Source organism: Serratia sp. S4 (assembly GCF_000347995.1).
Lineage (GTDB): Bacteria > Pseudomonadota > Gammaproteobacteria > Enterobacterales > Enterobacteriaceae > Serratia > Serratia quinivorans.
In genome coordinates this window covers 5,243,248-5,300,918 of sequence record NZ_KB661120.1, presented here as the reverse complement: position 1 = coordinate 5,300,918, position 57,671 = coordinate 5,243,248, and the positions used below count along the sequence as shown (strand labels likewise).

Annotated in this window: 47 protein-coding genes, 1 tRNA gene and 3 rRNA genes (2 of these 51 only partly in view); 24 read left to right on the top strand and 27 right to left on the bottom strand. The window is 53.3% G+C overall.

The annotated features are described in order from the left end of the window. The 12 genes from atpD to asnC all read right to left on the bottom strand — a co-directional run. Window positions 1-341 carry the beginning of a F0F1 ATP synthase subunit beta gene (gene atpD / locus SERS4_RS0125390; RefSeq protein WP_012004485.1) on the bottom strand. Its footprint begins 1,042 nt before the window's first position, so 341 of the gene's 1,383 nt are visible here — the first part of the coding sequence; it begins with the start codon at window positions 339-341; its stop codon lies beyond the left edge, outside the window. A 32-nt stretch (window positions 342-373) separates the two neighbouring features. Then, window positions 374-1,237, bottom strand: coding sequence for a F0F1 ATP synthase subunit gamma (gene atpG, locus SERS4_RS0125385; RefSeq protein WP_012004484.1), 864 nt, complete (start codon window positions 1,235-1,237; stop codon window positions 374-376). Window positions 1,238-1,295: 58 nt separating this feature from the next. Beyond that, a complete protein-coding gene (atpA, locus tag SERS4_RS0125380) occupies window positions 1,296-2,837 on the bottom strand; it encodes a F0F1 ATP synthase subunit alpha (protein ID WP_012004483.1) in 1,542 nt (513 codons plus the stop codon). A 12-nt stretch (window positions 2,838-2,849) separates the two neighbouring features. Next, window positions 2,850-3,383: a F0F1 ATP synthase subunit delta gene (gene atpH, locus SERS4_RS0125375; protein WP_012004482.1), complete on the bottom strand. Its 534-nt coding sequence runs from the start codon at window positions 3,381-3,383 to the stop codon at window positions 2,850-2,852. Between the two features lie 14 nt (window positions 3,384-3,397). Further along, window positions 3,398-3,868 carry a F0F1 ATP synthase subunit B gene (atpF, locus tag SERS4_RS0125370; protein WP_004950476.1) on the bottom strand — a complete coding sequence of 157 codons (471 nt, stop codon included), beginning with the start codon at window positions 3,866-3,868 and terminating at the stop codon, window positions 3,398-3,400. Window positions 3,869-3,925: 57 nt separating this feature from the next. Then, on the bottom strand, window positions 3,926-4,165 hold the full coding sequence (gene atpE / locus SERS4_RS0125365) for a F0F1 ATP synthase subunit C (RefSeq protein WP_004093904.1): 240 nt from the start codon (window positions 4,163-4,165) through the stop codon (window positions 3,926-3,928). Between the two features lie 49 nt (window positions 4,166-4,214). Further along, window positions 4,215-5,036, bottom strand: coding sequence for a F0F1 ATP synthase subunit A (gene atpB / locus SERS4_RS0125360; protein WP_012004481.1), 822 nt, complete (start codon window positions 5,034-5,036; stop codon window positions 4,215-4,217). 20 nt (window positions 5,037-5,056) lie between these two features. Continuing rightward, entirely contained in the window at window positions 5,057-5,440 is a 384-nt protein-coding gene (gene atpI, locus SERS4_RS0125355; protein ID WP_012004480.1) for a F0F1 ATP synthase subunit I, read from the bottom strand. A gap of 640 nt (window positions 5,441-6,080) precedes the next feature. Then, window positions 6,081-6,701 (bottom strand): 16S rRNA (guanine(527)-N(7))-methyltransferase RsmG, encoded by a 621-nt coding sequence (rsmG, locus tag SERS4_RS0125350; RefSeq protein WP_012147576.1) that lies wholly within the window; start codon window positions 6,699-6,701, stop codon window positions 6,081-6,083. Between the two features lie 137 nt (window positions 6,702-6,838). Next, the gene (gene mnmG / locus SERS4_RS0125345; RefSeq protein ID WP_012147575.1) at window positions 6,839-8,728 is read right to left on the bottom strand and encodes a tRNA uridine-5-carboxymethylaminomethyl(34) synthesis enzyme MnmG; all 1,890 of its coding nucleotides are present in this window, start codon (window positions 8,726-8,728) and stop codon (window positions 6,839-6,841) included. A gap of 381 nt (window positions 8,729-9,109) precedes the next feature. Next, the gene (gene mioC, locus SERS4_RS0125340; protein WP_012147574.1) at window positions 9,110-9,550 is read right to left on the bottom strand and encodes an FMN-binding protein MioC; all 441 of its coding nucleotides are present in this window, start codon (window positions 9,548-9,550) and stop codon (window positions 9,110-9,112) included. Between the two features lie 97 nt (window positions 9,551-9,647). Beyond that, window positions 9,648-10,109 carry a transcriptional regulator AsnC gene (asnC, locus tag SERS4_RS0125335; RefSeq protein WP_004950461.1) on the bottom strand — a complete coding sequence of 154 codons (462 nt, stop codon included), beginning with the start codon at window positions 10,107-10,109 and terminating at the stop codon, window positions 9,648-9,650. A 155-nt stretch (window positions 10,110-10,264) separates the two neighbouring features. On the opposite strand from asnC, the gene asnA reads away from it, so the two are divergent. Next, window positions 10,265-11,257: an aspartate--ammonia ligase gene (gene asnA / locus SERS4_RS0125330; protein ID WP_017894482.1), complete on the top strand. Its 993-nt coding sequence runs from the start codon at window positions 10,265-10,267 to the stop codon at window positions 11,255-11,257. Window positions 11,258-11,260: 3 nt separating this feature from the next. Here asnA and viaA read toward each other — a convergent pair whose 3' ends face one another. Beyond that, the gene (viaA, locus tag SERS4_RS0125325) at window positions 11,261-12,724 is read right to left on the bottom strand and encodes an ATPase RavA stimulator ViaA (RefSeq protein WP_012147572.1); all 1,464 of its coding nucleotides are present in this window, start codon (window positions 12,722-12,724) and stop codon (window positions 11,261-11,263) included. 2 nt (window positions 12,725-12,726) lie between these two features. Continuing rightward, window positions 12,727-14,235 (bottom strand): ATPase RavA, encoded by a 1,509-nt coding sequence (gene ravA, locus SERS4_RS0125320; protein ID WP_017894481.1) that lies wholly within the window; start codon window positions 14,233-14,235, stop codon window positions 12,727-12,729. A gap of 283 nt (window positions 14,236-14,518) precedes the next feature. On the opposite strand from ravA, the gene kup reads away from it, so the two are divergent. The 7 genes from kup to rbsR all read left to right on the top strand — a co-directional run bounded on the left by kup (window position 14,519) and on the right by rbsR (window position 22,395). Further along, window positions 14,519-16,387 carry a low affinity potassium transporter Kup gene (kup, locus tag SERS4_RS0125315; RefSeq protein ID WP_012147570.1) on the top strand — a complete coding sequence of 623 codons (1,869 nt, stop codon included), beginning with the start codon at window positions 14,519-14,521 and terminating at the stop codon, window positions 16,385-16,387. A gap of 190 nt (window positions 16,388-16,577) precedes the next feature. Further along, window positions 16,578-16,997 carry a D-ribose pyranase gene (gene rbsD / locus SERS4_RS0125310; RefSeq protein WP_017894480.1) on the top strand — a complete coding sequence of 140 codons (420 nt, stop codon included), beginning with the start codon at window positions 16,578-16,580 and terminating at the stop codon, window positions 16,995-16,997. 7 nt (window positions 16,998-17,004) lie between these two features. Beyond that, window positions 17,005-18,510: a ribose ABC transporter ATP-binding protein RbsA gene (rbsA, locus tag SERS4_RS0125305; RefSeq protein ID WP_017894479.1), complete on the top strand. Its 1,506-nt coding sequence runs from the start codon at window positions 17,005-17,007 to the stop codon at window positions 18,508-18,510. Between the two features lie 6 nt (window positions 18,511-18,516). Beyond that, the gene (rbsC, locus tag SERS4_RS0125300) at window positions 18,517-19,482 is read left to right on the top strand and encodes a ribose ABC transporter permease (RefSeq protein ID WP_012147567.1); all 966 of its coding nucleotides are present in this window, start codon (window positions 18,517-18,519) and stop codon (window positions 19,480-19,482) included. A gap of 24 nt (window positions 19,483-19,506) precedes the next feature. Then, on the top strand, window positions 19,507-20,394 hold the full coding sequence (gene rbsB, locus SERS4_RS0125295) for a ribose ABC transporter substrate-binding protein RbsB (RefSeq protein WP_026142602.1): 888 nt from the start codon (window positions 19,507-19,509) through the stop codon (window positions 20,392-20,394). Window positions 20,395-20,461: 67 nt separating this feature from the next. Then, window positions 20,462-21,388 carry a ribokinase gene (gene rbsK, locus SERS4_RS0125290; protein ID WP_017894477.1) on the top strand — a complete coding sequence of 309 codons (927 nt, stop codon included), beginning with the start codon at window positions 20,462-20,464 and terminating at the stop codon, window positions 21,386-21,388. Between the two features lie 5 nt (window positions 21,389-21,393). Next, window positions 21,394-22,395 (top strand): ribose operon transcriptional repressor RbsR, encoded by a 1,002-nt coding sequence (gene rbsR, locus SERS4_RS0125285; RefSeq protein WP_012147564.1) that lies wholly within the window; start codon window positions 21,394-21,396, stop codon window positions 22,393-22,395. On the opposite strand, the gene mdtD is transcribed toward rbsR, so the two are convergent. Further along, window positions 22,392-23,807: a multidrug transporter subunit MdtD gene (mdtD, locus tag SERS4_RS0125280; protein WP_012147563.1), complete on the bottom strand. Its 1,416-nt coding sequence runs from the start codon at window positions 23,805-23,807 to the stop codon at window positions 22,392-22,394. The two genes, rbsR and mdtD, sit on opposite strands and share 4 nt — an antisense overlap. 63 nt (window positions 23,808-23,870) lie before the next feature. Next, window positions 23,871-24,560: a FadR/GntR family transcriptional regulator gene (locus tag SERS4_RS0125275; RefSeq protein WP_012147562.1), complete on the bottom strand. Its 690-nt coding sequence runs from the start codon at window positions 24,558-24,560 to the stop codon at window positions 23,871-23,873. A 523-nt stretch (window positions 24,561-25,083) separates the two neighbouring features. Here SERS4_RS0125275 and SERS4_RS0125270 point away from each other — a divergent pair. From SERS4_RS0125270 to rrf, 4 genes are all read left to right on the top strand, one after another. Further along, window positions 25,084-26,625, top strand: a 16S ribosomal RNA gene (locus tag SERS4_RS0125270). Between the two features lie 143 nt (window positions 26,626-26,768). Further along, window positions 26,769-26,844, top strand: a tRNA-Glu gene (locus tag SERS4_RS0125265). Between the two features lie 235 nt (window positions 26,845-27,079). Continuing rightward, a 23S ribosomal RNA gene (locus SERS4_RS0125260) occupies window positions 27,080-29,989 on the top strand. A gap of 97 nt (window positions 29,990-30,086) precedes the next feature. Continuing rightward, a 5S ribosomal RNA gene (rrf, locus tag SERS4_RS0125255) occupies window positions 30,087-30,202 on the top strand. Together the 16S, 23S and 5S rRNA genes with 1 tRNA gene alongside form the textbook arrangement of a ribosomal RNA operon. Window positions 30,203-30,453: 251 nt before the next feature. Here rrf and mobB read toward each other — a convergent pair. Further along, on the bottom strand, window positions 30,454-30,972 hold the full coding sequence (gene mobB, locus SERS4_RS0125250; protein ID WP_026142601.1) for a molybdopterin-guanine dinucleotide biosynthesis protein MobB: 519 nt from the start codon (window positions 30,970-30,972) through the stop codon (window positions 30,454-30,456). Next, a complete protein-coding gene (gene mobA, locus SERS4_RS0125245) occupies window positions 30,965-31,558 on the bottom strand; it encodes a molybdenum cofactor guanylyltransferase MobA (RefSeq protein ID WP_017894475.1) in 594 nt (197 codons plus the stop codon). Before mobA ends, mobB begins: the two co-directional genes overlap by 8 nt. Before the next feature lie 152 nt (window positions 31,559-31,710). Between mobA and SERS4_RS0125240 the strand changes: the two genes are divergently transcribed. The 3 genes from SERS4_RS0125240 to dsbA all read left to right on the top strand — a co-directional run bounded on the left by SERS4_RS0125240 (window position 31,711) and on the right by dsbA (window position 33,724). After that, complete coding sequence (locus SERS4_RS0125240; protein WP_012147559.1) at window positions 31,711-31,980, top strand: YihD family protein; 270 nt, start codon at window positions 31,711-31,713, stop codon at window positions 31,978-31,980. A 104-nt stretch (window positions 31,981-32,084) separates the two neighbouring features. Continuing rightward, window positions 32,085-33,071 carry a serine/threonine protein kinase gene (locus tag SERS4_RS0125235; RefSeq protein WP_017894474.1) on the top strand — a complete coding sequence of 329 codons (987 nt, stop codon included), beginning with the start codon at window positions 32,085-32,087 and terminating at the stop codon, window positions 33,069-33,071. A gap of 29 nt (window positions 33,072-33,100) precedes the next feature. After that, window positions 33,101-33,724: a thiol:disulfide interchange protein DsbA gene (gene dsbA / locus SERS4_RS0125230; RefSeq protein WP_012147557.1), complete on the top strand. Its 624-nt coding sequence runs from the start codon at window positions 33,101-33,103 to the stop codon at window positions 33,722-33,724. A 45-nt stretch (window positions 33,725-33,769) separates the two neighbouring features. On the opposite strand, the gene SERS4_RS0125225 is transcribed toward dsbA, so the two are convergent. Next, window positions 33,770-34,660, bottom strand: coding sequence for an acyltransferase (locus SERS4_RS0125225; RefSeq protein ID WP_026142600.1), 891 nt, complete (start codon window positions 34,658-34,660; stop codon window positions 33,770-33,772). 505 nt (window positions 34,661-35,165) lie between these two features. Here SERS4_RS0125225 and polA point away from each other — a divergent pair. Next, the gene (polA, locus tag SERS4_RS0125220) at window positions 35,166-37,970 is read left to right on the top strand and encodes a DNA polymerase I (RefSeq protein ID WP_017894471.1); all 2,805 of its coding nucleotides are present in this window, start codon (window positions 35,166-35,168) and stop codon (window positions 37,968-37,970) included. A gap of 534 nt (window positions 37,971-38,504) precedes the next feature. On the opposite strand, the gene yihA is transcribed toward polA, so the two are convergent. Then, the gene (gene yihA / locus SERS4_RS0125215; protein WP_012147554.1) at window positions 38,505-39,155 is read right to left on the bottom strand and encodes a ribosome biogenesis GTP-binding protein YihA/YsxC; all 651 of its coding nucleotides are present in this window, start codon (window positions 39,153-39,155) and stop codon (window positions 38,505-38,507) included. Between the two features lie 748 nt (window positions 39,156-39,903). Between yihA and yihI the strand changes: the two genes are divergently transcribed. Both yihI and hemN read left to right on the top strand, forming a co-directional pair. After that, window positions 39,904-40,455: a Der GTPase-activating protein YihI gene (gene yihI, locus SERS4_RS0125205; protein WP_012147553.1), complete on the top strand. Its 552-nt coding sequence runs from the start codon at window positions 39,904-39,906 to the stop codon at window positions 40,453-40,455. A gap of 182 nt (window positions 40,456-40,637) precedes the next feature. After that, window positions 40,638-42,011, top strand: coding sequence for an oxygen-independent coproporphyrinogen III oxidase (gene hemN / locus SERS4_RS0125200; protein ID WP_017894469.1), 1,374 nt, complete (start codon window positions 40,638-40,640; stop codon window positions 42,009-42,011). 47 nt (window positions 42,012-42,058) lie between these two features. Here hemN and SERS4_RS27120 read toward each other — a convergent pair whose 3' ends face one another. The 4 genes from SERS4_RS27120 to glnA form a co-directional block, all read right to left on the bottom strand. Further along, on the bottom strand, window positions 42,059-42,181 hold the full coding sequence (locus SERS4_RS27120) for a YshB family small membrane protein (RefSeq protein WP_017894468.1): 123 nt from the start codon (window positions 42,179-42,181) through the stop codon (window positions 42,059-42,061). Between the two features lie 113 nt (window positions 42,182-42,294). Beyond that, window positions 42,295-43,707, bottom strand: coding sequence for a nitrogen regulation protein NR(I) (gene glnG / locus SERS4_RS0125190; protein ID WP_012147551.1), 1,413 nt, complete (start codon window positions 43,705-43,707; stop codon window positions 42,295-42,297). An 8-nt stretch (window positions 43,708-43,715) separates the two neighbouring features. Then, window positions 43,716-44,765 carry a nitrogen regulation protein NR(II) gene (glnL, locus tag SERS4_RS0125185; RefSeq protein ID WP_012147550.1) on the bottom strand — a complete coding sequence of 350 codons (1,050 nt, stop codon included), beginning with the start codon at window positions 44,763-44,765 and terminating at the stop codon, window positions 43,716-43,718. A gap of 184 nt (window positions 44,766-44,949) precedes the next feature. Beyond that, the gene (gene glnA, locus SERS4_RS0125180; RefSeq protein ID WP_012147549.1) at window positions 44,950-46,359 is read right to left on the bottom strand and encodes a glutamate--ammonia ligase; all 1,410 of its coding nucleotides are present in this window, start codon (window positions 46,357-46,359) and stop codon (window positions 44,950-44,952) included. A 370-nt stretch (window positions 46,360-46,729) separates the two neighbouring features. Between glnA and typA the strand changes: the two genes are divergently transcribed. The 5 genes from typA (at window position 46,730) to fabY (ending at window position 51,650) form a co-directional block, all read left to right on the top strand. Then, window positions 46,730-48,553: a ribosome-dependent GTPase TypA gene (typA, locus tag SERS4_RS0125175; protein WP_012147548.1), complete on the top strand. Its 1,824-nt coding sequence runs from the start codon at window positions 46,730-46,732 to the stop codon at window positions 48,551-48,553. 164 nt (window positions 48,554-48,717) lie between these two features. Further along, window positions 48,718-49,308: a glucose-1-phosphatase gene (gene yihX, locus SERS4_RS0125170; RefSeq protein WP_012147547.1), complete on the top strand. Its 591-nt coding sequence runs from the start codon at window positions 48,718-48,720 to the stop codon at window positions 49,306-49,308. 49 nt (window positions 49,309-49,357) lie between these two features. Then, window positions 49,358-50,248 (top strand): virulence factor BrkB family protein, encoded by an 891-nt coding sequence (locus SERS4_RS0125165; protein WP_017894466.1) that lies wholly within the window; start codon window positions 49,358-49,360, stop codon window positions 50,246-50,248. Then, the gene (gene dtd / locus SERS4_RS0125160; RefSeq protein ID WP_012147545.1) at window positions 50,245-50,682 is read left to right on the top strand and encodes a D-aminoacyl-tRNA deacylase; all 438 of its coding nucleotides are present in this window, start codon (window positions 50,245-50,247) and stop codon (window positions 50,680-50,682) included. Before SERS4_RS0125165 ends, dtd begins: the two co-directional genes overlap by 4 nt. Window positions 50,683-50,705: 23 nt before the next feature. Then, window positions 50,706-51,650, top strand: a complete 945-nt coding sequence (gene fabY, locus SERS4_RS0125155; RefSeq protein WP_017894465.1) for a fatty acid biosynthesis protein FabY — start codon at window positions 50,706-50,708, stop codon at window positions 51,648-51,650. 120 nt (window positions 51,651-51,770) lie between these two features. Here the strand turns inward: fabY and SERS4_RS0125150 are convergent, their stop codons facing one another. The 3 genes from SERS4_RS0125150 to SERS4_RS0125140 all read right to left on the bottom strand — a co-directional run bounded on the left by SERS4_RS0125150 (window position 51,771) and on the right by SERS4_RS0125140 (window position 57,268). Further along, window positions 51,771-53,714: a S8 family serine peptidase gene (locus SERS4_RS0125150; RefSeq protein WP_026142599.1), complete on the bottom strand. Its 1,944-nt coding sequence runs from the start codon at window positions 53,712-53,714 to the stop codon at window positions 51,771-51,773. Between the two features lie 361 nt (window positions 53,715-54,075). Beyond that, on the bottom strand, window positions 54,076-55,737 hold the full coding sequence (locus SERS4_RS0125145; RefSeq protein ID WP_017894463.1) for an AsmA family protein: 1,662 nt from the start codon (window positions 55,735-55,737) through the stop codon (window positions 54,076-54,078). Between the two features lie 130 nt (window positions 55,738-55,867). Continuing rightward, entirely contained in the window at window positions 55,868-57,268 is a 1,401-nt protein-coding gene (locus tag SERS4_RS0125140; RefSeq protein ID WP_017894462.1) for an NCS2 family protein, read from the bottom strand. A 242-nt stretch (window positions 57,269-57,510) separates the two neighbouring features. Between SERS4_RS0125140 and gltS the strand changes: the two genes are divergently transcribed. Further along, window positions 57,511-57,671 carry the 5' portion of a sodium/glutamate symporter gene (gene gltS, locus SERS4_RS0125135; protein ID WP_017894460.1) on the top strand. The gene runs 1,051 nt beyond the window's last position, so 161 of the gene's 1,212 nt are visible here — the first part of the coding sequence; its start codon is at window positions 57,511-57,513; its stop codon lies beyond the right edge, outside the window.

The window sequence follows — 57,671 nt, the reverse complement described above, 5'->3', positions numbered from 1 at the left end:
GCCGGACGGTGAATCGCCCAACGTTCTTCTTCGCCGATATCGCCCTTCATGTCGATTGGTTCACCCAATACGTTCATGATACGGCCCAGGGTAGCTTTACCTACCGGTACTTCAATTGGGTGGTCCAGGTCAGTGACTTTCAGACCGCGACGCAGACCATCAGAGGTCCCCATTGCGATACAGCGAACCACGCCACCGCCCAACTGTTGCTGAACTTCCAGCACCAGCTTATTGGCACCGTTTTCTACCTCAAGAGCGTTGTACACTTTTGGTACGGCATCCTGAGGGAACTCGACGTCCACTACGGCGCCGATTACCTGGATAATCTTTCCAGTAGCCATCTTGAATCCTCTACGTAATTCGTAAACCTAGCTTAAACCGCGGAGGCTCCCGAAACGATCTCGGTGAGTTCCTGAGTGATGCTGGCCTGACGAGCCTTGTTGTATACCAACTGCAGCTCTTTGATCAGGCTACCGCCGTTATCGGTTGCGGCTTTCATCGCTACCATTCGTGCGGCCTGCTCGCTGGCCAGGTTTTCCACGACGCCCTGATAAACCTGAGATTCCACATAGCGACGCAGCAAGGTATCAAGCAGCACTTTTGGATCGGGTTCATACAGGTAATCCCAAGATTTTTTCTTCAGCTCACCGTCTTCGGCAGGCGGCAACGGCAGCAGCTGAACGATCTGTGGTTCTTGGGACATCGTATTGATAAATTTGTTACTGACAATGTACAGCTTGTCCAAACGACCTTCGTCGTAGGCTTGCAGCATCACTTTCACCGGTCCGATCAACTCCGACAGGGAAGGGTTATCCCCCATGCCGGTGACCTGGGCAACCACGTTGCCGCCCACGGAGCCAAAGAAAGAAGCCGCTTTAGAGCCAATCAGTGCCAAATCTGTTTCGACACCTTTTTCGGACCAGCCTTTCATCTCTGCCAACAGGCGCTTGAACAGGTTAATGTTCAAGCCACCACAGAGACCGCGGTCAGTAGACACCACCAGATACCCGACGCGCTTAACATCACGCTCATCCAGGTACGGGTGCTTATATTCCAGATTACCCAACGCAAGGTGACCAATCACTTTGCGCATGGTCTCTGCATAAGGACGGCTGGCCGCCATGCGTTCCTGCGATTTACGCATTTTGGAGGCGGCGACCATTTCCATCGCTTTAGTGATCTTTTGCGTGTTTTGCACGCTCGCGATCTTACTACGTATCTCTTTTGCGCCGGCCATGTCTGCTTCTCCTCATTGCCAGACGGCCTGCTGTTTTACAACTGCAGGCCGCTGAGCGTTACCAGGACTGGGTTTTCTTGAAGGTCTCGAGGATGCCTTTCAGCTTGCCCTCGATCTCATCGTTGAAATTGCCAGTTTGGTTGATGTGGTTCAGCAACTCGGCATGCTCGCGGTCTGCGTAAGCAACCAGCGCGGCTTCGAAGCTCACGACTTTCGCGACTTCAACGTCGTTCAGGAAGCCACGTTCTGCGGCAAACAGCACCAGAGACTGTTGTGCGACGGACATCGGCGCATACTGTTTCTGTTTCAGCAGCTCGGTCACTTTCTGACCGTGGCTCAGCTGTTTGCGGGTCGCATCATCCAGATCGGAAGCGAACTGAGAGAACGCAGCCAGTTCACGATACTGTGCCAGCGCGGTACGAATACCACCGGACAGTTTTTTCATGATCTTGGTTTGCGCTGCACCGCCCACACGGGATACGGAGATACCCGGGTTAACTGCCGGACGAATACCGGAGTTAAACAGGTTGGATTCCAGGAAGATCTGACCATCGGTAATCGAGATTACGTTGGTCGGAACGAACGCGGAAACGTCACCCGCCTGGGTTTCAATGATCGGCAGAGCAGTCAGTGAACCGGTTTGGCCTTTGACTTCACCTTTGGTGAAGGCTTCAACGTATTCGGCGTTAACACGCGCAGCACGCTCCAGCAAACGGGAGTGGAGATAGAATACGTCGCCTGGGTAAGCTTCACGACCTGGTGGACGACGAAGCAGCAGGGAGATCTGACGGTATGCAACGGCCTGTTTGGACAGGTCATCATAAACAATCAGCGCATCTTCACCGCGGTCACGGAAGTATTCACCCATCGCACAACCGGCATATGGCGCCAGGTATTGCAATGCAGCGGATTCAGACGCGGTAGCAACCACAACGATGGTGTTTGCCAGTGCGCCGTGCTCTTCCAGTTTGCGCACCACGTTAGCGATGGTGGACGCTTTCTGGCCGATAGCCACGTAAACACATTTGATGCCGGAATCGCGTTGGTTGATGATCGCATCGATCGCCAGGGCAGTTTTACCTGTCTGACGGTCACCGATCACCAGCTCACGCTGGCCACGGCCGATTGGGATCATGGCGTCAACAGATTTATAGCCAGTTTGAACAGGCTGATCTACGGACTGACGCTCGATAACACCAGGGGCAATAGCTTCAACCGGGGAGAAACCGTCGTTATCAACCGGGCCTTTACCGTCAATAGGTGCGCCCAGGGTGTTAACTACACGGCCCAGCAGGCCACGGCCAACCGGAACTTCCAGAATACGGCCGGTACATTTTACCTTCATGCCTTCGGCCAGATCCGCGTACGGACCCATAACCACAGCACCTACGGAGTCGCGCTCCAGGTTCAATGCGATTGCGTAACGGTTGCCTGGCAGTGCGATCATTTCGCCCTGCATAACTTCGGCCAGACCGTGTACGCGGATGATCCCGTCACTGACGGAAACAATAGTACCTTCATTGTGAGCTTCGCTCACCACATTGAACTGAGCAATGCGCTGCTTGATCAGTTCGCTGATTTCGGTGGAATTCAGTTGCATGCTCCAGTCCCCTTAAGACTGCAAGACGTCTGTCAGGCGTTCAAGACGACCGCGAACGCTGCCATCAATCACCATATCGCCAGCACGGATAATTACGCCGGCCAGTACAGACTTGTCAATTTTGCAATTCAGCTTAACTTTGCGTGACAGACGCTTTTCCATCGCAGCGGCAATATTAGCCAGCTGTTTGTCGTTCAGTGCGCTCGCAGAGAGCACCTCGACTTCGACGGTGGATTCCAGCAAAGCGCGCAGTTCGATGAACTGCTGCAGCACCGCAGGAAGAACCAGTAAACGTCCATTTTCGGCCATTACACGGATAAAGTTCTGGCCATGTTCGTCGAGTTGTTCGCCACATACCGCGATGAACGTTCTGGACAGCGTCTCCGGTGCGACAGCACCAGCCAGCAGTTCAGAAATCTGTTCATTGCGAGTGACATCAGCCGCAAACGCCAGCATATCCTGCCAGCGATCCAAGCTTTGATGCTCAACGGCAAAGTCAAAAGCTGCTTTGGCGTAGGGGCGAGCTACAGTTACAAATTCAGACATCAGCCCCTCCCTCCTTACAGTTCAGCGACCAGTTTATCAACGATGTCGCTGTTAGCAGCTTCATCCACGGAACGTTCGATGATCTTCTCGGCGCCGGCAATTGCCAGCATCGCGACTTGCTTACGCAACTCTTCACGAGCGCGCTTACGTTCGGCTTCGATCTCAGCCTGAGCCTGCGCCACGATTTTGTTACGTTCCTGCTCGGCTTCGGCTTTCGCTTCATCCATGATCTGAGCTTTGCGTTTGTTTGCTTGCTCGATGATCACCTGAGCTTCTGCCTTGGCAGTTTTCAGCTGGTCGGTCGCATTGGCTTGCGCTAAGTCCAAATCTTTTTTGGCACGTTCTGCAGAAGCGAGACCGTCAGCAATTTCTCCCTGACGCTTCTCGATGGCTGCCATGATCGGCGGCCATACGTACTTCATGCAGAACCAGACAAACAGAACGAACGCGATGGCCTGGCCGAGGATTGTTGCGTTAAGATTCACAGCACAATGCCTCTTTAAAAGTTAATAGTGTGGTTTCAGTGTAGAGAAGTTCTCTACTTACGCGACAGCAAACATCACGTACAGACCCAGACCAACAGCGATCATCGGGATGGCGTCAACCAGACCCATAACGATAAAGAACTGTGTACGCAGCAAAGGAATCAGGTCAGGCTGACGTGCAGCGCCTTCCAAGAATTTACCACCCAGGATGCCGATACCGATCGCAGCACCGATTGCCGCTAAACCCATCATCACAGCGGCAGCCATGTACAGCAGATCCATACTCAGGTTTTCCATGACAGTCTCCAGTTTGTTTCAGTTTAAAAGTACAAGTGTTTTAAGAAAATCAGTGCTCTTCAGATGCCATCGAGAGATAGACAATCGTCAGAACCATGAAAATAAAGGCTTGAAGCGTAATGATCAGGATGTGGAAAATAGCCCAAGGCACATTCAGAAGCCACTGTGACCACCACGGCAACAAACCGGCAATCAGGATGAAGATCAACTCACCCGCATACATGTTGCCGAACAGTCGCAGGCCCAGTGAAACAGGCTTGGACAGCAGGCTGACACCTTCAAGAATCAGGTTGATTGGAATGAATAACGGATGGTTGAACGGCTGCATGGTTAACTCTTTAACGAACCCACCAACGCCTTTCATTTTGATGCTATAGAACAGAATCAGGATAAATACGCCCAACGCCATCGACAGTGTAATACTCACATCTGCGGTAGGGACGACACGCAGTGCCGGCAAACCAAACACATGTTCGCCAATAAACGGCAGCAGATCGATTGGCAGCAGATCCATCATGTTCATCAGGAATACCCAGACAAACACGGTCAGCGCCAGCGGAGCAATAACCTTGCTCTTGCCGTGATACATATCACGAACGCTACTGTCGACGAAGCCCATGATAAGTTCGACGGCAGTTTGAAGTTTCCCCGGTACACCGCTGGTGGCTGTATTGGCTACTTTCTTGAAGATAAACAAGAACAGCGCGCCCAACACCACAGAGAAGAACAATGAGTCAATGTTCAACGTCCAGAATGTCGGGGTACCAGAGTGTGGTTCAACTAACTGAAAAGTACGCAGATCCAACTGAAGGTTATTCAGATGGTGGCTGATATAGTCCTTTGCAGTCCCATTTTCTCCAGATGCAGACATGATGCCTCTTACCCTTTTAGTTAAGTTCGGTAACTGTTAATCACGGCCGGTGCCACTATCTGCACCACTAACACCGCTAAATAGGTCAGGCCAAGCGGTACAAACGCCGCTTTAAACACCCCAAGCGCCACGATCAACAAAACTATGGTGATCAGGACCTTTAATCCCTCGCCGATGGCGAACGACCAGGCAACCCGACCGGGTGCCGGCGTCTGCGCCTGATGGCGCAAGGCAAACAGCATAAACATGGTGCTCGGCAACCAGGCAGCGAGACCGCCCGCCAATGCCGAACCGCTCCATTCCAGGCTTTTCAGACCGAAAGCAGCGCTGATCAGAACAAAAGTCATTAACTGCAGAAACAGCAATTTGCGAGCAACTTTTCCGCTGTAAAGGGACACAGACATGACGTTTGTTCTCTCCGTACCCCTGAGGAGGTATGCTGAGTGACGTATAAAACTTTCTTTACTGCTCTGAGTCAAGCAGCAAAAAACGAGCAAATTATACGGGGCATACCAACGAATTCAATCGATAAGTAGCGAAAAGGTGAACAATTATTTAAATTCCCCCATTTCAGGCTATTTTCACAAGAAAACGGTCGGAATAATAGGGCTCATTTAATTGTCTGATTATTCCAGTGTTACAGCAAGAAACGTGTAGTTGCTCACAATAATACCTATTTCTGATTTATAGCCCACGGCCAACCAAAGCGTCTTTAGCAAATCGGGCGATCAAAAAGATATTATAAATCAGAATATTACAAGTTAACTGTTCAAAAACAATCCGTCTACCCGCTAAAAACCTTTTATTGACAGCTTCAGGGATAATATTCCAACAGCTAATTAACATTAGCAGCAAAGCAAGATCCTTCACTTATGGTTGCTAACGCAACTATTACGATCTGCAATTACCCTATTGTCACCAATTGGTGGCTATTTTTGTGTTAATAAAAAGTAAATTAACTAAAAAAACCACCCATTAATTAGTCTGCTTACTTTAACCATGGGCACTATCTTTTAATTCGCGCTTACTTGATCAAAAACAAACTCAGTTTGCCTTAAGGATAACCAGATGACGTTCACCTTCGAGTTCCGGTACCTGCAGACGTACGACCGATTCCAACTCAATGCCCGGCGGCAACTGCGTAAGCTCTTCGTCTGGGCGTACTCCTTTCAGCGCGTAGAAACGCCCCTGCCCTTTTGCCGGCAAATGATGACACCAGGACAGCATATCCTGCAATGAGGCGAAGGCGCGGCTGATGACGCCGTCAAACGGCGGCTCCGCAGGAAACTCCTCAACGCGGCTCTGAACCGGCTCAACGTTGGTCAAACCCAGTTCATGCTGCACCTGACGCAGGAAGCGTACACGCTTGCCCAGGCTGTCGAGCAAGGTGAAATGGGAATCGGGGCGAACAATGGCCAGCGGAATGCCTGGCAAGCCGGGGCCGGTGCCCACGTCGATAAAACGCTTACCCTGCAGATGCGGGTTAACTACGATGCTGTCGAGAATATGGCGAACCAGCATTTGCTGCGGATCGCGCACCGAAGTGAGGTTATACGCCTTGTTCCACTTATCCAGCATGCCGACATAGCCCAGCAACTGCTGTTTTTGCCGATCGGGAAGCGTAATGCCTGCCGCTTTGAGCAACGAATCTAATTTTTTCTGCACAATGAGTCCTTAGACTGGCGCACAACGGCAAGCCAGGTAGGGGCTGCCCAAGAAGGTGACCATAATAATTCAGGCCAGAAACGATGTCAGCGGCCGTTTGCCGATCAAATAATCAAACGGCCGCCCAAAAACAGGATTTATGCGCTGCGGCGCAGCAGCCCCTGCTTTTTCAACCAAATCAGTAGAATTGAGATCGCCGCCGGTGTAATGCCAGAAATGCGTGAAGCCTGGCCGATCGAATTCGGCTTGTGGTCATTCAACTTGGCGATCACTTCATTCGACAGGCCAGAAACCTGCTGGTAATCGAGATCCAACGGCAGCACGGTGTTCTCATTGCGCTGCTGTTTTTCGATCTCTTCCTGCTGGCGAGCAATATAACCTTCGTATTTTACCTGGATCTCAACCTGCTCGGCGGCCTGAGTATCGGCCAGCGGCGGCGCAAATGCCGCGACGGAGGTCAATTGGGTGTAATCCATTTCCGGGCGGCGCAGCAGTTCTTCACCGTTGGCCTCACGCGACAGCGGTGCTTTCAGCAGCGCGTTCACCTGCTCGACGTTTTCGGCGTGCGGGTGCATCCAGATGTCGCGCAGGCGCTGACGCTCCTGTTCGATGTGCTCGAGTTTTTCGCTAAAGCGTGCCCAGCGGGCATCGTCCACCAGGCCCAGTTCGCGGCCTTTTTCCGTCAGGCGCAGATCGGCATTGTCTTCACGTAACATCAGGCGGTATTCGGCACGTGATGTGAACATGCGGTACGGCTCTTTGGTGCCCAGGGTGCTGAGGTCGTCCACCAGCACGCCCAGATAAGCCTGATCGCGGCGTGGTGACCAGCCTTCGTCTTCATTGGCGTAGCGCCCGGCATTCAGGCCGGCCAACAGGCCTTGCGCTGCAGCCTCTTCGTAACCGGTGGTGCCGTTGATCTGGCCGGCGAAGAACAGGCCCTGAATAAATTTGCTTTCCAGCGTCGGCTTCAGATCGCGAGGATCGAAGAAATCATACTCGATGGCATAGCCTGGTCGAATGATCCGGGCATTTTGCATCCCTTCCATCGAACGGACGATCTGCATCTGTACGTCAAACGGCAGGCTGGTGGAGATGCCGTTTGGATAAATTTCATTGCTGGTCAGGCCTTCCGGCTCAAGGAAGATCTGGTGCGCGTTACGATCGGCAAAACGCATCACCTTGTCTTCGATCGACGGGCAGTAACGCGGGCCGATCCCTTCGATGATCCCGGCATACATCGGGCTGCGATCGAGGTTATTACGGATCACATCATGGGTTTTTTCATTGGTGTAGGTGATGTAACACGCCATTTGTTCAGGGTGTTGCCCAGCGTTGCCCATGAACGAGAACACCGGGATCGGTGTATCACCGTGTTGAGGTGCCAATACGCTGAAATCTATGCTGCGGGCATCGATACGCGGCGGTGTGCCGGTTTTCAGTCGGTTAACACGCAAAGGCAATTCACGCAGTCGCTGTGACAGTGAGATCGATGGCGGATCTCCGGCACGGCCACCGCTGTAGTTTTCCAGACCAATGTGGATCTTGCCGTCCAGGAAGGTACCTACGGTCAGTACTACCGCCTTGGCGCGGAATTTTAGCCCCATTTGGGTCACGGCACCGACAACGCGATCGTTTTCCACGATCAGATCTTCGACCGGTTGCTGGAAGATCATCAGATTGGGCTGGTTCTCCAGGGCAGTACGTACCGCTTGACGATACAGTACTCGGTCAGCCTGAGCCCGGGTGGCTCGTACCGCAGGGCCTTTGCTGGCGTTTAGTATCCTAAACTGGATACCGGCATGGTCGATCGCCGTGGCCATCAGGCCGCCAAGTGCATCAATTTCCTTAACCAGATGCCCTTTACCAATACCGCCAATCGCCGGGTTGCAAGACATTTGCCCCAGCGTATCGATATTGTGAGTCAGTAATAAAGTCTGACGTCCCATACGTGCCGCAGCCATAGCGGCTTCGGTACCGGCATGGCCACCACCGATGATGATGACGTCAAATTGCTCTGGATAAAACATGGAACTGCACCTCGTCGTATTGCGAACGATCGTTGTTTGCCCTGGGGTGGTGGATTCTACTCAAGTTTAGTCGATCGACCAAGTGGTCAGGATCCTTGAGTAATTAAAAGAAGATCTTTTTATTTAAAGATCTCTTTATTAGATCTCTTATTAGGATCGCGATCTTCTGTGGATAAGTGATTATTCGCGATTGAGATCAGCTAATTAAGGAGGATCGTTAGCTGTGAATGATCGGTGATCCTATGGCTTATAAGCTGGGATCTAAATGGCATGTTATGCACAGGACAAAAAGCGACCTAAGGTTGTTATTGGGATAACTACCGGTTTTACCCTGCTTTTAAGCATAGTTATCCACAATCGTTCGGGTGATCTTTGAACAAATTAGAGTAAATTAATCCAATTTTTCACCCATTCCTCTGCTGGATCCTCAGGAATTTCGTGTTCAGTCACGTCGATCTCAAGCCGATCGCCGATCCTTTTCGCTCCACGGGCAATCAGAAGATCGTCGATCCGTTGGATCGCACCACAGAAAGTATCGTATTCAGAGCTGCCCAAACCGACTGCACCGAACTGCACCTGAGACAAGTCAGGAAGCTGTTCTTCTATTTGTTCCAGCAGCGGTTGCAGGTTATCCGGTAAATCCCCGGCGCCATGGGTCGAAGACACCACCAGCCAGCGTCCGGACAGGGTCAGTTCATCCAATTCAGGGCCATGCAGGGTCTCGGTAGTAAAGCCTGCCGCTTCCAGCTTTTCAGCCAGGTGCTCGGCTACGTACTCGGCACTGCCAAGCGTACTGCCACTGATCAGAGTAATGTCTGCCATGAAATGAATGATCCCAACCTTCTCAAAGTGGCAGCATTGTACGCTGTGAATCGGCTGGGATCTACCTGTGGATAATATGGGTATAGTAAATAGTTGGCTAGGGAGTGATGGTACGCATGATGGGGTTCTGCAGCGAGATCAGGGTTTCCGTAGACTGGATCTCGTCGATAGTCTGGATCTTGTTGATAAGTACTTGTTGCAGCGCATCTATCGAGCGGCACATCACTTTGATAAACACGCTGTAGTGGCCAGTGGTGTAATAGGCCTCGACCACTTCCTCCAGGCTTTCGAGCTTTTTCAGTGCAGAAGGATAGTCTTTGGCACTCTTTAATATAATGCCGATAAAACAGCAGACGTCGTAGCCCAGGCGTTTGGGATTCACGTCTACCCGTGCTCCGGTGATGATACCGGCTTGCTTCATCTTCTCTACTCGCACGTGAATGGTTCCGGGACTGACGGCAAAATTCTTCGCCAGTTCGGCATAAGGCGTGCGCGCGTTTTCCATCAAGGCATTAAGAATGCCGCGATCGAGATTATCGATCTGATAATTTTCAGCCATTTAATCCCCCACTAATTGCTGATTGTTGAATTATTACCGCATCAAAATGAACGATTAAAAGTGAAAAGGCAATATTGATTAGCGGATATTGAATTGTGGTGCCGTTCTGTTGCTTAATCGTTGGCAACAGAGACAGGTTTATAAGAGATACGGCAATGAAAAAACAGTTTATTCAAAAACAACAACAAATCAGCCTGGTTAAATCCTTTTTCTCCCGCCAGTTGGAACAACAGCTTGGCCTGATCGAAGTACAGGCGCCGATCCTCAGCCGTCTGGGTGACGGCACCCAGGACAACCTGTCCGGTAGCGAGAAAGCGGTACAGGTAAAGGTGAAAACCCTGCCGGACGCCACCTTCGAAGTGGTGCACTCGCTGGCCAAATGGAAGCGTAAAACGCTGGGCAGCTACGACTTTGGCGCCGGTGAAGGCCTGTATACCCATATGAAAGCACTGCGTCCGGACGAAGATCGTCTGAGCGCCATCCATTCGGTCTACGTTGATCAATGGGACTGGGAGCGGGTGATGGGCGATGGCGAACGCAGCCAGGATTACCTCGAAAGCACCGTGCGCAGTATTTATGCGGCGATTAAGGCCACCGAAGGGGAAGTGAATCGCGAATACGGTTTAACGCCGTTCCTGCCGGAGCAAATCCATTTTGTGCACAGCGAAACCCTGCTGCAACGCTACCCTGAACTGGATGCCAAAGGCCGTGAACGGGCGATTGCCAAAGAGCTGGGCGCGGTATTTCTGATCGGTATTGGTGGCAAATTGTCACACGGCAAATCACACGATGTACGTGCGCCGGATTATGATGACTGGACCACCCCAGCAGCTGAAGGGCTGGCCGGCCTGAACGGTGACATCCTGGTATGGAACCCGGTGCTGCAGGACGCCTTCGAACTTTCTTCTATGGGGATCCGCGTTGACGCCAGCGCGCTGAAACGCCAATTGGCACAGACCGGTGATGAAGATCGCCTGGCGCTGGAATGGCATCAGTCATTGCTGCGTGGCGAGATGCCACAAACCATCGGTGGCGGTATCGGTCAGTCGCGCCTGGTGATGCTATTGCTGCAACTGTCGCACATCGGGCAGGTACAGTGCGGCGTGTGGTCACCTCAGGTACGTGAGGCGGTAGAAGGGCTGCTGTAATACTCAGCGCCGCCAGCGGCGCATTAAGCGGCTTTTTAACCCGGTATCAAAGCGCCAGATATGATCGAAGATGCGCATGATACCGGGCTTGCCGTAGTTGGACATCGCCACTGCGTGAAAGCGCTGTTGGTGGTTTTGCTGCTGTTGTTTAACCTTCTTTATTATCTCCTCCGGCAATCGCTGGGCAATAAAGTCAGAAATGATCACCGCGTCGGCGTCGAACCAGCCGCTTTCCGTCATTTTGCTCACCGTGGCATTCAGGCAGGCTGCCAGATCGGTGCCGCCGCGAAAATGCTGACCGAGAAAGCGAACCGCCTGCTCAATACCGCTGGCGGCGGTCAGTTCGTAATGCACTATCTGGTTGGCGAACAGCATGATGTAGCAGCGGCGGTTATCCGCCAGCGCAATGCGCAACAGCGCCAGACAGAAAGCCTTGGCGCACTGCTCGTTGAAACCGCCCATCGAACCTGAGGTATCCACGCAGACAATAAACGGCCCGCGAGGTTGTTGATCCTGCTGCTGGTGAGTGACCTGACGGATATGGATCTGTTCCTGCCAGACATCGCCCTGCAGACGATAGCTCAAGAGCCGTTTTTCCAGCAGGCGGCGGTAAAACTCAAACTCCAGCTCTTCAATGCCCAGCGTGACCAACTCGGGCGGCAGCAGGCGCAGAATATCGTCGCTCTGGTGAATGCCGCTGACCTCTTCCGGCAGCGTGGCCGGTACCTGCACCATCACGCGGAAAGGCTCCGGCAACGCGTCCTGCTGTTGCACCGCCTTGGCCTGATAGCTGCGCCCAAGCTGCTGTGCCAGCTTTTTCAGTTCCGGTTGCTGCTGCAAGAAATTGCCGTATTCCACCAGCCGTTGGTAATCACCCCGTTGCAGATGGCCTTTACTCATATCCCAAAGCCGCCCGGCAGCGGTGTCGTTTTCCGACAGCAGCGGCTCTAGGGCGCCACTCAGCGCCAGACGTTCCTGCAGCTCCGCCATCAGCTGTTCGCGTTCCTGTTCCAGCAGTTGGTGATGCATCATGGTGGCTTGCAGCGTCAGGCTGATGCGCCAGCGCTGCAGAAACAGGGTTTGGAAGCTGTCATCCAGTGGATGATTGGGCAGATCGGCGGCGTCCACCAGTGAGCGCGCCTGCTCATAAAAGGGAGAAACCAGCTGACGCAGCAGATCCAGGGTGTCATTAAGGTTATGGAAGAACTGGGTGTTGTTCTCTAGCTGGCACTGTTGATAACGATAGAATTCCTGTGCCAGCGCGGGCGGCACCATGGCTTCATGCAGGCGTTCTTTCAGTTGTAGCTTCCAGCGTGGCAGGTCGCGATCCAGCGCCCGGCGGATCGCCGGAAACTTTTTGAAGAAAATCGACAGCTGCGGTGCCGCCAGCATGCCGATGATCATCTCCTCGATCAGTTCACCTTCGGTGATCGCCAGCAGCAGATCGAGTGTTTCCAGGCTGAGCATAATTACTGGCCGCGCATTTGCTGGTGCTGCTGTTTGATTTGTTCCGCCACCTGCAGCAGGCTGGCCTCAATTTTTGCCAGCCTGGCGGCAGGGGTAAACAGGCAGGGCTGATGCTGACTGAATAAACGACGCTGTTCTGCCAGGCGCTGCGCCAACAGGTCCATTTCGTCCAGCATTGCCTGCGGCGTGCCGCTGGTCTGCTTGCCGGGCTGGGCCAGTAAAGAGGGCTGGCGGCTGACGTCCAGAACCGTCAGATGCAGTTGCTCGTCGACTTCCAGGTCAATCTGCTGGGCAAAGCCAATGCCGTTCAGCTTGGCGCGCACATCGCCGCCTTTTTGCAGCCAGTTTTCCAGCGCGCTGTTTTCAATACTCAGATGGTTGACCTGAATATCATGCAGTTGCAGCGGTTTTTGCAGCAGCAGGGTCAGGGTACCGGTACCGAGCGGCGTGGCCAGGGAAAACTGGGGCTTTCTGCTGAACATGCCGCCCTTTTTTACCAATGTAATAGCCTGACTGTCGCTCTGCTGTTGCTGATGCTGTAGCCAGCGGGTATGGATCTGTTGCAGTTGGATCAGCAACGTTTGCTGTTGATAGGCAGACTCGTTCAGCAACTGCTCAACTTGCTGTTGCAGCAGTTTCAGTGAGCTGAGGTCGTGCCACAGGCAGTCTTTCAGCAGCAGCAGATCGATTGGGGCCACGGCGTCGCGACCACTGAAAAAAGCGCAGGCCTGCAACAGCCGCAGCGCTTTTTTCCAGCGGCGATCGGAAACGTAAGGGGCACTTTCCAGTGCATCCAGCCGCTGACGTAGTTGGAATATCAGTTCAAAGCAATTCTCAGGCAGTTTGATTTTATCGATCTGCGGTTGCCACTGGTGATATTCCTCGTCACTGATGCTCAGTGCTTCGGGCACCGGGTTTTCATTCTCGTTCTGGCGGCTGACCAGCAGTGAACGGAAATTCTGTTTGTCCTGCACTTTATCCAACCACAGACGTATCAACATGCGGTCATACAAGGCTTCCAGACTGTTGTCGGCTTCCGGCAGTTCGTTGGAGGCGGTGACCAGCAGCCGCAGCGGGATAGGTTCTTCCGTGTTGCCGTTGCGGAAACGACGTTCGTTGATCGCTGTGAGCAGGGTATTGAGGATCGCCGGGCCAGCCTTCCAGATCTCATCCAGAAACACGATTTCCGCTTCGGGCAGGTAGCCGGTGGTCAGACGTTGGTAGCGCCCTTCATCCTTTAACGCCTGGATCGACAAGGGGCCGAACACTTCTTCCGGCGTTGAAAAGCGCGTCATCAGGTATTCAAATGAACGCGCGTTGCGAAAGGCGAATTTTAGCCGGCGTGCAATCAGGCTTTTGGCAATGCCCGGTGGGCCAAGCAGAAACACGCTTTCACCGCTGAGCGCCGCCAGCAAACACAGGCGAATTGCTTCCTGCCGTTCATAAAGACCGCTCTCCAGCGCGCTGCTGAGGCGGGAAATCCGTTCTGCCAGAAGTGATGATGACGCCATATTATTGTCGTGTTGTCCGAGGGTTAGCCAATCTTGGTGGATAATCCGATGATAAACCACCATTATTTTTAATGGTATAGCTTGTTGATTAGTAAAATCTTTCTATTATCAAAAGGGTGGCTGGTTCACATTTTGTTTATTTTTAAGCTCTGATATAAGGATAGGCAAGCAGTATAAATCGTGCATACTGTGCGCCTTTTAGTGGGCGTAACGGATCTTAGAGCCCGTATCTCTGGCGGATGCGGATGCATCGCTAACGGATGTTCTAATAAAGAAACGAATTATGAGCACAGAGCATAAACAGTCCTTATCGGCGGTAACCCTGGCGGCAATTGGGGTGGTTTACGGTGATATCGGCACCAGCCCTCTCTATACTCTCCGAGAGTGTTTCTCCGGCCATTACGGCTTCGATGTTCGTCCAGACGTGGTTTTCGGTTTTCTTTCGCTGATCTTCTGGATGTTAATCATCATTGTTTCCCTCAAGTACCTCACCTACGTCATGCGGGCGGATAACGCCGGTGAGGGGGGGATACTGACGCTGATGTCGCTGGCCGGGCGCCATACTTCGGCGCGGACAACGTCCATATTGGTGATCCTGGGTCTGATTGGCGGCAGCTTCTTCTATGGCGAGGTGGTGATCACCCCGGCGATATCGGTGATGTCGGCGATAGAAGGTTTGGAAATTGCCGCGCCGTCGCTGGATGGCTATATAGTCCCGCTGTCGATTCTGGTATTGACCCTGTTGTTCGCTATTCAAAAGCACGGCACCGGCAGCGTCGGCAAGCTGTTTGCGCCGGTCATGCTGCTGTGGTTTATCGTTCTGGCGGTGCTGGGTGCTCGTAGCATCATGGCCAACCCGGAGGTGCTGCAGGCGCTGAACCCGAAATGGGCGCTGAACTTCTTTATCGAATATAAGAAGGTTTCGTTCTTTGCGCTGGGTGCGGTAGTGCTGTCGATCACCGGCGTTGAGGCGCTGTACGCCGACATGGGTCACTTTGGCAAATTCCCTATTCGTCTGGCCTGGTTCACCGTGGTGCTGCCTTCGCTGGTGCTGAATTATTTCGGCCAGGGTGCCTTGCTGCTGAAAAATCCTGAGGCAATTAAAAACCCGTTCTTCCTGCTGGCACCGGACTGGGCGCTGATCCCGCTGTTGATTCTGGCGACGCTGGCTACGGTTATCGCCTCACAGGCGGTGATCTCCGGCGTGTTCTCGCTGACCCGCCAGGCGGTGCGTCTGGGATATCTGTCGCCGATGCGCATCATCCATACTTCGGAGATGGAATCCGGTCAAATCTACATCCCGGTGATCAACTGGACGCTGTATATCGCAGTCGTGCTGGTGATTATTGGTTTCGAACATTCCAGCAATCTGGCGGCGGCATACGGTATTGCGGTGACCGGCACCATGGTATTGACCAGTATTCTGGTGACCTCGGTGGCGATCAAAAATTGGCACTGGAACCGCTTCTTCGCCGTTGGCATTCTGGTTATCTTGCTGATTATCGATGTGCCGATGTTCTCCGCCAACGCCCTGAAGCTGTTCTCTGGCGGTTGGCTGCCGTTGCTGCTGGCACTGGTGATGTTCATCATCATGACCACCTGGAAAAGCGAGCGTTTCCGCCTGTTGCGCCGCATGCACGAACATGGCAATTCCCTCGAGGCAATGATTGCCTCGCTGGAAAAATCACCGCCGGTACGGGTGCCCGGAACTGCGGTCTTTATGTCGCGCGCCATCAACGTGATCCCTTTTGCGCTGCTGCATAACCTTAAACACAATAAGGTGCTGCATGAGCGAGTGGTGCTGTTGACGCTGCGCACTGAAGACGCACCTTACGTCCACAACGTGCGGCGGGTGACCATCGAACAACTTTCGCCAACCTTCTGGCGGGTGGTGGCCAGCTACGGCTGGCGTGAAACGCCGAACGTGGAGGAAGTGTTCCACCGCTGTGGGCTGGAAGGGTTGCCGTGTCGGATGACGGAAACCTCGTTCTTTATGTCGCATGAGTCGTTAATCCTGACCAAACGGCCGTGGTACCTGTTCCTGCGCGGCAAGCTGTTTATCGCGCTGAGCCGAAACGCGCTGCGTGCGCCGGACCAGTTTGAGATCCCACCCAATAGGGTGATCGAGCTGGGAACCCAGGTCGAGATTTAACTTCCCCCTCAAGGGCTCAGCAACCGCTGGGCCCTTTCTGTTTATGTTCTCGGTAACTATGTTCTCGGTAACACCAGCGAAACGTTTCGATAGCGATCACATTTCTGCACTGTCCCGGTTGCCTTCTGTTGGCGTTTTTTTAAACTCCAGACACAAGCGAAACGTTTCGCTGGTGGAGTGAGAAGAAAAAATGAAAAAAGGCGTGCTGCTGAATGCTGATGTTTCTGCCGTGGTTTCCCGCCTCGGCCATACCGACCAGATCGTCATCTGTGATGCGGGGTTGCCTATTCCGGCGGCAGCGCAGCGTATCGATCTGGCGCTGACCCAGGGTGTACCGACGTTTTTGCAGGTGCTCGGGGTAGTGACGCAGGAAATGCAGGTAGAGAGCGCCATTCTGGCGGAAGAGATAGTTAAACAAAATCCGCAGCTCCATCGTGCGTTGTTGGCTCAACTGACCGAACTTGGCCAACACCAGGGCAATACCATCAGCGTGAGCTATATCAGCCACAGTGCGTTCAAAGCGCAAACTGAACATAGCCGGGCAGTGATCCGCAGCGGGGAATGTTCGCCGTATGCGAATGTCATCCTCTGCGCCGGCGTAACTTTCTGAGGCATTTATGCAACTTTTACTGCAACTGAAAGGGATCGATAAAGCCTTTCCCGGCGTGAAGGCGCTTTCCGGCGCCGCACTCAGCGTTTATCCCGGCAAGGTGATGGCGCTGGTGGGGGAAAACGGTGCCGGGAAATCCACCATGATGAAAGTGCTGACCGGTATTTATAACAAAGACGCCGGCAGTCAGTATTTTCTCGGTAAAGAGGTGGCATTCACTGGGCCAAAGGATTCGCAAGAAGCGGGTATTGGCATTATCCATCAGGAACTGAACCTGATCCCGCAGTTGACGATCGCGGAAAATATCTTCCTCGGCCGCGAATTTGTGAACCGTATTGGCCGCATCGACTGGAAGCGCATGTATGCCGAAGCCGACAAGCTGTTGGCGCGGTTAAACCTGAGTTACAGCAGCCACCGGCTGGTGGGCGAGCTGTCGATCGGCGATCAGCAGATGGTGGAAATCGCCAAGGTGCTGAGCTTCGAATCCAAAGTAATCATTATGGATGAACCGACGGATGCGCTGACCGACACTGAAACCGCCTCTTTATTTAAAGTGATCAACGAGCTGAAGGCCGAAGGGCGCGGCATTGTTTATATTTCGCACCGGCTGAAAGAGATCTTTGAAATTTGCGACGACGTCACGGTGTTTCGTGACGGGCAGTTTATTGCCGAGCGTCCGGTCAGCGAGCTGCAGGAAGATTCGCTGATAGAAATGATGGTCGGCCGCAAGCTGGAAGAACAGTACCCACGCCTGAATCTGCCGCGCGGCGAAAAACGGCTGGAGGTCAGCCAGGTTTCCGGTCCGGGAGTGGATGACGTCAGTTTTACCCTGTACCGGGGCGAAATTCTTGGCGTCGCCGGGCTGATGGGCGCCGGGCGTACCGAGCTGATGAAAATTCTCTACGGTGCCGCACCGCGCAAATCCGGTACCGTCAGCCTCGATGGCCGCCCGGTGGTGACCCATTCTCCGCAGGACGGTCTGGCGAACGGCATTGTGTATATCTCCGAAGACCGCAAGCGAGATGGTCTGGTGCTGGGGATGTCGGTGAAGGAAAATATGTCGCTGACGGCACTGCGCTATTTCAGCCGTGCCGGTGGCAGCCTGAAACAGGCAGAAGAGCAACAGGCCGTGGGTGACTTCATCCGTTTGTTCAATATCAAGACGCCGTCGATGGAACAGCCGATTGGCCTGCTCTCCGGTGGTAATCAACAGAAAGTGGCGATCGCCCGTGGCCTGATGACGCGGCCAAAGGTGCTGATCCTCGATGAGCCGACGCGCGGTGTCGACGTCGGTGCAAAAAAAGAAATCTATCAGTTAATCAACCAGTTCAAGCAGGAAGGGCTAAGCATCATTCTGGTGTCTTCGGAAATGCCGGAGGTGCTGGGCATGAGCGACCGCATCCTGGTGATGCACGAAGGACATCTCAGCGGTGAATTCCCGATTGAACAGGCCACCCAGGAAGCGTTGATGGCTGCGGCCGTTGGCAAGCAATACGGCGTAAAGCAGGAGTAATCAGATATGAGTTCCCAGAGTGCGGCAAAACGCTGGTTCAGTAAAGAGTGGCTGTTAGAGCAAAAATCACTGATTGCTCTGCTGGTGCTGATCGCCGTGGTCTCTTCAATGAGCCCGAATTTCTTCACCGTAAACAACCTGTTCAATATTCTGCAGCAAACCTCGGTGAACGCCATTATGGCGGTGGGGATGACCTTGGTGATCCTCACTTCCGGCATCGATCTGTCGGTGGGATCGCTGCTGGCGCTGACCGGTGCGGTGGCGGCGTCGATCGTCGGTTTTGAAGTTAACGCGGTGGTGGCCGTGGCGGCAGCGCTGGCATTGGGGGCGGCAGTCGGCGCCTGTACCGGGGTGATCGTGGCCAAAGGCAAGGTGCAGGCGTTTATCGCCACTCTGGTGATGATGCTGTTGTTGCGCGGCGTCACCATGGTCTACACCAACGGCAGCCCGGTGAATACCGGCTTTACCGACGTGGCCGATACCTTCGGCTGGTTCGGCATCGGCCGTCCGCTGGGCGTTCCCACGCCAATCTGGATTATGGCGATCGTGTTTATCGCCGCCTGGTACATGCTGCACCATACTCGTCTGGGCCGTTATATTTATGCTCTGGGCGGTAACGAAGCGGCGACCCGCCTGTCCGGCATCAGCGTCGATAAAGTGAAGATTATCGTTTATTCGCTTTGTGGGCTGCTGGCGGCGTTGGCGGGGGTGATCGAAGTGGCACGCCTGTCTTCCGCGCAGCCAACCGCCGGTACCGGGTATGAGTTGGACGCCATTGCCGCGGTGGTGCTGGGTGGTACCAGCCTGGCCGGTGGCAAGGGCCGTATTGTTGGTACGTTGATCGGGGCACTGATCCTTGGCTTCCTGAACAACGGCCTGAATTTACTGGGTGTTTCTTCCTACTACCAAATGATCGTGAAGGCAGTGGTGATACTGCTGGCGGTTCTGGTAGAGAACAAAAGCAACAAATAACCTCCCCCTACAGGAATCACGATGATGAAAATGAAAAAATTGGCAATTCTGGCTTCAGCCTTCGCGCTGAGCGCCACCCTTAGTGCTAACGCGCTGGCTAAAGACACCATAGCGCTGGTGGTTTCTACCCTGAATAACCCGTTCTTTGTGTCAATGAAAGAGGGCGCACAGCAGGAAGCCAATAAGCTGGGTTACAACCTGGTGGTGCTGGACTCGCAAAATAACCCGGCGAAGGAACTGGCGAACGTACAGGATCTGATGGTGCAGGCGCCCAAGCTGCTGCTGATTAACCCAACCGACTCCGATGCGGTCGGCAACGCTATCAAGATGGCCAACCAGGCCAAGATCCCGGTCATCACCCTGGACCGTGTGGCGAGCAAAGGTGAAGTGGTCAGCCATATCGCTTCTGATAACCGCGTCGGCGGTAAAATGGCCGGTGACTTTATCGCTAAAAAAGTGGGTACGGACGCTAAAGTGATCCAGCTGGAAGGGATCGCCGGTACTTCCGCCGCCCGTGAACGTGGCGAAGGCTTTAAACAGTCGCTGGATCAGAACAAATTCAAACTGCTGGCCAGCCAGCCGGCAGACTTTGACCGTACCAAGGGCCTGAACGTGATGCAGAACCTGCTGACCGCTCATCCGGACGTGCAGGCGGTATTTGCCCAGAATGATGAAATGGCGCTGGGTGCGCTGCGTGCGTTGCAAACCGCCGGTAAAACAGACGTGGTCGTGGTAGGCTTCGACGGCACCGCTGACGGCGTGAAAGCGGTTGAAGGCGGCAAACTGGCTGCGACCGTGGCGCAGCGCCCGGATCAGATCGGCGTGATTGGTGTGGAAACGGCGGATAAAGTGTTGAAAGGCGAAAAAGTGCCGGCCACTATCCCGGTTGATCTGAAACTGGTCACTAAATAACATTCTGTAGCACCAGCGCCATCAAAACGGGGCGTTTATGATGGCGCACAATTCAGGAATCAATGCGATGGCAACAGGTAAGCTGGTGGTTTTGGGCAGTATCAATGCCGACCATATCCTTAATATTGAGCAGTTTCCCCGTCCGGGTGAAACGGTGATCGGGAAGCAGTATAAAGTGGCGTTTGGCGGCAAAGGCGCCAACCAGGCGGTGGCGGCAGGGCGCAGCGGCGCGGATATCGCTTTTATCGCCTGCGTGGGCGCTGATGACATCGGCGAACGCATTCGTCAGCAACTGGCTACCGATCGCATTGATACCCAACCGATAGAGGCGATTGCCGAAAACACGACCGGCGTAGCGCTGATTTTTGTTAATGCTGAAGGCGAGAACGTGATCGGCATTGATGCCGGCGCCAATGCGGCAGTGACTCCTGACTATCTGGCTCGCTATCAGCAAAAAGTGATTGATGCCGACGCACTGTTGATGCAGCTCGAGTCGCCGCTGGAGACGGTTATCGCCGCCGCCGGCCTGGCGAAACAGCATCAGACTCAGGTGATCCTCAATCCTGCGCCGGCACGTGAACTGCCGGACGAATTATTGGCAATGATCGATATGATTACGCCAAACGAAACCGAAGCCCAGCGCCTGACCGGTATTGCGGTCAATAATGATGATGATGCCGCGCGTGCCGCACAGGCTTTGCATGATAAAGGCATTGCCACTGTGATCATCACCCTCGGCAGCCGTGGCGTTTGGCTGAGTGAAAACGGCAAGGGTAAGCTGGTGCCCGGCTTCAGGGTTAAAGCCGTAGACACCATTGCTGCCGGTGATACCTTCAACGGGGCGCTGGTCACGGCGCTGCTGGAAGGCAAAACCATGGCGGATGCGGTGCGTTTTGCCCATGCGGCGGCGGCCATTGCGGTGACCCGTCCAGGAGCTCAGCCTTCCGTACCCTGGCGCGAAGAGATCGACATCTTCTTGCAGCAGCAGGAGTAATCCCCTTGGCCACCATGAAAGACGTCGCCCGCCTGGCGGGCGTTTCAACCTCGACGGTCTCGCACGTCATTAATGACAATCGCTTTGTCAGCGACAGCGTGCGGGCCAAAGTCATGGCGGCCGTTGAACAACTGAACTATGCGCCTTCTGCGCTGGCGCGCAGCCTCAAACTAAACCAGACGCGTACCATCGGTATGCTGGTTACCTCCAGCAATAACCCGTTTTATGCCGAAGTCGTGCGCGGCGTTGAGCGCAGTTGCTATGAACGTGGCTACAGTCTGATCCTGTGCAATACCGAAGAAGATGCCGCACGCATGAATCGCAACATGGAGACGCTGTTGCAAAAACGCGTCGATGGCTTGCTATTAATGTGCACCGAAAATCATCGGCCATCGCAGGACGCGCTGAGTCGCTATCCTTCGTTGCCGATCGTCATGATGGATTGGGCGCCGTTCGAAGGGGCCAACGATATCATTCAGGACAACTCGCTGCTGGGCGGTGAGATGGCGACCGATCACCTGATCGCCCGTGGGTATCGCAAGATTGCCTGCATCGCCGGCCCACAGGATAAAACTACCGCGCGCCATCGGCTGGAAGGCTACCGTCGCGCCATGCAGCGCGCCGGATTGGCAGTCTTGCCGGGGTACGAAGTGCACTGCGATTTTGAATTTGAAGGCGGCGTGGATGCCATGAAGCAACTGCTGGCGCTGGCTGAACCCCCGCATGCGGTATTCGCCGGTAACGATGCGGTAGCCGTAGGTGCCTATCAGGCGTTGTATCAGGCCGGATTGTCGGTGCCGCAAGACATGGCGGTGATGGGCTACGATGATATAGAGCTGGCCAAATATCTGGCCCCACCGTTAAGTACTATTCACCAACCGAAAGATTCACTGGGGGAGTTGGCGATTGATACGCTGATTAACCGCCTGCAGAACCCGGACCGCGAAGCCCAGGTTCTGGTGTTGACCCCTGAGCTGGTAGAGCGTGCTTCGGTCGGTTACCGTTAACCCGCGGTTTTAACCGGTTTCTTCGGGTCCTGGCCGCTGATCAGGTTACGGCCGTCCTTTCTTCTCAGTAACATAAACACAAACGCCGAGGCCACGGTGACAATCCCCATGGTAATAAAGGTGTAGTGGAAGTGATCGACCATGGTCCCCAGCGACATGGTTTGATAGAAACGCAGTACCGCCGCGCTGATCGCCACCCCGAAGCTGATGGAAAGCTGTTGAGTTACTGCCAGCACGCTATTGCCGGAGCTGGCGTTGGCGTCATTCAAATCTGCCAGGCTGATGGTATTCATGGCGGTGAATTGCGTAGACATCGCCATCCCCAGCACGAACAACGGCAGGATCATCAACCATAACGGCATCCCCGGGCTTTGCAGCGCGAACTGAGCAATCAGCACGCCAATAATGACGGTGATGCCGACCAGCGTTTTACGATAACCGAACCAGCGCAGCACCTGAGTGACGGTGGATTTCGCCATCAATGATCCGACCGCGGTCGGGGCCATCATGCAACCGGCAATAATCGCCGAGTAACCGAAACCCACCTGCAACATCAGTGGCATCAGGAAGGGTACACAGCCGGTGCCCAGCCGTGAGGCGACGTTACCGGCAATTCCCACCGAGAAGGTTCGGGTTTGGAACAGGTCCAGGCCAATCAGCGGTTGAGGGTGCCTGCGGGCATGGGCGATATAGCCGAACAGCATCACCACGCCGCTGAGCAGAATGCCCAATGAGATATAGCTGGCCAGCACCTGCTCACCAAACAGTTCCAGCCCGGTAGAAACCAACACCAGGCTCAGGCCAAACAGCATAAAGCCAATGAAGTCGAAGCGGCGCTTGGGGGTGGTAAAGTCCGGCATATATTTACGCGCATAGAAGATGCCGAGCAGGCCAATCGGGATATTGATAAGGAAAATCCAGTGCCAGGTGGCGTAGGTCACCAGCCAACCGCCCAGCATCGGCCCCATGATCGGCCCAACCAGCCCCGGCATGGTCACGAAGTTCAGCACCGGTAACAGCTCGCTGCGTGGGTAGGCGCGCAGCAGAGCCAGGCGCGCCACCGGCATCATCATCGCACCGCCGACACCCTGAATGACTCGTGAAGTTACCAACAGGCTTAACGTCGGAGAAAGCGCACACAGCAGCGAACCGAGAGTAAACAGAGAAACGGCGATGATAAACACCCGGCGGGTACCGAAGCGATCCGCCAGCCAGCCGCTGACCGGGATCAGCATCGCTACCGTCAGGGTATAGCTGATAACCGCCGACTGCATCGCCAACGGCGAGCGCTCAAGACTTTGAGCTATCGCCGGCAACGCCGTATTGAGGATGGTGGCATCCAGTGCCTGCATAAAGAACGCCATGGCGGCGATCCAGGGTAGTCCTGCCATACTGCGCGCGGATTTGGTCATTGTGAGTCCCGGTTAACTGTCGTCTTCGTCCCTTTCATCTTCTTCTATATATAAGTAGGGGCGTTAGTCTTTCTCTCTGAGCAAAACCTGGCAGGCGGTTAATGCCTCCGCGCTGTCACCGGCGAGTATCGCATCGACGATGGCCTGGTGGTGCTGGAGCTTAATCACTTCGTTGCCGGTGATGGCGCGGAAGTAACTTTGATATACCGAACTGAACAGATTGGCAAATGAGGTCAGAAATGGGTTGCCGCTGGCTTCATAGATGAGCTGGTGGAATTGGGTATCCACCTGGATCCAGTGCTCTCGGTCGAACTGGATATGCAGGGCGCGCATTTCCGCCATCAGTTCAGCCAGTCGTGCGGTTTGCTGATGGCTGGCATTGGCCGCCGCCAGCGAGCAGGCCTGAGGTTCCAGAGAGGTGCGCAATATAAGGAAGTGCTGCATGACCTGATCGAAGTTTTCCTTGGTCATCCACCAGGTCAGCAAATCCTGATCGAGAAAGTTCCACTGGCTTTGCGGCATCACCCGGGTCCCAATGCGTGGTCGGGGCAATAACATGCCTTTGGCTGCCAGCATCTTCACCGCTTCGCGTACCGCCGTGCGGCTAACGCCGAATTGTTCGCCCAGTTCCATCTCTCCGGGCAGGATGCTGCCGGCCTGATAATCGCCTGCCAGAATTTGTTGGCCGAGTTTTTCTGCAAGTAGATAAGAAAGATTGCGTTGGGCGGCCTGTTGTTGAGCATTAAATTGCATGGCTGCGAGTCCTTAACTGACATTGTTACTCTTATTTTACTCTACGGATCGCCAGCTTTTGTGGCTGTTTACCGGAAAAAGTGACGAAAACGCTGACTTGTGCAGCGCTTTGTTGAAATAATCCGCGCTTGAAAAGTTTTTTGCATTTAGGGGTTGCGGCCTTCTGAGAACTCCCTATAATGCGCCTCCACTGACCGGGAACAACGACTCCTCTAACGAGAACCAAGTCGCCCAGTCGGAAAGAGAAAAGCGAAATAAACGCTTGACTCTTCGGGTGAAAAGCGTAATATACGCCACCTCGAGATAGCAAGCTACGGCGGCTAACTCACTGCTCTTTAACAATTTATCAGACAATCTGTGTGGGCACTCCACAAGACGATATCCAGAACCTTCGGGTTCGAAAAAATATCAAGTCTTGAAGAGTGACCAAGCAATAAGTTGTTTTGTTGGCTTGTCCAACTGAATGACTATTACGAAAGTTATTTTCGAGCATCGCTTCACGAGTTGAAGCAAATCAAGCTTTTAATTGAAGAGTTTGATCATGGCTCAGATTGAACGCTGGCGGCAGGCCTAACACATGCAAGTCGAGCGGTAGCACAAGAGAGCTTGCTCTCTGGGTGACGAGCGGCGGACGGGTGAGTAATGTCTGGGAAACTGCCTGATGGAGGGGGATAACTACTGGAAACGGTAGCTAATACCGCATAACGTCTTCGGACCAAAGTGGGGGACCTTCGGGCCTCACGCCATCAGATGTGCCCAGATGGGATTAGCTAGTAGGTGGGGTAATGGCTCACCTAGGCGACGATCCCTAGCTGGTCTGAGAGGATGACCAGCCACACTGGAACTGAGACACGGTCCAGACTCCTACGGGAGGCAGCAGTGGGGAATATTGCACAATGGGCGCAAGCCTGATGCAGCCATGCCGCGTGTGTGAAGAAGGCCTTCGGGTTGTAAAGCACTTTCAGCGAGGAGGAAGGGTTCAGTGTTAATAGCACTGTTCATTGACGTTACTCGCAGAAGAAGCACCGGCTAACTCCGTGCCAGCAGCCGCGGTAATACGGAGGGTGCAAGCGTTAATCGGAATTACTGGGCGTAAAGCGCACGCAGGCGGTTTGTTAGTCAGATGTGAAATCCCCGCGCTTAACGTGGGAACTGCATTTGAAACTGGCAAGCTAGAGTCTTGTAGAGGGGGGTAGAATTCCAGGTGTAGCGGTGAAATGCGTAGAGATCTGGAGGAATACCGGTGGCGAAGGCGGCCCCCTGGACAAAGACTGACGCTCAGGTGCGAAAGCGTGGGGAGCAAACAGGATTAGATACCCTGGTAGTCCACGCTGTAAACGATGTCGACTTGGAGGTTGTGCCCTTGAGGCGTGGCTTCCGGAGCTAACGCGTTAAGTCGACCGCCTGGGGAGTACGGCCGCAAGGTTAAAACTCAAATGAATTGACGGGGGCCCGCACAAGCGGTGGAGCATGTGGTTTAATTCGATGCAACGCGAAGAACCTTACCTACTCTTGACATCCAGAGAATTCGCTAGAGATAGCTTAGTGCCTTCGGGAACTCTGAGACAGGTGCTGCATGGCTGTCGTCAGCTCGTGTTGTGAAATGTTGGGTTAAGTCCCGCAACGAGCGCAACCCTTATCCTTTGTTGCCAGCACGTAATGGTGGGAACTCAAAGGAGACTGCCGGTGATAAACCGGAGGAAGGTGGGGATGACGTCAAGTCATCATGGCCCTTACGAGTAGGGCTACACACGTGCTACAATGGCGTATACAAAGAGAAGCGAACTCGCGAGAGCCAGCGGACCTCATAAAGTACGTCGTAGTCCGGATCGGAGTCTGCAACTCGACTCCGTGAAGTCGGAATCGCTAGTAATCGTAGATCAGAATGCTACGGTGAATACGTTCCCGGGCCTTGTACACACCGCCCGTCACACCATGGGAGTGGGTTGCAAAAGAAGTAGGTAGCTTAACCTTCGGGAGGGCGCTTACCACTTTGTGATTCATGACTGGGGTGAAGTCGTAACAAGGTAACCGTAGGGGAACCTGCGGTTGGATCACCTCCTTACCTAATGATATTGATTGCGTGAAGTGCTCACACAGATTGTCTGATAGAAAAGTAATGAGCAAAAGCGCTACCTGTTGATGTAATGAGTCTCTGACTCATGCTGATACGAACCGATTAAGACGAGAGTCTAATCGGAATTTCGTGTCCCCATCGTCTAGAGGCCTAGGACACTGCCCTTTCACGGCTGTAACAGGGGTTCGAATCCCCTTGGGGACGCCATTCCGATAATGAGTGAAAGACATTATCACCGGTGCTTGCTGCGCCGAAAACATCTTAAAGATGACTTTAACGAGTCGTGTTTAAGATATTGCTCTTTAACAATCTGGAACAAGCTGAAAATTGAAACATGACAGCTGAAACTTACTCCTCCGTAGAAGTACTGGAGTAAGGAGTACCCTGTCATAGAGTCTCTCAAATGTAGCAATGCAAATGTGGAAACACTTTTGGGTTGTGAGGTTAAGTGACTAAGCGTACACGGTGGATGCCTAGGCAGTCAGAGGCGATGAAGGGCGTGTTAATCTGCGATAAGCGTCGGTAAGGTGATATAAACCGTTATAACCGGCGATACCCGAATGGGGAAACCCAGTGCAATTCGTTGCACTATCATACGATGAATACATAGTCGTATGAGGCGAACCGGGGGAACTGAAACATCTAAGTACCCCGAGGAAAAGAAATCAACCGAGATTCCCCCAGTAGCGGCGAGCGAACGGGGAGGAGCCCAGAACCTGAATCAGTTCTTGTGTTAGTGGAAGCGTCTGGAAAGTCGCACAGTAAAGGGTGATAGTCCCGTACACTAAAATGCATTAACTGTGAGTTCGATGAGTAGGGCGGGACACGTGACATCCTGTCTGAATATGGGGGGACCATCCTCCAAGGCTAAATACTCCTGACTGACCGATAGTGAACCAGTACCGTGAGGGAAAGGCGAAAAGAACCCCGGCGAGGGGAGTGAAATAGAACCTGAAACCGTGTACGTACAAGCAGTGGGAGCCTACTTTGTTGGGTGACTGCGTACCTTTTGTATAATGGGTCAGCGACTTATATTTTGTAGCAAGGTTAACCGTATAGGGGAGCCGTAGGGAAACCGAGTCTTAACTGGGCGAATAGTTGCAAGGTATAGACCCGAAACCCGGTGATCTAGCCATGGGCAGGTTGAAGGTTGGGTAACACTAACTGGAGGACCGAACCGACTAATGTTGAAAAATTAGCGGATGACTTGTGGCTGGGGGTGAAAGGCCAATCAAACCGGGAGATAGCTGGTTCTCCCCGAAAGCTATTTAGGTAGCGCCTCGTGAACTCATCTTCGGGGGTAGAGCACTGTTTCGGCTAGGGGGCCATCCCGGCTTACCAAACCGATGCAAACTCCGAATACCGAAGAATGTTATCACGGGAGACACACGGCGGGTGCTAACGTCCGTCGTGAAGAGGGAAACAACCCAGACCGCCAGCTAAGGTCCCAAAGTCATGGTTAAGTGGGAAACGATGTGGGAAGGCATAGACAGCCAGGATGTTGGCTTAGAAGCAGCCATCATTTAAAGAAAGCGTAATAGCTCACTGGTCGAGTCGGCCTGCGCGGAAGATGTAACGGGGCTAAACCATGCACCGAAGCTGCGGCAGCGACGCTTAGGCGTTGTTGGGTAGGGGAGCGTTCTGTAAGCCGTTGAAGGTGGCCTGTGAGGGTTGCTGGAGGTATCAGAAGTGCGAATGCTGACATAAGTAACGATAAAGCGGGTGAAAAACCCGCTCGCCGGAAGACCAAGGGTTCCTGTCCAACGTTAATCGGGGCAGGGTGAGTCGACCCCTAAGGCGAGGCCGAAAGGCGTAGTCGATGGGAAACAGGTTAATATTCCTGTACTCGGTGTTACTGCGAAGGGGGGACGGAGAAGGCTAGGCTAGCCGGGCGACGGTTGTCCCGGTTTAAGCGTGTAGGGGGAGTGACCTGGTAAATCCGGTTGCTTATTCAACCCTGAGGCGTGATGACGATGCACTACGGTGCAGAAGTAGTTGATGCCAAGCTTCCAGGAAAAGCCTCTAAGCATCAGGTAACACAGAATCGTACCCCAAACCGACACAGGTGGTCAGGTAGAGAATACCAAGGCGCTTGAGAGAACTCGGGTGAAGGAACTAGGCAAAATGGTGCCGTAACTTCGGGAGAAGGCACGCTGGCGCGTAGGTGAAGAGACTTGCTCTCGGAGCCGAAGCCAGTCGCAGATACCAGCTGGCTGCAACTGTTTAATAAAAACACAGCACTGTGCAAACACGAAAGTGGACGTATACGGTGTGACGCCTGCCCGGTGCTGGAAGGTTAATTGATGGGGTCAGCCGCAAGGCGAAGCTCTTGATCGAAGCCCCAGTAAACGGCGGCCGTAACTATAACGGTCCTAAGGTAGCGAAATTCCTTGTCGGGTAAGTTCCGACCTGCACGAATGGCGTAATGATGGCCAGGCTGTCTCCACCCGAGACTCAGTGAAATTGAACTCGCTGTGAAGATGCAGTGTACCCGCGGCAAGACGGAAAGACCCCGTGAACCTTTACTATAGCTTGACACTGAACATTGAGCCTTGATGTGTAGGATAGGTGGGAGGCTTTGAAGCGTGGACGCCAGTCTGCGTGGAGCCAACCTTGAAATACCACCCTTTAATGTTTGATGTTCTAACTCGGCCCCGTGATCCGGGGTGAGGACAGTGTCTGGTGGGTAGTTTGACTGGGGCGGTCTCCTCCCAAAGAGTAACGGAGGAGCACGAAGGTTAGCTAATCACGGTCGGACATCGTGAGGTTAGTGCAAAGGCATAAGCTAGCTTGACTGCGAGAGTGACGGCTCGAGCAGGTACGAAAGTAGGTCTTAGTGATCCGGTGGTTCTGAATGGAAGGGCCATCGCTCAACGGATAAAAGGTACTCCGGGGATAACAGGCTGATACCGCCCAAGAGTTCATATCGACGGCGGTGTTTGGCACCTCGATGTCGGCTCATCACATCCTGGGGCTGAAGTAGGTCCCAAGGGTATGGCTGTTCGCCATTTAAAGTGGTACGCGAGCTGGGTTTAGAACGTCGTGAGACAGTTCGGTCCCTATCTGCCGTGGGCGTTGGAAGATTGAGAGGGGTTGCTCCTAGTACGAGAGGACCGGAGTGAACGCACCACTGGTGTTCGGGTTGTCATGCCAATGGCATTGCCCGGTAGCTAAGTGCGGAAAAGATAAGCGCTGAAAGCATCTAAGCGCGAAACTTGCCTCGAGATGAGTCTTCCCTGGGGCCTTGAGCCCCCTGAAGGAACGTTTAAGACTAAGACGTTGATAGGCTGGGTGTGTAAGTGCAGCGATGCATTGAGCTAACCAGTACTAATGATCCGTGAGACTTAACCTTACAACACCAAAAGTGTTTTGATTTGAGAGATTTTCAGCGAGTTCCGAGATTGGTTCTGGTGGTCATGAGAATGACGGCTGGAATGAAACAGAATTTGCCTGGCGGCAATAGCGCGGTGGTCCCACCTGATCCCATGCCGAACTCAGAAGTGAAACGCCGTAGCGCCGATGGTAGTGTGGGGTCTCCCCATGCGAGAGTAGGACACTGCCAGGCATCAAACAAAGTACAAAGCCTCATGCGAAAGCATGGGGCTTTTTACTTTGTCAGTTATTTGGTGTTCAGCTCGAGCATGGACATGCGAAAAGCCCGTCGGGAACGGGCTTTAACGCCGCTTGCGGCGGCCCCAAAGGGGTGAGTCTCAGGATGAGACGAGTATTGTAGGACACTGCCAGGCATCAATTAAGCCAAGAGGCCATCCGCAAGGATGGCCTTTTTGCTGTGTGCGAAAGACAAAAAAGACGCAGCTACGCTGCGCCTTTCAGCCATTCGGTGATGAAATCGGCGATGCTCTCCGGCTGGTTGAGATCCAGGGATCTTGTCTTGACCGCTATCGATTTATCGCTGGCAACGGCGATAACGAACTCATCCAACATATCTTCAAGCGGCCTGCCTATCTCTTCACGATAGAGAATGATTTTACTTATGGGCTCATGTTTAAACCCCTCGACTAAAATCATATCCACCTTGCTACGATCAAAACGACTGGCCAGATACTGAAGATCCAAAGGTTGCTGTTCCGGCGTTTCAGTCATTAAGGCCCAGCGACAATCGCTGGCGACCAAGGTTTGGTCGGCGCCCGCTTTGCGCAGTTCATAACTGTCTTTGCCTGGTGTATCCACATCCATATCATGATGCGTATGTTTGATCAGTCCTACGCGGACTTCCCGCTGCTTTAATAAAGGAATTAATTGCTTAAGCAGCGTGGTTTTACCCGTTCCGCTATAGGCGGCAATCGCCAGCAAGGGGGGAAGAGCATTATGCATTGGTGAGTCCTTTTTCCTGCTGCCAGCGCAGGCAGTCTTCCCGGGTATTAAGATTATGGAATGCTGCTTGTTGACCACTGAACGCTATTTGTCGCGCACCTGCCGCATCCAGGAACAACATCAACTTGCGTTCCCCACGGGCCAGATACTCTTTTAACTGAGGTGCCAGGCTGGTATGCAACAGTGCCAGTGTAGGGTGCGCCCGCTCTCCATCGCTGGCATAGGCGGCCAGAGAGCTGCCTTTCTGTTGCCAGAGTTGATCAACCAGCGTAGCAGGAAAATCGGGGACGTCGCAGGGGACAAAAACGACCCATTCGGTGGTCGCGTGTTTCAATCCGGCCAGCATACCTGCTAGCGGGCCAGAAAAGTCTGGCGTCAGATCGCTGACGATTGGCAGACCGCTTTCACCATAGCGTGCCTGATTGCGATTGGCACTGATGGCAATTAGGCTTACCTGCGGGCGTAACCGAGAAAGTACGTACTGATACAGAGGTATGCCGGCAATCTGAATCAGGCCTTTATCTTCCCCGCCCATACGTGTGGCGCGCCCACCGGCTAAAATAATGCCGGTAATCTCCTCATGCATATCTATCATCCCGAATTTATGGCTAACGCCCTGATTGTAGCGCTAAAGAGGGTGCGACATCAGGATTTACCTTTATTGACAAGCTGCTTCTTTCACTGCGTTGTTAAGCCTGTTACTTTGTGTGTTTATTGATTCTATTGGATGATATTGCGATGAAAACGCACCGTGTAAACGAGCTGATTGAGCTGTTACAGCCGGCCTGGCAGGAAGATCCGGATCTTAACCTGATCCCGTTTTTGCAAAAGCTGGCACAGGAAGCCGGTTTTCAGGGCAATCTGGCTGACCTGAGCGATGATATCCTGATCTACCATCTGAAAATGCGTGGTAGCGCCGGCACCGAACAGATCCCTGGCCTGAAAAAGGATTACGAAGAAGACTTCAAAACGGCATTGCTTCGTGCCCGTGGGGTGATCAAGGATTAGCATTCGTGCGCTAAGGTGAACCAGTTACTCGTGAAACCTGCCATTAATGCTACTATTTCTCATTCCCGGCACAGTGATGTCACCAACCGAAACCGAATGTTGTTATGAACAACTCAGCTTTTAATTTTCAGACCCTGTCGCCCGACCTGATTATGGACGCGTTGGAGGGGGTTGGTCTGCGTGTAGATTCCGGGCTGACAGCGCTTAACAGCTATGAGAACCGCGTCTATCAGTTTATGGATGAAGATCGTAAGCGTTACGTGGTGAAGTTTTATCGGCCTGAACGCTGGAGTGCAGAGCAAATTGGTGAAGAACATCAGTTCTCTCATGATCTTGCCCTGGCAGAGATCCCGGCAGTTGCGCCACTGGCCCTGCAGGGTCAAACGCTGCATACACACAGCGGTTTCTTTTTTACTGTTTTTCCCAGCGTTGGCGGGCGGCAATATGAGATCGATAATCTCGATCAACTGGAGTGGGTGGGGCGTTTCCTGGGGCGTATTCATCAGGTAGGCAGTGAAAGCCTGTTTGTGGAACGCCCGACAATGGGCATTGAGGAATATCTCACTGCGCCACGTCAGGTATTGGCTAGCTGTGAACTGTTGCCGAAGGCCCAACGCGAAAATTTCCTGAATGCGACCGACAGGTTGATTGAGGCGATTAAGCAACATTGGCATCTGGACTGGCAGCCGCGACGTTTGCACGGTGATTGTCACCCAGGCAATATCCTGTGGCGTGATGGTCCGCTGTTTGTTGATCTGGATGACGCGCGAAATGGGCCGGCAATACAGGATCTGTGGATGCTGTTGCATGGTGAACGTCGCGATCGCTTGATGCAGTTAGATATTCTGCTGGAAGCTTACTCCGAGTTTGCCGAGTTTGATCAAAGTGAATTAGCGTTGATCGAGCCGCTGCGGGCCATGCGCATGGTGTACTACCTGGCATGGGTTGCTCGCCGTTGGCAAGATCCCGCGTTTCCTAAAAGTTTTCCGTGGATGGCGGAGTCTGATTTTTGGTTATCTCAGACGGCGGCATTCACCGAGCAGGTTAAGCTGTTGCAGGAACCCCCTCTGCAGCTGATGCCAATGTATTGAAGCTTTAACACAATGGAGAGTTTAGTCTTATGAAGAAAATATGGTTGGCACTCGTTGGCATGGTAATGGCATTCAGTGCCTCGGCTGCGCAATTTAGCGATGGTGCTCAGTACGTAACCCTGGATAAGCCGGTGACCGGTGAACCTCAGGTACTGGAGTTCTTTTCCTTCTATTGCCCGCACTGCTATCAGTTCGAGCAGGTGTATCACGTTTCCGAAAATGTGAAAAAAGCGCTGCCTGCGGGCACTAAAATGACCAAGTACCACGTTGAATTCCTGGGGCCGTTGGGTAAACAACTGACTCAGGCCTGGGCTGTGGCAATGGCGCTGGGCGTGGAAGATAAAGTTAGCCCGCTGATGTTTGAAGCGGTGCAGAAAACCCAGACCGTGCAAACTCCGGATGATATCCGCAATGTGTTTGTGAAGGCTGGCGTGAGTGCAGCTGATTATGATGGGGCCTTGAACAGCTTCGTGGTTAAATCCCTGGTGGTTCAACAAGAGAAAGCTGCAGAAGATCTGCAACTGCGTGGTGTGCCGGCGGTATTTGTTAACGGCAAATACATGGTTAAAAACGATGGCCTGGATACCAGCTCGATGGATGCTTACGTGAAGCAATTCGCCGAAGTGGTTAAATTCCTCAGCGAGCAGAAGTAACCGAAATTTAAAGTTAAAAAGCCGGCTTAGCCGGCTTTTTTTACTCTACGATTGCTTCAACTTATCCAGTAGCCGGTCTTTATCCTGCCACAGCGTATTCAGCCAAAGCTGGAAGCGCCGCTTAAACTGCTTATCGTTAAAGTAATCGCCATGCATGGTTTCATCGACTGGCAGCAGCTCAATTCTTACCACCACGCGTTTCAATCGTCCGCACAGCATATCCAGAAAAGGCCGCTCGGTATTTTCAGGATAAAGCAGGGTGACGTTTAACACTTTATCGAACTGCTTACCTAATGCACTGAGTGTAAAAGCAATGCCGGCGGCTTTTGGGGCCAGTAAATTGCGGTAGGGCGAGTTGGTTTTAATTTTCTTGGCTTCAGTAAAGCGCGATCCTTCCACAAAATTGACGATGGTGGTTGGACGCTTACGGAATTTTTCGCAGGAACGGCGGGTGGTTTCGATGTCATTACCGCGCTTTTCTGGGTGTTTAAGCAAATAGGCACGTGAATAACGTTTCATGAACGGCATATCCAGCGCCCAGCAGGCCAGGCCGACAAAGGGCACCCAGGCTAGCTGTTGCTTAAGAAAGTATTTATTCATTGGAATATGGTTACGGAACAACACGCACAGCACCACAATATCCGACCAACTTTCGTGATTGCTGATCAGCAGATACCAGTTTTTTCGTTCCAGCCCTTCCAGCCCTTCAATATCCCAACGCAATTGCCTGTTAATGCGTAATAGCAGTGCCAACCCTACGCACCAGCACCACATCATAAAATCGGCAAAGGCTGAGATACGTCGCCAGACGGCAGGAAAGGGCACCAGTAGCTTAATGATACCGGCCAGCGTGATGGGGACTGAACAGAGTACGGTCACCAAAATGGCGAGCAGGGCAGAAAGTATAAAAATAACAGGGGATAACAATCTTGGCATGGTTATGGGCTGACGGTTGTTGGTAACAGCGTTACATGCCGGTATGCATGAACAAAAAAAATATTTTAACAGAAACCATAGGGGGAAAGCGCCCGTTAACAGTAACTGTTTTAAAGAGGAGGAAATAGGCATTTGCTGCGTTTTCGTGCAACTTGCTCATCTTGTGCTATGGTAATTGAGGCACTAAATTTGATAAATAGTGCTATTAAAATTGGGTGCAAGATATATCCACAAATTGTGTAAAAGTCGATAAATACCCTCAATTAAAATAACGCAATTTAACGCAGTGATTTCAATAGGAATTTTATTTGCGCTTATAACGATAAATGCATCGTTATAATTTGCTGTCTTTTCTATGCACAAAGTTATCCACAGGCAGGATCTTGCGGATCGCTTCGCAAGATCGCATGATTTTCATCTTCAGTGCACTCTAAGGTTCGTCTCCAGCGGCCAGCTATGGCATGCTTACCGCCATGTCCGATCACGATAAAGATAAAGTAACGCTATGGCTCAAATTGCAGAAAACCCACTAATCCTGGTTGACGGTTCCTCTTACCTCTACCGCGCTTATCACGCCTTCCCTCCGCTGACCAACTCCGCGGGTGAACCGACCGGGGCAATGTACGGCGTGCTGAATATGCTGCGTAGCCTATTGCTGCAGTACCAGCCAAGCCATGTTGCGGTGGTGTTTGATGCCAAAGGAAAAACCTTCCGTGATGAGCTGTTCGCAGAATACAAATCACACCGGCCACCTATGCCGGACGATCTGCGCGCGCAAATCGAGCCGTTGCACAAAATGGTCAAGGCCATGGGCCTGCCGCTGTTGGTCACGCCCGGCGTCGAAGCCGACGACGTCATAGGCACGCTGGCGCTGGAAGCTGAAAAGGCCGGTCATGCGGTGCTGATCAGCACCGGCGATAAAGACATGGCGCAGTTGGTCACGCCGAACGTCACCTTGATCAACACCATGAACAACACCATTCTCGGCCCGCAGGAAGTGTGCGACAAATACGGTATTCCGCCGGAGCTGATTATCGACTTCCTGGCGCTGATGGGGGATGCCTCGGATAACATCCCAGGCGTACCAGGCGTGGGTGAGAAGACCGCGCAGGGGCTGTTACAGGGCCTGGGTGGGCTGGATGTGCTCTATGCGAATCTGGACAGTATCGCCACGCTCAGCTTCCGTGGAGCCAAGACCATGGCGGCCAAACTGGAGCAGAACAAAGAGATGGCATACCTCTCTTACAAGCTGGCCACTATCAAAACTGACGTTGAGCTGGATATTACCTGCGCCGATCTCCAGGTGTCTCCGCTGGACGTCGATACGTTGCAACAGTTGTTCAAACAGTATGAATTTAAGCGCTGGCTGGCAGATGTCGAAGCCGGCGTTTGGCTGGAAGGCAAGAAAGGTGCCGGTGTGAAAGCAACCAGCGCGGCGAAATCTTCTGCCAGTGCAGTGGCAGAAACCGGAAAAGCCCCGGCAGAAGCAACGCTATCGCAAGAGGGTTACGTCACCATTCTGGATGAAGACACCTTCACTGAGTGGCTGGAAAAACTGAAAAAAGCCGAAGTGTTCGCGTTTGATACCGAAACCGACGGCCTGGATACTCTGACCGCTAACCTGATCGGTCTGTCATTTGCCATTGCTCCGGGTGAAGCCGCTTATCTGCCGGTGGCACATGACTATCTTGATGCGCCAACGCAGTTGGATCGCGCTCATGTCCTGGCTACGCTGAAGCCGCTGCTGGAAGACGAGAAAGCGTTGAAGGTCGGGCAAAACCTGAAGTTTGATATGAGCCTGCTGGCGCGTTACGACATTACGCTGCGCGGTATTGCCTTTGATACCATGCTGGAGTCCTATGTGCTGGACAGCGTGGGCGGCCGTCACGATATGGACAGCTTGTCCGATCGTTACCTTGGTCATAAAACCGTGACCTTCGAAGAGATTGCCGGTAAGGGTAAAAAGCAGCTCACCTTCAACCAGATTGCACTGGAGCAGGCAGCACCTTACGCCGCTGAAGATGCTGACGTGACGCTGCAATTACATTTGGCGATGTGGCCGCAATTGAAGGAAAGCGCTGAGCTGTTGACGGTTTTCAATCAGATTGAAATGCCGCTGTTGCCGGTGTTGTCGCATATCGAGCGAACCGGGGTGCTGATTGATCAAAGCATTTTGGCCACCCACTCTATTGAATTGACCAAGCGCCTGGCTGAGTTGGAAATTCAGGCCCATGAACTGGCGGAAGAGCCTTTCAACCTGGCGTCGACCAAACAGTTGCAGGCGATCCTGTACGAAAAACAAAAGTTGCCAATACTGAAGAAAACTCCGGGCGGTGCGCCTTCGACTAATGAAGAAGTGCTGGCTGAGTTGGCGCTGGATTACCCATTACCGAAAGTAATTCTGGAATACCGTGGCCTGGCGAAGCTGAAAACCACCTATACCGACAAGCTGCCGCTGATGATTAACCCGGTGAGTGGTCGGGTGCATACCTCCTATCACCAGGCGGTGACGGCTACCGGGCGTCTCTCTTCCAGCGATCCCAACCTGCAGAATATTCCGGTGCGTAACGACGAAGGGCGCCGTATCCGTCAGGCATTTATTGCTCCTGAAGGCTACCGCATTGTTGCTGCCGACTATTCGCAAATTGAACTGCGTATCATGGCTCACCTGTCACAGGATGAGGGGTTGCTGAAAGCCTTTGCGGCTGGTGAGGATATTCACCGCGCCACGGCGGCCGAGGTGTTTGGCCTGCCGCTCGATAAGGTGACTAACGAGCAGCGCCGCAGCGCCAAGGCGATTAACTTCGGCCTGATTTATGGCATGAGCGCATTTGGTCTGGCGCGCCAGTTAGGGATCCCACGCGGTGAAGCGCAGCGTTACATGGATCTTTACTTCGAACGTTATCCGGGCGTGCTGGAGTATATGGAGCGCACCCGTCAGCAGGCCGCCAGCCAGGGCTACGTCAGCACGCTGGATGGCCGCCGTCTGTATCTGCCGGATGTCAGTTCCAGTAATGGCATGCGTCGTAAGGCGGCCGAGCGAGCGGCGATTAATGCCCCAATGCAGGGGACGGCAGCCGACATCATCAAGCGTGCGATGATCGAGGTGGACGCCTGGCTGCAAGCTCAGGAAAAGCCACTGGTGCGGATGATTATGCAGGTACACGATGAACTGGTGTTCGAGGTACATGAGTCGGTGCTTGAGGAATCCAACCAGCGTATTCGTGAGCTGATGGAAAACAGTATGGCGCTGGCCGTGCCGCTGAAAGTCGACGTTGGCGTGGGTGCCAATTGGGATGAAGCGCACTGATAATGCCGTAGTTCGTCAGCCAGCCCTTCAATGGCAGAGCTAACTGGCGATAACCTAAGCAGTTTTTGTAATTAAGCTACAAGATACGGCGATTGTTTCCGCAACCTCGCCGTTATTACGCTCTAAACTGTGTAAGTAAACTACAAAAAATTCTTTTGCACTGCGAAAAAATCATGTAAAGTTACTCGCGTAGGGTACAGAGGTAAGATGTTCTATCTTTCAGACCTTTTACTTCACGTAATCGGATTTGGCTGAATATTTAGCCGCCCCAGTCAGTATTGACTGGGGCGTTTTTTATTGTAAAAACAAAGCCAAGCCATAAGTTTTTCCTATTTTCTCCGAAACGTTTTTTCCTCGTTTGATCCCCTGAATTTGCTCATCCGCCGAGTTCTCATCGTTAAATGGTCATAAGAATTTATGATGATTTTCAGTCAAAACTGTAATTAGATAACGAAAAAGGCCTGATTTCGCGGATCGCAGACGTAAAAAAGCCGATGCGTTTCCACATCGGCTACTGCGGCACCTGGGGCGTTGTTATTCGCCGGCGGTGTCGTCATCTTCCGGCAGTACTTCCGGTGGGATCTCGTTAAACCAGGTGTTCAGTTTCTGGCTCAGCTTGTCGACGCCGATTTTTTTCGGTGAGGAGAAGGCTTCAACCTGGATATCGCCCATAAACGGCACTACCGCTTCACGCACCATATTGAGCTGCGCCTTGCGCGCGCCAGATGCCAGCTTGTCCGCTTTGGTCAGCAGGAGCAGGACCGGCGTACCGACTTCGACGGCCCACTGAATCATCTGTTGGTCGAGATCTTTCAACGGATGGCGGATATCCATCAGCACCACCAGGCCTTTCAGGCAGTTACGCATTTGCAGGTATTCACCCAGCGCACGCTGCCATTTGCGTTTCATCTCTTCAGGAACTTCGGCGTAGCCATAACCTGGCAGGTCGACGAGGCGAATGCCTTCTTCCACTTCAAACAGGTTAATCAGCTGGGTACGGCCCGGCGTTTTACTGGTACGCGCCAGACCTTTCTGGTTGGTCAGGGTATTTAACGCGCTGGACTTACCGGCATTAGAGCGACCGGCGAACGCAACTTCAATACCTTCATCCCCCGGAAGATGGCGAATATCGGGCGCACTGGTGACGAAATGGGTCACATGATAATTGTAATTCTTGCTGGTCAAAATTTTTCGTCTCCGCAAGGATGGCTAACTGGTTGGCGATTATAACTGCATCAGCGGTAAAAATGGTGTGTTTCTCTGTTTTTAAGCATCGGGCCAGCAGGGCGTGGCAGTCAGACCTCAGCGAGCTTGTGAGACATTCGCCATTCGAATAGGGGGCAATGTCGCTTTATTCGAAAGCTATTTTTATTCTTTACCTTTAAAAACAGAATGTTAATTCTCCGATGTGTTTTTTGTTATGCCAATTGCCCGGCAGCTACCTTGAGCCTAACTCCTGATAGCGTAAAGTAGGTTGCAGCACAAGGCTGTGCAGGATTAAGGAACATCCGGGAAGGGTGATAAATCTCATGGAGTGCACAGGAAGTGCTGGAGTGCCAGGATGAACCCAGAAGGAATTGACCTATTTGCATCTGAATTTGCGAATAGCACAAGGATGGTGAAGTCACTGCAATTTGGATGCCCGCAGGAAGCGCGCTCAGGAAGAGTGGATGTGCAGGGATTGTGCCAGGGACGATTTTTCTTTCAGGATGAAGGACGTAGTGCGGCAGGGAATGCGTTTATAGCAAAAGGAAAAACCAGGATGTTGAGTGTGCGCACGGAACGCGTAGCAGGAATATCCTTCGAAAGAGGGTGCAAATAGGCGGCAGGTTTAACCTGCCGCCTTTTTTCTTTGTCCGCTTTCTGCTAGATTCCGCCGCAATCGTATAGCATCTATCTCTATACTGAATCTACATACCTAAGAGCATACGCTATGAACCAGCCATCAAAAGCACCTCGCGCCCCACGCAGCAGCGCGGCGACGCCGAAAAACAAAAAGAAAAGCCGCGCGGAGCTCGATCAGGAAGCCCGTGAACACAAGCGTGCGAAAAAACGCCGTGGTCTCGCTTCCGGTTCTCGCACCCAGGTTGAGTCCACCAATCAAAAAAATAAAGCGGCGGCTCAGGCCAAAGATCCGCGTATCGGCAGCAAAGTGCCGGTAGCGCTGGTGGTTGAAGATAAGCCAAAAGCCAAACCGCAACCCAAGCCGAAAGCTGAAGCCAAGCCTAAGCCACGTCTGACGCCGGAAGAAGAACTGGCCAAGCTGGAAAACGATGAGCGTCTGGACGCACTGCTGGATCGCATTGATGACGGTGAGACTCTGAGCGCCGAAGATCAGAAATATGTTGATCAGACGCTGGATCGTATCGATGCCCTGATGGAGCAATTGGGCATTGAATTGGGTGATGACGACGAAGAAGAAGAAGAGAAGCGGGAAGATATCCTGAAGCTGCTGAAAGGCGGTAACCCAAAAGACGTAATTTAACGCGTCATGTGGCTGATCCTGACAATAGCCCTACTCTTGATGTGTTATCTGCTGTGGTTATTCGGTAAACTATGGCGGCTGTCTAAACGCAAAACGCGTTTTCGCAGCGCTTCCGCGGCCAGACAGCGTAGACAACTGCCCATTTCCCGGCCCGGTAGAAAAAAATATCGGAAGGAGTGAGCATGTCAGAGCAGGCAATTGTCTGGGATCTGGCCCTGATCCAGAAATATAACTATTCAGGGCCGCGTTATACCTCATACCCCACAGCGCTGGAGTTCAACCAGGGCTATGACGAAGCGGCGTTTCAACGCGCTGCTGCGCGCTATCCAGAACGTCCGCTGTCGCTGTATGTGCATATCCCTTTCTGCCACAAACTCTGCTATTTCTGTGGCTGCAATAAACTGGTGACGCGTCAGACGCACAAGGCCGATGAATATCTGGCGGTGCTGGCACAGGAAATCGCCCAGCGCGCGCCTCTGTTTGCCGGGCGTAAAGTTGGTCAGTTGCATTGGGGTGGCGGCACGCCGACCTACCTGAGCAAGTCGCAAATCAGCAAGCTGGTGGCAATGCTGCGCCAACACTTTGATTTCCTACCCGATTTGGAAATGTCGATCGAAGTCGATCCGCGCGAGATTGAGCTGGATGTGCTCGATCATTTACGCAGCGAAGGCTTTAATCGCCTGAGCATGGGGGTGCAGGATTTCAATAAAGAAGTGCAGCGGCTGGTGAACCGTGAGCAGGATGAAACCTTTATCTTCGCTCTGATCGCTCGCGCCAAGGCTTTGGGCTTTAACTCCACCAATATTGATTTGATCTACGGTCTGCCAAAGCAGACGCCGGAGAGCTTTGCTTACACCCTGCAGCGGGTGGCGGAACTCAACCCGGATCGCCTCAGCGTATTCAACTACGCCCATATGCCGAACCTGTTTGCAGCCCAACGCAAAATCAAAGATGCGGATTTGCCGAGCGCGCAGCAGAAACTGGATATCCTGCAGCAGACCATCGCCTCGCTGACTGAGTCCGGCTATCAGTTTATCGGCATGGACCACTTTGCCCGCCCGGATGATGAACTGGCCGTGGCACAGCGCGAAGGGAAACTGCACCGCAACTTCCAGGGGTACACCACTCAGGGTGACAGCGATTTGCTGGGGCTGGGAGTGTCCGCCATCAGCATGCTGGGGGACAGCTATGCCCAGAACCAGAAAGAGCTGAAGACCTATTACAGTAGCGTTGAGGCGCAGGGGCATGCCTTGTGGCGCGGCCTGGCGATGACGGAGGACGACTGTCTGCGGCGTGAGGTGATCAAAACGCTGATCTGCAATTTCAAACTGGACTATCTGGCAATAGAGCAACAGTTCGCTATCGACTTCGCCGGCTATTTTGCCGAAGACCTGCAACTGCTGGCACCGTTTGAACGTGATGGGCTGGTGGAGCGTGACGAGCAGGGTATTCGCGTTACACCGCGCGGTCGGTTGCTGATCCGCAATATTTGCATGTGTTTTGATATCTACCTGCGACAACAGGCGCGCACTCAGCAATTCTCTCGGGTTATTTGATCGATAAAGAAACGGCCGCATTAGCGGCCATTTTTTTAATTAGAAATTTAACTGAAGAAATTAATCAGTGCGGCGCACAACACCGCAGCAACGGCTGCCTGCGGTGTGTGGCTGGCGGCAGAGCCAAGCTCCGCGCCTTGGGAAATGAATGCGACCAATGAGTCCAGCATCGAGAGCCTCCAGAGTGTGCGCCCCGATCATACTGCCGGCAGAGCGGCTGTAAAGCCTGAAGTCGTCGATTTTTTGTGCGCTTGATTATGTTTTCTATAATCAACAACGCAAACTATTCCATTCCCAACTCTTTCAACTTGCGCGTTAACGTATTGCGGCCCCAACCCAGCAAGCGAGCGGCTTCCTGCTTATGCCCCTGGGTATGGCGCAGAGCGGTAGTGAGCAAAGTGCGCTCCATTTCCGGTTGCGCTTCCGACAGCAAGTTTTGATGACCGGAACGCAGTGCCCGGTCGGCCCACTGCGCCAGTAGCGTAGCCCAACTGTCCGGCAAGCTGTGGCCGGCCGTTTCCGGCGCAGCGGTTTCAAACAGCTCACTCGGCAGATCCTGAATCAGCACTTCCTGCCCGGCGGCCATCACGGTTAACCAGCGACAGGTGTTTTCCAACTGACGCACGTTACCTGGCCACGGCAGGCGGGTCAGGGCGGTTTCGGTTTCCGGATGCAGATTCTTCGCCTCAACGCCCAGCTCTTTTGCCGCCACTTGCAGGAAGTAGCGCGCCAGACGAGGTATGTCCTCACGACGTTCACGCAACGGTGGCAGATGTACGCGAATGACGTTCAGGCGATGGAACAGATCTTCACGGAATTTACCTTCCTGTACCCGCAGCTCCAGGTTCTGATGGGTGGCGGCGATAATGCGCACGTCCACCTTCACCGGCGCGTATCCACCGACCCGGTAGAATTGACCATCGGCCAGCACCCGCAGTAAACGGGTTTGAACATCCAGCGGCATATCGCCGATTTCATCCAGGAACAGCGTTCCGCCGTCGGCCTGCTCAAAACGGCCCTGACGGATCTGATTGGCGCCGGTAAAAGCCCCTTTCTCGTGGCCGAACAGCTCGGATTCGATCAGGTCTTTAGGGATCGCCGCCATATTCAACGCGATAAACGGAGATTTGGCTCGCGGGCTGTGGCGATGCAGGGCATGGGCCACCAGCTCTTTACCGGTGCCGGATTCGCCGTTGATCAGCACGCTGATCGATGAACGCGACAGACGGCCAATGATGCGGAACACGTCCTGCATCGCCGGGGCTTCGCCGATAATGTCCGCCACCGGGTCGTTGGCCGGCTGGCTGCGTGCCGGTTGTTGCTGTTCCTGATAATGGCTGATGGCGCGCTCTACCAGTGCGACCGCTTCATCGATATCAAAGGGTTTTGGCAGGTAATCGAACGCTCCTTGCTGGTAGGCGCTGACCGCGGCGTCCAAATCCGAATGTGCCGTCATTATGATGACCGGAAGCATGGGGTGACGCTGCTTGATCTGCTTGAGCAACGCCAGACCATCCATACCCGGCATGCGGATGTCAGACAGCAACACGTCAGGAGTTTGCGTGGCCAGGGCTTCCAGTACCGCATTGCCATTTTCAAAGGTCACGCAACTCACACCCGCTCCAGTGAGCGCGCGTTCAAGCACCCAGCGGATGGAGCTATCGTCATCGACGATCCAGACTATCCCTCGTTGCATAGAAAACCTCACTGGCGAATAGGCAGGTAAACCGAGAATTCGGTATGTCCTGGCCAACTGTTAAATTCAATTTTTCCGCAATGCTGATCGATAAGATTACGGGCGATGGATAAACCCAGGCCGGTTCCGCCTTCGCGGCCGCTGACCATTGGGTAAAACAGCGTGTCCTGCAACTGCGCCGGTACGCCGGGGCCGTCATCTTCAATATCGATACGTGCCGCTAACCGGTAGCGGGTGCCGTGCAGGGTGATCTGGAATGCGGTTCGGGTGCGCAGCGTAATGGTGCCACCGGCTTCACCCAGCGCCTGCAGCGCATTGCGAGTGATGTTCAGCAACACCTGTTCGATTTGATCCGGGTCGTGCGCCAACTCCGGCAGGCTCGGGTCGTAGTCGCGTACCAGCGTTACGTTATCCGGCTTCTCCAGCGACACCAGTTGGCAGACTCGCTCCGCCACCTGATGAATACTTTGAGTAATGTGCTGGCCTGGCCGTTGCGGGCCCAGCAGGCGATCGACCAGATTGCGCAGGCGGTCGGCCTGTTCAATGATCACCTTGGTGTATTCGGTCAGCGACGGATCGGGCAGAGCCTTGGCCAGCAACTGTGCCGCACCGCGCAGCCCGCCAAGCGGATTTTTAATCTCATGCGCCAGGCCACGAACCAGATCGCGGGCGGCAACCTGCTGAGCGTGCTGCAGCTGTTCCTGGCTCAGGCGGCGTTGGTTATCCATCGGCGCCAGTTCGATCAGGATATAGCCTTCAGACAGCGTCTGGGCGGTCAGGGAGAGGATATGCGCGCGCCCGTCAACCACCAGGGTCACTTCGCTATCGGTAAAGCCCTGGCCGGCGCGCAGGCTCTCACGCATCAGATCGACATTCAGCGAAAAATAGCCGAGCAGATCGGGTAACGGTGTACCGAAAAGTTTACGGGAACTTTGTGCCAGCAGTTGTTGTGCCGCCGGATTGGCGTAATGAACCGCCAGCGAGTCATCCAACAGCAGGATGCTGTTGATGAGAGAATTGAGGATCTGCCCAGCATCGGGCAGCTTGCCAGTTGCCATATAGCAGACTCCTGCACCTTTTTAGTGCATCTATCCTACTCCATCCGCCCTGCGTGCGGCACGGAATAGTTTTGCAGAAAATACGGTGGAGAAAAAAACCCATCCGAAGATGGGCAGAAAGTTTCCACGGCAACAAAAAAAGACAACTAAATCTGAGCGCCGTCCGCAGACGGCGCGGTAAAACTTAAACGCTGTAGTACAGTTCGAACTCAACCGGGTGTGGCGTCATGCGAACGCGGTCCATTTCTTCTTTACGCAGATCGATGTAAGCGTCGATCGCGTCGTCGGTGAATACGCCACCGCGGGTCAGGAATTCGCGGTCTTCGCTCAGTGCAGCCAGCGCTTCATCCAGAGAGCCTGCAACTTTTGGAATTTCAGCTTCTTCTTCCGGTGGCAGGTCATACAGGTTTTTGTCCATGGCATCGCCAGGGTGGATTTTGTTAATCACACCGTCCAGGCCTGCCATCAGCAGAGCTGCGAAGCACAGGTATGGGTTGGCCGCTGGATCCGGGAAACGGGCTTCGATACGGCGCGCTTTCGGGCTGGCTACCACTGGGATACGGATGGAAGCAGAACGGTTACGGGCTGAGTAAGCCAGCATCACCGGTGCTTCGTAACCTGGGACCAGACGCTTGTAAGAGTTGGTGGTCGGGTTGGCCAGGGCGTTGATCGCTTTGGCGTGCTTGATGATGCCGCCGATGTAGAACAGGGCAGTTTCAGACAGGCCACCGTATTTGTCGCCGGCGAACAGGTTAGTCCCGTTCTTGGACAGTGACATGTGGCAGTGCATACCGGAGCCGTTATCACCGAACATAGGTTTCGGCATGAAGGTCGCGGTTTTACCAAATGCGTGAGCCACGTTGTGAACCACGTATTTGTAGATTTGGATTTCGTCGGCTTTCTTGGTCATGGTGTTGAAGCGGGTTGCCACTTCGTTCTGACCTGCAGTTGCCACTTCGTGGTGGTGAGCTTCAACCACCAGGCCCATTTCTTCCATGGTCAAACACATGGTAGAACGGATGTCCTGTGACGAGTCGACCGGAGGAACCGGGAAGTAACCGCCTTTGACTGCCGGACGGTGACCTTTGTTGCCGCCATCGTATTTGGTGCCGGAGTTCCATGCGCCTTCGATATCGTCGATAGCTACGTGGGAACCACGGATGCTGCTGCCGAAACGAATATCATCGAACAGGAAGAATTCTGGCTCAGGCCCGAACAGCACGGTGTCCGCGATGCCGGAAGAACGCAGGAAGTCTTCTGCACGCTTGGAGATTGAACGCGGGTCACGGTCGTAGCCCTGCATGGTGCCTGGCTCGAGGATATCGCAGCGAATGATCAGAGTGGATTCTTCGAAGAACGGATCCAATACCGCCGTGCTGGCGTCTGGCATCAGCACCATGTCAGATTCGTTGATGCCCTTCCAACCACCGATCGAGGAGCCGTCAAACATTTTACCTTCTTCGAAGAAGTCGGCATTTACCTGATGAGAAGGGATGGTAACGTGCTGTTCCTTACCCTTGGTGTCAGTGAAACGCAGGTCTACGAATTTCACTTCATGCTCATTCAGCATCGTCAAAACGTGTTCAGCGGACATACTTAACTCTCCCGGATTTGTCATTGTCTTCGTCGTGGAACGAATCTGTGGAACTGGCTTTTTTTGTCTTGAAAAGACTAAAGCGAAAACTGTGCCAACTTTGCGAAAGCGCTTTAATCGCCTTTCTGCGCGGCTTTTGCACAGAATCAGTATGCACCATCAGTGACGGTTTGCACCTAAATGGTGCAATCAATGCGGGATGGAGCACTGTAATGGTGCAAAAGTGCACCAGATGCTGCTTTTTGCACCGTGAAAGGGATCACATACTGACCTGTACACAGTTGTTTATAAGAGACTGTTGTGATCTTGTTTAGTCCCTCGCTTAATACGTGTACAATAGCGCGCTATTTCTAATGCCTGAGGCAAAGCTGTGATCGAAAATTTGCGTAACATCGCCATTATTGCCCACGTTGACCATGGTAAGACCACCCTGGTTGATAAGCTGCTGCAACAATCCGGTACTTTCGGAGAGCGTGTAGAAGCCACCGAACGCGTAATGGACTCCAACGATTTGGAGAAAGAGCGTGGGATTACCATCCTCGCTAAAAACACCGCCATTAATTGGAAAGACTACCGCATCAACATCGTGGATACCCCAGGACACGCCGACTTCGGCGGTGAGGTTGAGCGTGTGATGTCAATGGTTGACTCGGTGCTGCTGGTTGTGGATGCAATGGATGGCCCAATGCCGCAAACCCGTTTCGTGACCAAAAAAGCGTTTGCTAATGGTCTGAAGCCGATCGTGGTAATCAACAAGGTTGACCGTCCAGGCGCACGTCCTGATTGGGTTGTTGATCAGGTCTTCGACCTGTTCGTTAACCTCGACGCGACCGACGAGCAGCTCGACTTCCCAATCATCTATGCTTCTGCACTGATGGGGATCGCGGGTACTGACCACAACGAGATGGCGGAAGACATGACCCCGCTGTATCAGGCGATCGTAGACCACGTGTCTGCACCGCAGGTTGAGCTCGAAGCACCGTTCCAGATGCAGATCTCTCAGCTGGACTACAACAACTACGTGGGCGTTATCGGCATCGGCCGTATCAAGCGTGGTAAGGTCAAGCCGAACCAACAGATCACTATCATTGATAGCGAAGGCAAAACCCGTAACGGTAAAGTTGCCAAGGTTCTGACCCACATGGGTCTGGAGCGTATCGAAGCGCCTATCGCTGAAGCGGGTGACATCATCGCTATCACCGGTCTGGGCGAGCTGAACATCTCTGACACCATCTGTGATGTGAACGCGGTTGAAGCGCTGCCGGCACTGTCTGTTGATGAACCGACGGTAACCATGTACTTCAACGTCAACACCTCTCCGTTCTGTGGTAAAGAAGGCAAGTACGTGACTTCACGTCAGATCCTCGACCGTCTGAACAAAGAGCTGGTGCACAACGTGGCACTGCGCGTTGAAGAAACCGAAGATGCTGATGCATTCCGCGTATCTGGCCGTGGTGAACTTCACCTGTCGGTTCTGATCGAAAACATGCGTCGTGAAGGTTTCGAGCTGGCGGTTTCCCGTCCTAAAGTTATCAACCGTAAAATCGATGGCCGCATGCAAGAGCCATTCGAAAACGTGACGCTGGATATCGAAGAACAGCACCAGGGTTCAGTCATGCAAGCCATGGGTGAGCGCAAAGGTGACGTTAAGGACATGATCCCAGACGGCAAAGGTCGTATTCGCCTGGATTACCTGATCCCTGCGCGTGGCCTGATCGGTTTCCGTACCGAGTTCATGACCATGACTTCCGGTACCGGTCTGCTGTACTCCACCTTCAGCCACTACGATGACGTGCGCCAGGGTGAAATCGGCCAGCGCCAGAACGGCGTGCTGATCTCTAACGGCCAGGGCAAGGCAGTAGCATTCGCCCTGTTCGGTCTGCAAGATCGCGGCAAGCTGTTCCTGGGTCACGGTGCAGAAGTGTATGAAGGCCAGATCATCGGTATTCACTCACGTTCTAACGACCTGACCGTGAACTGCCTGACCGGTAAGAAGCTGACCAACATGCGTGCTTCCGGTACTGACGAAGCGACTACCCTGGTTCCTGCTATCAAGATGTCCCTGGAGCAAGCTCTGGAATTCATCGATGATGACGAACTGGTAGAAGTTACGCCAACGTCCGTACGTATTCGTAAACGTCACCTGACTGAAAACGATCGTAAGCGTGCAAGCCGCGGTCCTAAAGAAGCTTAATCGCTGATTTAGTCTGCAACACTTAGGGCGCGTCCAGCGCCCTGAGTTTTTTCCTCTGTCTTTTCCCATTTCTGCCGCGTGCTATACGCTTTTCCACCTGCTCCCTATTCAGCCTCTGTTTTTCCCGCTACAGTAAAATCTCACCGGCCCATCAGGAGAGGACTATGCTGTATATCTTTGATTTAGGTAATGTGATCGTCGATATCGATTTCAAACGTGTACTGGGTGTATGGAGCAATTTAAGCGGTACGCCGCTGGCGGTCTTGTCCGAACGTTTCACCATGGGCGAATTGTTCCAACAGCATGAGCGCGGTGAAATCAGCGATGAAGATTTTGCCGGGCAACTGAGTGAAGAGATGGGCATCGCTCTGAGTTTCGAACAGTTCGCTACCGGTTGGCAGGCGGTGTTTGTCGCCCTGCGCCCGGAAGTGATCGACATCATGAAACGTCTGCGTAGCGAAGGTCACCGTGTCGTGGTGCTGTCGAACACCAACCGCCTGCACTGCAATTACTGGCCGCAGCACTACCCGCAAGTGGCGGAAGCCGCCGATCATCTGTACCTGTCTCAGGACATCGGTATGCGCAAACCGGACGCCAACATCTATCAGCACGTTCTTAACGCAGAAAATACCCCGCCGGACCAGGCCGTGTTTTTTGATGATGTGGCGGCCAATGTAGCCGCGGCTGAAGCTCTGGGGATTAAAGGGGTGCACGTGACCGATCCTGACGTGGTGCCGGCTTATTTTGCCCAATGACCGCAAAGGGTTAAGCTTAAGGCGTACAAACTGACATCAAGGAGTGGATATGTCATTTTTCCGCCGCAAGAAGCTGCCTTCTGCGATCAAACCCGGCGTCACCTTTGGGCGGCTGCTGATCAAACGCGTCGATAGCGATGGCCTGACTATGTTGGCAGGCCATTTGGCTTACGTTTCCCTACTGTCGCTGGTGCCACTGGTGACCGTGGTGTTCGCGCTGTTTGCTGCGTTCCCGATGTTCTCCGATATCAGCGTCCAACTGAAAAGCTTCATCTTCTCCAACTTCATGCCGGCCGCCGGCAACGTGATCCAGAGTTATCTGGAGCAGTTTGTCGCCAACTCCAACAAGATGACTGCCGTCGGCACCTGCGGGCTGATTGTCACCGCGCTGTTGTTGATCTCCTCGGTGGACAGCGTGCTCAATACCATCTGGCGCAGCAAAAATAAGCGTCCAATCGTGTTTTCTTTCGCGGTGTACTGGATGGTACTGACCCTGGGGCCGCTGTTGGTCGGTGCCAGCATGGCGATCAGCTCCTATTTGCTGTCGCTCAACTGGTTGGCGCAGAGCGGTGTCAACAGCCTGGTGGATCAGGTACTGCGTATATTTCCGCTGATCCTGTCATGGATATCCTTCTGGCTGCTGTATTGCATTGTTCCGACGGTGCGGGTGCCACCCAAGGATGCACTGATCGGTGCGCTGGTGGCCGGGGTGCTGTTTGAGCTGGGCAAGAAGGGTTTTGCCTTGTACATCACCATGTTCCCGTCTTACCAGCTGATTTACGGCGTGCTGGCGGTGATCCCCATTTTATTCCTCTGGGTCTACTGGAGCTGGTGTATCGTGTTACTCGGTGCGGAAATCACGGTGACCATTGGGGAATACCGCGACTACCGCCAACAGAAGGCGGAACAACAGGATCAGCCACCAGAAGGGCAGTTATGATTGCGTTAATTCAGCGGGTATTAAATGCCAGCGTTACGGTTGAAGGGCAAACGGTAGGCAACATCGGTCCCGGTTTGTTAGTGTTATTGGGCGTGGAACAGGACGATAACGAGCAGAAGGCCGTTCGCCTGTGTGAGCGTGTATTGGGATACCGCATCTTTGGCGATGAGAACGACAAGATGAATCTCAATGTCCAACAGGCAGGGGGCAGCCTGCTGGTGGTCTCGCAGTTCACGCTGGTGGCCGACACGCAAAAAGGGATGCGTCCGAGCTTCTCTCGCGGTGCGGTACCGCAGGAGGCCGACCGGTTGTACCAATATTTTGTTGGCCAGTGCCGCGAGCGCGGCATAGAAACCCAAACCGGTGAGTTTGCGGCCGATATGAAAGTCGCGCTGGTGAACGACGGGCCAGTGACGTTTTGGCTTCAAGTCTAAGTATTCTGAGAGAGAAAGCGTCTATGTATCACCTACGAGTACCGGTAACAGAACAAGAACTGAAGGATTATTACCAGTTCCGCTGGGAAATGCTGCGCAAGCCGCTGCACCAGCCGGTGGGGTCGGAAAAGGATGCCTATGACGCCATGGCGCATCACCAAATGGTGGTGGACGAGGGCGGGAAAATTGTCGCTATTGGGCGGCTGTATATTAATGCGGACAACGAGGCGGCGATTCGTTTTCTGGCGGTAGACCCGACGGTGCAGGACAAGGGCCTGGGTACGCTGGTGGCCATGACTCTGGAGTCCGTGGCACGCCAGGAAAGCGTAAAGCGGGTGGTGTGTAGCGCCCGTGAAGATGCGGTGGATTTCTTTGCCAAACTGGGCTTCGTCAATCAGGGTGAGATCACCGCGCCGCAGACCACGCCGATTCGTCACTTCCTGATGATCAAACCCGTGGCAACGCTGGACGACATTCTGCATCGCCCCGACTGGTGCGGCCAGCTGCAGCAGGCCTGGTACGATCATATCCCGCTCAGTGAGAAAATGGGTGTGCGTATCAGCCAATACACTGGTCAACGCTTTGTCACCACCATGCCGGAGATCGGCAACCAGAACCCACACCATACGCTGTTTGCCGGTAGCCTGTTCTCGCTGGCGACCTTGACCGCCTGGGGATTAATCTGGCTGTTGCTGCGTGAGCGCCATTTGGGCGGCACCATTATTCTGGCCGATGCGCATATCCGTTACAGCAAGCCGATCACCGGCCGACCGCGGGCAGTGGCGGATCTCAGTTCGTTGAGCGGTGATTTGGCGCGTCTGGCACGCGGCCGACGTGCGCGTGTCCAGGCGGAAGTCCACCTGTTCGGAGACGATGACAGAGGTGCGGTGTTTGAAGGGACTTATATGGTGCTGCCGGCCGAGCCGGAAGTGCCGCTGGACCAGGGTGGGTCAGAGGCGATAGTTTGATGCCGTGAGTCTTGCCAATCTTGACGGATAAGTATGAGAGTTACCCATTTTTGTATGAGGTCCAGACCTCAAAACAAAAGGGTAACTCCCATGCGTTAGCTCAGCGAGCGCGACAGCGTGTTAACAGCCGGGATGCATATTAGCCGCGCCTTTTATACGCCACACGCCCCATTCACCCGTCGCGCCAGGCACATCGCCCCGGGTCCACCAACCGTTCTGCCACTCTTTGCCGTCATAGGCCACGGTACTGCAGAGCTTGTCATAGGCCTTGTTACTGTCCCAGGGCGCTGCCGATGAGGCATCAGCCAGTGTAAAGCTCAGCGTTTCCTGTTTAACCGTCTCCCCTTTCTCATTGCCGGCCTTATATCTTAATGAATACTTACCCGCGGTAACGTCGGTCAGAGGGATTTGCACGGTGACGCTGTCATTTTCAATTTTCTGTTTAACAACGCCTTTTTTATTACCTTGTTGATCCGTGACTTCAGCTTCCAGCGTCATGCTTCCTTCCGCCTGGGCGCCAAAACTCAGGATTGAACGCCCTTGTTGGATGATTTCCGTCCGCAAATTAGAAATGGTCAGGTCTTCATTCGCCGGGGTTTCGTTCAGCATTTTTTCCGCCGCTTTCATCACATCAGGCTGGGTGCCAATCGGCTGATGGGTATCCACCAACGGGGTGCCGGTTTCCGTCAGCAACTTACGCAGCTGCTTGGGGGTAATTAACTTGCCGTGTTGTTTCGCTATCCCCGACAGACTGGCGGCAACACCGGCGATAATCGGGTTGGCGGATGAAGTGCCTGAGAATGTTTGGGTATATTGCGCATTAGTTTCTTTCCACAAGTTTGCCTCAATATCCAGCGTGGTGGTGACAATGTCCCAGCAACCCCAACTTGCACTATCGATACGGGAACCATAGGTACTGAAGACCGCCTTTTTGCCATTATTGCCACATACGGCTCCGGCGATAATGGCGCCAGAATCCCTGACGTTACGATCGAATTTCCCGGAGAAGTTGGGATGATCGAGATTTACGTTACCATTGCCTGCCGCCATGATGACGTGAATCCCGCTGTCAGTGGCCGTTTTAATTGCATCAAACCAGGCTTGTTCATGTTCTACCGGCACAAAGCAGTTGCCGGACCGGCATTCGGAAGCAGGGAGAAGAGGAGTCCTTCCTTGCTGGCCCAGTTGCACTACATCGCCGGTTTTTAGCAAATTGATCCCTTTGATGAAATCAGATACCGGCCAGGCTGCGTAGGCAAATCGAGCCTGATGGGCTATGCCCAATACGCCGAAGTCATTGTCTTTTCCGGCCATAACACCGAGTGACATCGTATCGTGATAACGAGAGGGGGGATAATCGTTCCCGATTGAGAAAATGGCTCTTGGCAGGTCTATATGATCGTTATTCCAACGCCCATTTTCGCTGGACATCACCGTTACCCCTTCACCTTTAGCGCCAGGATAATGCTTGTGTGCATTTAACGCATTGACGCCCCCCAGAACATAACCGGTTCGCTGTTCATCCGGTGATTTAAGATAGTCTTGCATATCGACAAAGGAGGGAACGTGGCGGGTGTTGCGCTCGGGTAATGAAAATTTATTCTCATCTAATGAGAAGTGGCGAACCTCTCCAGATGCGGTGACGTACTCATCCATTGATATTGGTTTGGCTGCAGGATAAATGACATCGATATCTTTATCATTTTCAAACATTCTTACGATGTTATTAATGTATTCGACATCATGAGTTTTTCCTTCAGGTATTTTCACTGCGTAATACTTGTTTAATCCATTTTTTTTACTGGCCTGGCTAATCAGTGAGCTGCGTTGAGTTTCTTTAAATAATTTTTCAAAGTTCATCTCCACCCCATCACTGCCGTACAGGGATAAACTTTGCCCGCCATTCCTGCTCTGTATGCTTTCGCCTATATTCTTCACCCCCTTATCGCTTAACTTCAACACTACTGAGTTATACTCAATATTTTCAGTGGCATAGAAGTCGGCCTTGGCCATGGCATTAACAGAATAGATGGCGAGCAGGGTAAGGAGTAATGACTTTCTCATAATGGCCTCTAAATTGGTTTTTTCCGTATTAAAAATCCATCAGAATATCTATTTATAATAAAAATCATTACTCCATTAAAAATAGATAATCCTTGAGAGGGATAAAATTCAATGAGAGTAAGGTATACGTTGAAAAAACGACCAATAAAATGGTCTGTTTATTAAAAACCATCAAAATTCATTATTTTAATATAGGGTTGGTAACGGGAGAGCATAAGGTCATAGGTATAAAATATATCTAAGAAAAGCGGTTTTAAGAGATATAAGGGAATTTGAGAGGCAGGTTGTGAGTTTATTCGCGGTTCAGGTCATCATAGGGCGGCTTACCACGCTAAATCACGCGGGTAGGCCGCCCTTTGCATTAAGGCAGTTGTTGTTCCAGTGTTTGCCCGTTTTTGCTGGTGGCCTGCAGCCGGCCCTGCAAAGAAGACTTAAACGGCCCGTCGCTGTTCAGTAGACCTTTCAACTGTAATTGCAGGTTACCGTCACCTTCCAGTGGTACCTGCTGCCATCCCCATTGTTGCAGGGTGTTCACCGGTACCGAGCGCCCGTTTAGCGACAGCGTAAAGGGTTTGCCCGGCAATTGCTCAATGGTGGCTTTGGCTTCCAGTAATCCCTGCGGCATAAAAGCACTGAGATCTGTGACGTTGATCTGCCCGTCATTGGCGTTCAGCGCCAGCGATGGGCGGCGAACGTCTATCTTGTTGAAGGTGGCTTCGCTGCCATTGAGGTTCAGCGTACCGGACCAGATGCCCCATTGGTGGTCGCGTGCCAGCAGCAGGTTACTGCCGTAGCCGTCCAGCGCGGTTACCTGGAACGGGAAGGCCGGATTGATATCGATGATCAGGTTGCGGTTGGTGGTCAGCTTGTTGACGTATACCTCCGCCAACCAGTGTGGCAGCGTTTGTAGCCACAGCCCGCGCCAGTTGCTCGGCAAGGTGTATTCCAACGCGGCGACCGCCACCTCATCGAGTTGCAGGCGGTTATTGGCGCGCAGCCAGTTGCCGGAAGTGCGCAACAGCCCGCCTTCCCAGCGGGTGGTGAACTGTTGAATGGCAATGCCGGCCGGCGAGAGGCGCATATTCATGATTGGATCAATCAGGTGGAAGCCGCCGTTGATCAAATCGCTGGCGTTGAAGTTCAGTGAACCGTCCGGACTGCTCCAGTCGCCCTGCTGGAAGGTGACGTTTTGCAGCGACAGATCGAGATCGTTGAATGCCCATTCTTTGCCTTCCAGCCGCGCATCGATCAGATCAAAACGTTTGAGTGTGATCGGCGGCAGGGCAGTAAAGCGCTGCCAGAACTGTTCCAGCGTCAGTGGTGTCTGCATACGTACGCCACTCAGCCGCAGGCGTTCTACCTGCCAACTGCCATTAGCGGCGCGGGTGGCTACGCCAGTCAAATCACCTTGCGCCAGGTCGGCGCCGAAGTTGCTGAGCAGCAACTGGTTTTGTTTGAGTTCGCCCTGTACCAATACCTGAGAGGAGGGGATGCCGTTCAGCGTCATGGAACCGGCGCTGAACTGGAATTGATGGTTCTCACCCAAGGGATGACCGGCTTTCGGTTGCCATGGCGTAATACCGGCATTGACCCGTTGCGCATTGAGCTGCCAGGTTTCATCGTTGGCTTGCAGTGCCATATTGCTCAGTTGCAGCACATCGGCCTGAATCGGCAATACAGCATTTTGCTGAGGTAGCTTAAGCGTACCCTCGCGTAGCGTGACGCTATGGAAATAACGCGGCTCGGTAAGTTGGCGCAGGCTGAGGCCTAAATCCAGTCGCTTGGCGACCAGCGAGGGTGGCTGATTCTTTGTCGCTAATTGAACGTCTTCCAGGCTGATTTGACCTGGTTGGTCCCACGAGTGCGAGATCTTCGCTACCGACAGGCGATATTCACTGTTATCGCTGATCCAGCGGCTCAAGTAGCCCGCGGCCCAACGGGTTTGCCCAATGACGTACAACAGCGCAATGGCAAGCACTACCAGCAGCAGCAACGTCAGCAACAGTTTCCCGATAAATTTCATCGTCTACATCCGCGTCGGTCAAAAAAGATACCCTGTTTATGCCGCAATTGGCCGGGCATCTCAAGTGCAATGGTCTGATAGGCAATAAAAAAACGGCCGCGAGCGGCCGTTTGACTGTCAGCGTGGCCGATTATGGCTTTTCGTGTTCGTGTGGGAACACCAGGTTCAGCACGATAGCGGTGATGCCACCGGCAGCAATACCGGAGGAAAGCAGGGTTTTCAGCCAGTCCGGCGCGAACTGCAGGATCAGCGGCTGCTGGGAAACGCCCATACCCACCGCCAGAGACAGCGCCATGATCATGATTGCGCGGCGATTCAGTCGTTCGCGAGACACGATACGCACGCCAGATGCGGCGATGGTGCCGAACATCACCAGGGTTGCACCGCCCAGAACCGGTTCGGGAATATGTTGCACGAAACCGGCCACCGCCGGGAACAGCCCCAGTACGATCAGCATCAGCGCCACCACGAAACCGACATAGCGGCTGGCAACGCCGGTCAGTTGGATCACGCCATTGTTCTGACCAAAGCAGGAGTTGGGGAAGGTGTTGAATACTGCCGACAACATCGAGTTCAGGCCGTTAGCCAACACACCGCCCTTCAGGCGCTTCATATACAGCGGACCGCTGACAGGCTGTTCTGACACGTCCGAGGTGGCGGTAATATCGCCGATGGTTTCCAGTGAGGTGACCATAAAGATCAACATCAGAGGTAACAGCAGGTTCCAGTCAAAACCCAGACCGTAATAGAGCGGCGTTGGGATGACTATGGCTGCCGTCTCGAGAGCCGGTTGGCTTTGCGGCAACATATCCATGGCCCAGGCCAGCAGATAGCCGACCGCCATGGCAATCACCAGTGAGGCAACGCGCAGGTAGGGGTTGCGCTGACGGTTAAGCAGAATGATAACCAATAATACCGCACCGGCCAGCAGCAGGTTTTTAGGGGCACCGAAGCTGCCTCCGTTCATCGCGGCATAACCGCCGCCGATGGAGGTCAGCCCGACCTGGATCAGCGATAAACCGATAATCATCACCACAATGCCGGAGACCAGCGGGGTGATAATACGGCGTGCCAGGTGAAGGACGCGCGACAACAGGATTTCGGTGCAGGAGGCGACCATTAGCGTGCCAAATAGCGCTGCCATCATGGTGGGAACATCGGCACCGCCGTTTTTCAGCGCCAGACCGCCCATAATCAGCGGCGAGACAAAGTTAAAGCTGGTGCCCTGAATGGACAGCAGGCCACAACCGACCGGTCCCCAGGTTTTAATTTGCAGGATCGAGGCCAGACCGGAGGCAAACAGCGACATGCTGATAATGTGCTGAGTATCTTGTGCCGGTAACCCTAACGCCTGACAAATCAACAGCGCCGGGGTGATCACCGCAACAAACATTGCCAACAGGTGCTGACCGGCGGCAAACAGCGTTTGCGGCAGAGGTGGGCGGTCTTCAAGACGATAAATCAGCTCGCTGTTACGGGGTGTGGCAGAGGTTTTTTGCGCGGCATCGAGCTCGGCGGATGGCATGGTCATGGTGTGGCATTTCCAGAAACGGCAAAGCAGGCATTTTAATGATTTGACCTACAAAAGCAAACGGTTGCGCGTTAAAGTTATGTTAGCTTTATCGCCGGTTATGTCGCATTTTCGTTCATTTTTTCTTGTGTTATCAGCGTTTTTTACTTCTAATCCCGCACTCATCAAGTTTTAAAAACTAAGCGGTTTTCTATAACTTATTATTTCTTAATTGGATCTTTCCCCTTACATGGAGTACCTGGATGTTTCATCTTGATACTTATGGCACGTTAGTCGCGGCAACATTGGTTTTGCTCCTCGGGGGCAAATGTGTCACCAGCATTCCCCTGTTGAGAAAATACACTATCCCCGCCCCTGTCGCCGGTGGTTTGCTGGTGGCGCTCCTGTTGTTAGCCCTGAAAAA

Bases quoted from the DNA above. Each gene is read 5' to 3' on its own strand.
- atpG (WP_012004484.1), bottom strand. From the start codon at position 1,237: ATGGCCGGCGCAAAAGAGATACGTAGTAAGATCGCGAGCGTGCAAAAC.
- atpA (WP_012004483.1), bottom strand. From the start codon at position 2,837: ATGCAACTGAATTCCACCGAAATCAGCGAACTGATCAAGCAGCGCATT.
- atpH (WP_012004482.1), bottom strand. From the start codon at position 3,383: ATGTCTGAATTTGTAACTGTAGCTCGCCCCTACGCCAAAGCAGCTTTT.
- atpE (WP_004093904.1), bottom strand. From the start codon at position 4,165: ATGGAAAACCTGAGTATGGATCTGCTGTACATGGCTGCCGCTGTGATG.
- atpB (WP_012004481.1), bottom strand. From the start codon at position 5,036: ATGTCTGCATCTGGAGAAAATGGGACTGCAAAGGACTATATCAGCCAC.
- atpI (WP_012004480.1), bottom strand. From the start codon at position 5,440: ATGTCTGTGTCCCTTTACAGCGGAAAAGTTGCTCGCAAATTGCTGTTT.
- mnmG (WP_012147575.1), bottom strand. From the start codon at position 8,728: ATGTTTTATCCAGAGCAATTTGACGTCATCATCATCGGTGGTGGCCAT.
- mioC (WP_012147574.1), bottom strand. From the start codon at position 9,550: ATGGCAGACATTACTCTGATCAGTGGCAGTACGCTTGGCAGTGCCGAG.
- asnC (WP_004950461.1), bottom strand. From the start codon at position 10,109: ATGGCTGAAAATTATCAGATCGATAATCTCGATCGCGGCATTCTTAAT.
- asnA (WP_017894482.1), top strand. From the start codon at position 10,265: ATGAAAAAACAGTTTATTCAAAAACAACAACAAATCAGCCTGGTTAAA.
- viaA (WP_012147572.1), bottom strand. From the start codon at position 12,724: ATGCTCAGCCTGGAAACACTCGATCTGCTGCTGGCGATCACCGAAGGT.
- ravA (WP_017894481.1), bottom strand. From the start codon at position 14,235: ATGGCGTCATCATCACTTCTGGCAGAACGGATTTCCCGCCTCAGCAGC.
- kup (WP_012147570.1), top strand. From the start codon at position 14,519: ATGAGCACAGAGCATAAACAGTCCTTATCGGCGGTAACCCTGGCGGCA.
- rbsD (WP_017894480.1), top strand. From the start codon at position 16,578: ATGAAAAAAGGCGTGCTGCTGAATGCTGATGTTTCTGCCGTGGTTTCC.
- rbsA (WP_017894479.1), top strand. From the start codon at position 17,005: ATGCAACTTTTACTGCAACTGAAAGGGATCGATAAAGCCTTTCCCGGC.
- rbsC (WP_012147567.1), top strand. From the start codon at position 18,517: ATGAGTTCCCAGAGTGCGGCAAAACGCTGGTTCAGTAAAGAGTGGCTG.
- rbsB (WP_026142602.1), top strand. From the start codon at position 19,507: ATGAAAATGAAAAAATTGGCAATTCTGGCTTCAGCCTTCGCGCTGAGC.
- rbsK (WP_017894477.1), top strand. From the start codon at position 20,462: ATGGCAACAGGTAAGCTGGTGGTTTTGGGCAGTATCAATGCCGACCAT.
- mdtD (WP_012147563.1), bottom strand. From the start codon at position 23,807: ATGACCAAATCCGCGCGCAGTATGGCAGGACTACCCTGGATCGCCGCC.
- SERS4_RS0125275 (WP_012147562.1), bottom strand. From the start codon at position 24,560: ATGCAATTTAATGCTCAACAACAGGCCGCCCAACGCAATCTTTCTTAT.
- mobB (WP_026142601.1), bottom strand. From the start codon at position 30,972: ATGCATAATGCTCTTCCCCCCTTGCTGGCGATTGCCGCCTATAGCGGA.
- mobA (WP_017894475.1), bottom strand. From the start codon at position 31,558: ATGCATGAGGAGATTACCGGCATTATTTTAGCCGGTGGGCGCGCCACA.
- SERS4_RS0125240 (WP_012147559.1), top strand. From the start codon at position 31,711: ATGAAAACGCACCGTGTAAACGAGCTGATTGAGCTGTTACAGCCGGCC.
- SERS4_RS0125235 (WP_017894474.1), top strand. From the start codon at position 32,085: ATGAACAACTCAGCTTTTAATTTTCAGACCCTGTCGCCCGACCTGATT.
- dsbA (WP_012147557.1), top strand. From the start codon at position 33,101: ATGAAGAAAATATGGTTGGCACTCGTTGGCATGGTAATGGCATTCAGT.
- SERS4_RS0125225 (WP_026142600.1), bottom strand. From the start codon at position 34,660: ATGCCAAGATTGTTATCCCCTGTTATTTTTATACTTTCTGCCCTGCTC.
- polA (WP_017894471.1), top strand. From the start codon at position 35,166: ATGGCTCAAATTGCAGAAAACCCACTAATCCTGGTTGACGGTTCCTCT.
- yihI (WP_012147553.1), top strand. From the start codon at position 39,904: ATGAACCAGCCATCAAAAGCACCTCGCGCCCCACGCAGCAGCGCGGCG.
- hemN (WP_017894469.1), top strand. From the start codon at position 40,638: ATGTCAGAGCAGGCAATTGTCTGGGATCTGGCCCTGATCCAGAAATAT.
- SERS4_RS27120 (WP_017894468.1), bottom strand. From the start codon at position 42,181: ATGCTGGACTCATTGGTCGCATTCATTTCCCAAGGCGCGGAGCTTGGC.
- glnG (WP_012147551.1), bottom strand. From the start codon at position 43,707: ATGCAACGAGGGATAGTCTGGATCGTCGATGACGATAGCTCCATCCGC.
- glnL (WP_012147550.1), bottom strand. From the start codon at position 44,765: ATGGCAACTGGCAAGCTGCCCGATGCTGGGCAGATCCTCAATTCTCTC.
- glnA (WP_012147549.1), bottom strand. From the start codon at position 46,359: ATGTCCGCTGAACACGTTTTGACGATGCTGAATGAGCATGAAGTGAAA.
- yihX (WP_012147547.1), top strand. From the start codon at position 48,718: ATGCTGTATATCTTTGATTTAGGTAATGTGATCGTCGATATCGATTTC.
- SERS4_RS0125165 (WP_017894466.1), top strand. From the start codon at position 49,358: ATGTCATTTTTCCGCCGCAAGAAGCTGCCTTCTGCGATCAAACCCGGC.
- dtd (WP_012147545.1), top strand. From the start codon at position 50,245: ATGATTGCGTTAATTCAGCGGGTATTAAATGCCAGCGTTACGGTTGAA.
- fabY (WP_017894465.1), top strand. From the start codon at position 50,706: ATGTATCACCTACGAGTACCGGTAACAGAACAAGAACTGAAGGATTAT.
- SERS4_RS0125150 (WP_026142599.1), bottom strand. From the start codon at position 53,714: ATGAGAAAGTCATTACTCCTTACCCTGCTCGCCATCTATTCTGTTAAT.
- SERS4_RS0125145 (WP_017894463.1), bottom strand. From the start codon at position 55,737: ATGAAATTTATCGGGAAACTGTTGCTGACGTTGCTGCTGCTGGTAGTG.
- SERS4_RS0125140 (WP_017894462.1), bottom strand. From the start codon at position 57,268: ATGACCATGCCATCCGCCGAGCTCGATGCCGCGCAAAAAACCTCTGCC.